This is a genomic window from Methylorubrum rhodinum (assembly GCF_014199935.1).
GTDB lineage: Bacteria > Pseudomonadota > Alphaproteobacteria > Rhizobiales > Beijerinckiaceae > Methylobacterium > Methylobacterium rhodinum.
This window is the reverse complement of the sequence record NZ_JACHOP010000012.1, coordinates 57,672-113,105: the sequence shown is the minus strand read 5'-3', so window position 1 is coordinate 113,105 and position 55,434 is coordinate 57,672. Positions and strand designations below refer to the sequence as shown.

52 protein-coding genes and 1 riboswitch (2 of these 53 running past the window's edge) are annotated in these 55,434 nt (G+C 69.4%); of the genes, 18 read left to right on the top strand and 34 right to left on the bottom strand.

From position 1 onward, the window contains the following. Together HNR00_RS14850 and HNR00_RS14845 are read right to left on the bottom strand one after the other, a co-directional pair. A protein-coding gene (locus tag HNR00_RS14850; RefSeq protein ID WP_183570609.1) for an FAD binding domain-containing protein crosses the window boundary here: on the bottom strand, window positions 1–895 show its 5' portion. Its footprint begins 119 nt before the window's first position; 895 of the gene's 1,014 nt are visible here — the first part of the coding sequence; the start codon lies at window positions 893–895; the stop codon falls past the left edge of the window. Next, complete coding sequence (locus tag HNR00_RS14845; protein ID WP_183570607.1) at window positions 892–1,416, bottom strand: (2Fe-2S)-binding protein; 525 nt, start codon at window positions 1,414–1,416, stop codon at window positions 892–894. Before HNR00_RS14845 ends, HNR00_RS14850 begins: the two co-directional genes overlap by 4 nt. Window positions 1,417–1,735: 319 nt before the next feature. Between HNR00_RS14845 and HNR00_RS14840 the strand changes: the two genes are divergently transcribed. The 5 genes from HNR00_RS14840 to HNR00_RS14820 all read left to right on the top strand — a co-directional run bounded on the left by HNR00_RS14840 (window position 1,736) and on the right by HNR00_RS14820 (window position 8,897). Beyond that, the gene (locus HNR00_RS14840; protein ID WP_183570605.1) at window positions 1,736–3,127 is read left to right on the top strand and encodes a M20/M25/M40 family metallo-hydrolase; all 1,392 of its coding nucleotides are present in this window, start codon (window positions 1,736–1,738) and stop codon (window positions 3,125–3,127) included. Between the two features lie 169 nt (window positions 3,128–3,296). Then, window positions 3,297–3,950: a hypothetical protein gene (locus HNR00_RS14835; protein ID WP_183570603.1), complete on the top strand. Its 654-nt coding sequence runs from the start codon at window positions 3,297–3,299 to the stop codon at window positions 3,948–3,950. Next, the gene (locus HNR00_RS14830) at window positions 3,950–5,962 is read left to right on the top strand and encodes a glycosyltransferase (RefSeq protein WP_183570601.1); all 2,013 of its coding nucleotides are present in this window, start codon (window positions 3,950–3,952) and stop codon (window positions 5,960–5,962) included. Before HNR00_RS14835 ends, HNR00_RS14830 begins: the two co-directional genes overlap by 1 nt. Then, a complete protein-coding gene (locus HNR00_RS14825) occupies window positions 5,959–8,031 on the top strand; it encodes a glycosyltransferase (protein WP_183570599.1) in 2,073 nt (690 codons plus the stop codon). The genes HNR00_RS14830 and HNR00_RS14825 overlap by 4 nt, the downstream gene beginning before the upstream one ends. Further along, window positions 8,028–8,897 carry a hypothetical protein gene (locus HNR00_RS14820; protein ID WP_183570597.1) on the top strand — a complete coding sequence of 290 codons (870 nt, stop codon included), beginning with the start codon at window positions 8,028–8,030 and terminating at the stop codon, window positions 8,895–8,897. The genes HNR00_RS14825 and HNR00_RS14820 overlap by 4 nt, the downstream gene beginning before the upstream one ends. Before the next feature lie 95 nt (window positions 8,898–8,992). Here HNR00_RS14820 and HNR00_RS14815 read toward each other — a convergent pair whose 3' ends face one another. After that, window positions 8,993–11,326 (bottom strand): NADP-dependent malic enzyme, encoded by a 2,334-nt coding sequence (locus HNR00_RS14815; RefSeq protein ID WP_281383318.1) that lies wholly within the window; start codon window positions 11,324–11,326, stop codon window positions 8,993–8,995. A 75-nt stretch (window positions 11,327–11,401) separates the two neighbouring features. On the opposite strand from HNR00_RS14815, the gene HNR00_RS14810 reads away from it, so the two are divergent. Further along, window positions 11,402–12,031, top strand: coding sequence for a CatB-related O-acetyltransferase (locus HNR00_RS14810; RefSeq protein ID WP_183570595.1), 630 nt, complete (start codon window positions 11,402–11,404; stop codon window positions 12,029–12,031). Here HNR00_RS14810 and HNR00_RS14805 read toward each other — a convergent pair. Continuing rightward, complete coding sequence (locus HNR00_RS14805) at window positions 12,028–12,459, bottom strand: type II toxin-antitoxin system VapC family toxin (RefSeq protein WP_183570593.1); 432 nt, start codon at window positions 12,457–12,459, stop codon at window positions 12,028–12,030. The two genes, HNR00_RS14810 and HNR00_RS14805, sit on opposite strands and share 4 nt — an antisense overlap. Further along, a complete protein-coding gene (locus HNR00_RS14800) occupies window positions 12,456–12,713 on the bottom strand; it encodes a FitA-like ribbon-helix-helix domain-containing protein (RefSeq protein ID WP_183570591.1) in 258 nt (85 codons plus the stop codon). Before HNR00_RS14800 ends, HNR00_RS14805 begins: the two co-directional genes overlap by 4 nt. A 132-nt stretch (window positions 12,714–12,845) precedes the next feature. Between HNR00_RS14800 and HNR00_RS14795 the strand changes: the two genes are divergently transcribed. After that, window positions 12,846–13,094 carry a DUF3297 family protein gene (locus HNR00_RS14795; RefSeq protein ID WP_183570589.1) on the top strand — a complete coding sequence of 83 codons (249 nt, stop codon included), beginning with the start codon at window positions 12,846–12,848 and terminating at the stop codon, window positions 13,092–13,094. Window positions 13,095–13,164: 70 nt separating this feature from the next. Here the strand turns inward: HNR00_RS14795 and HNR00_RS14790 are convergent, their stop codons facing one another. The 4 genes from HNR00_RS14790 to HNR00_RS14775 form a co-directional block, all read right to left on the bottom strand. Beyond that, window positions 13,165–13,446, bottom strand: a complete 282-nt coding sequence (locus tag HNR00_RS14790; protein ID WP_183570587.1) for a hypothetical protein — start codon at window positions 13,444–13,446, stop codon at window positions 13,165–13,167. Further along, entirely contained in the window at window positions 13,447–13,683 is a 237-nt protein-coding gene (locus tag HNR00_RS14785) for a hypothetical protein (protein ID WP_183570585.1), read from the bottom strand. It abuts the gene before it with no gap. 113 nt (window positions 13,684–13,796) lie between these two features. Further along, window positions 13,797–14,192 carry a hypothetical protein gene (locus HNR00_RS14780; protein WP_183570583.1) on the bottom strand — a complete coding sequence of 132 codons (396 nt, stop codon included), beginning with the start codon at window positions 14,190–14,192 and terminating at the stop codon, window positions 13,797–13,799. A gap of 119 nt (window positions 14,193–14,311) precedes the next feature. After that, entirely contained in the window at window positions 14,312–15,517 is a 1,206-nt protein-coding gene (locus tag HNR00_RS14775; RefSeq protein ID WP_183570581.1) for an MFS transporter, read from the bottom strand. Between the two features lie 366 nt (window positions 15,518–15,883). Here HNR00_RS14775 and HNR00_RS14770 point away from each other — a divergent pair, with 366 nt between their 5' ends. Then, window positions 15,884–16,783, top strand: coding sequence for a LysR substrate-binding domain-containing protein (locus HNR00_RS14770; RefSeq protein WP_183570579.1), 900 nt, complete (start codon window positions 15,884–15,886; stop codon window positions 16,781–16,783). Here the strand turns inward: HNR00_RS14770 and HNR00_RS14765 are convergent. Then, window positions 16,767–17,156: a tautomerase family protein gene (locus HNR00_RS14765; RefSeq protein ID WP_183570577.1), complete on the bottom strand. Its 390-nt coding sequence runs from the start codon at window positions 17,154–17,156 to the stop codon at window positions 16,767–16,769. The two genes, HNR00_RS14770 and HNR00_RS14765, sit on opposite strands and share 17 nt — an antisense overlap. A 177-nt stretch (window positions 17,157–17,333) precedes the next feature. Between HNR00_RS14765 and HNR00_RS14760 the strand changes: the two genes are divergently transcribed. Further along, a complete protein-coding gene (locus tag HNR00_RS14760; RefSeq protein ID WP_183570575.1) occupies window positions 17,334–18,260 on the top strand; it encodes an HpcH/HpaI aldolase/citrate lyase family protein in 927 nt (308 codons plus the stop codon). Between the two features lie 64 nt (window positions 18,261–18,324). Here the strand turns inward: HNR00_RS14760 and HNR00_RS14755 are convergent, their stop codons facing one another. Together HNR00_RS14755 and HNR00_RS14750 are read right to left on the bottom strand one after the other, a co-directional pair. Continuing rightward, window positions 18,325–18,711 (bottom strand): hypothetical protein, encoded by a 387-nt coding sequence (locus tag HNR00_RS14755; RefSeq protein ID WP_183570573.1) that lies wholly within the window; start codon window positions 18,709–18,711, stop codon window positions 18,325–18,327. Window positions 18,712–18,934: 223 nt separating this feature from the next. Further along, window positions 18,935–19,609, bottom strand: a complete 675-nt coding sequence (locus HNR00_RS14750; protein WP_183570571.1) for an HAD family hydrolase — start codon at window positions 19,607–19,609, stop codon at window positions 18,935–18,937. Between the two features lie 108 nt (window positions 19,610–19,717). On the opposite strand from HNR00_RS14750, the gene HNR00_RS14745 reads away from it, so the two are divergent. Beyond that, window positions 19,718–21,133 (top strand): Wadjet anti-phage system protein JetA family protein, encoded by a 1,416-nt coding sequence (locus HNR00_RS14745; RefSeq protein WP_183570569.1) that lies wholly within the window; start codon window positions 19,718–19,720, stop codon window positions 21,131–21,133. Window positions 21,134–21,137: 4 nt separating this feature from the next. Next, on the top strand, window positions 21,138–21,779 hold the full coding sequence (locus HNR00_RS14740) for a DUF4194 domain-containing protein (RefSeq protein ID WP_183570567.1): 642 nt from the start codon (window positions 21,138–21,140) through the stop codon (window positions 21,777–21,779). Window positions 21,780–21,814: 35 nt separating this feature from the next. Here the strand turns inward: HNR00_RS14740 and HNR00_RS14735 are convergent, their stop codons facing one another. The 11 genes from HNR00_RS14735 to HNR00_RS14685 all read right to left on the bottom strand — a co-directional run bounded on the left by HNR00_RS14735 (window position 21,815) and on the right by HNR00_RS14685 (window position 32,906). Then, entirely contained in the window at window positions 21,815–23,386 is a 1,572-nt protein-coding gene (locus tag HNR00_RS14735) for a SpoVR family protein (protein WP_183570565.1), read from the bottom strand. Between the two features lie 208 nt (window positions 23,387–23,594). Further along, complete coding sequence (locus HNR00_RS14730) at window positions 23,595–24,893, bottom strand: YeaH/YhbH family protein (protein WP_183570563.1); 1,299 nt, start codon at window positions 24,891–24,893, stop codon at window positions 23,595–23,597. 91 nt (window positions 24,894–24,984) lie between these two features. Continuing rightward, a complete protein-coding gene (locus tag HNR00_RS14725; RefSeq protein ID WP_183570561.1) occupies window positions 24,985–26,937 on the bottom strand; it encodes a PrkA family serine protein kinase in 1,953 nt (650 codons plus the stop codon). 250 nt (window positions 26,938–27,187) lie between these two features. Continuing rightward, a complete protein-coding gene (locus tag HNR00_RS14720) occupies window positions 27,188–27,685 on the bottom strand; it encodes a 4-aminobutyrate aminotransferase (RefSeq protein WP_183570559.1) in 498 nt (165 codons plus the stop codon). A gap of 130 nt (window positions 27,686–27,815) precedes the next feature. Further along, window positions 27,816–28,235 (bottom strand): hypothetical protein, encoded by a 420-nt coding sequence (locus HNR00_RS14715; protein WP_183570557.1) that lies wholly within the window; start codon window positions 28,233–28,235, stop codon window positions 27,816–27,818. Between the two features lie 112 nt (window positions 28,236–28,347). Next, complete coding sequence (locus tag HNR00_RS14710) at window positions 28,348–28,821, bottom strand: MerR family transcriptional regulator (RefSeq protein ID WP_183570555.1); 474 nt, start codon at window positions 28,819–28,821, stop codon at window positions 28,348–28,350. Between the two features lie 71 nt (window positions 28,822–28,892). Continuing rightward, on the bottom strand, window positions 28,893–29,216 hold the full coding sequence (locus HNR00_RS14705; RefSeq protein ID WP_183570553.1) for an integration host factor subunit alpha: 324 nt from the start codon (window positions 29,214–29,216) through the stop codon (window positions 28,893–28,895). Between the two features lie 298 nt (window positions 29,217–29,514). Beyond that, on the bottom strand, window positions 29,515–30,489 hold the full coding sequence (locus HNR00_RS14700) for a beta-ketoacyl-ACP synthase III (RefSeq protein WP_183570551.1): 975 nt from the start codon (window positions 30,487–30,489) through the stop codon (window positions 29,515–29,517). Window positions 30,490–30,644: 155 nt separating this feature from the next. Continuing rightward, window positions 30,645–31,679, bottom strand: coding sequence for a phosphate acyltransferase PlsX (gene plsX, locus HNR00_RS14695; protein ID WP_183570549.1), 1,035 nt, complete (start codon window positions 31,677–31,679; stop codon window positions 30,645–30,647). A 140-nt stretch (window positions 31,680–31,819) separates the two neighbouring features. Then, window positions 31,820–32,332, bottom strand: coding sequence for a YceD family protein (locus tag HNR00_RS14690; RefSeq protein ID WP_183570547.1), 513 nt, complete (start codon window positions 32,330–32,332; stop codon window positions 31,820–31,822). A gap of 1 nt (window position 32,333) precedes the next feature. Continuing rightward, window positions 32,334–32,906 (bottom strand): ubiquinol-cytochrome C chaperone family protein, encoded by a 573-nt coding sequence (locus tag HNR00_RS14685; protein WP_183570545.1) that lies wholly within the window; start codon window positions 32,904–32,906, stop codon window positions 32,334–32,336. Window positions 32,907–33,061: 155 nt separating this feature from the next. Between HNR00_RS14685 and HNR00_RS14680 the strand changes: the two genes are divergently transcribed. Next, window positions 33,062–33,559, top strand: a complete 498-nt coding sequence (locus HNR00_RS14680; RefSeq protein ID WP_183570543.1) for an outer membrane protein assembly factor BamE — start codon at window positions 33,062–33,064, stop codon at window positions 33,557–33,559. Here HNR00_RS14680 and HNR00_RS14675 read toward each other — a convergent pair. The 4 genes from HNR00_RS14675 to HNR00_RS14660 all read right to left on the bottom strand — a co-directional run bounded on the left by HNR00_RS14675 (window position 33,553) and on the right by HNR00_RS14660 (window position 37,607). Continuing rightward, window positions 33,553–34,209 (bottom strand): HAD hydrolase-like protein, encoded by a 657-nt coding sequence (locus HNR00_RS14675; RefSeq protein WP_183570542.1) that lies wholly within the window; start codon window positions 34,207–34,209, stop codon window positions 33,553–33,555. The genes HNR00_RS14680 and HNR00_RS14675 overlap by 7 nt on opposite strands. 73 nt (window positions 34,210–34,282) lie before the next feature. Then, window positions 34,283–35,371, bottom strand: coding sequence for an alkene reductase (locus HNR00_RS14670; protein ID WP_183570540.1), 1,089 nt, complete (start codon window positions 35,369–35,371; stop codon window positions 34,283–34,285). 188 nt (window positions 35,372–35,559) lie between these two features. After that, window positions 35,560–36,078, bottom strand: a complete 519-nt coding sequence (locus HNR00_RS14665) for a GNAT family N-acetyltransferase (RefSeq protein ID WP_183570538.1) — start codon at window positions 36,076–36,078, stop codon at window positions 35,560–35,562. After that, window positions 36,051–37,607 carry a glucan biosynthesis protein G gene (locus HNR00_RS14660; protein WP_183570536.1) on the bottom strand — a complete coding sequence of 519 codons (1,557 nt, stop codon included), beginning with the start codon at window positions 37,605–37,607 and terminating at the stop codon, window positions 36,051–36,053. The genes HNR00_RS14665 and HNR00_RS14660 overlap by 28 nt, the downstream gene beginning before the upstream one ends. Before the next feature lie 742 nt (window positions 37,608–38,349). Here HNR00_RS14660 and HNR00_RS14655 point away from each other — a divergent pair. After that, window positions 38,350–39,516, top strand: a complete 1,167-nt coding sequence (locus HNR00_RS14655) for a type III PLP-dependent enzyme (RefSeq protein WP_183570534.1) — start codon at window positions 38,350–38,352, stop codon at window positions 39,514–39,516. A gap of 150 nt (window positions 39,517–39,666) precedes the next feature. After that, a complete protein-coding gene (locus tag HNR00_RS14650; protein WP_183570532.1) occupies window positions 39,667–40,224 on the top strand; it encodes a GNAT family N-acetyltransferase in 558 nt (185 codons plus the stop codon). An 810-nt stretch (window positions 40,225–41,034) separates the two neighbouring features. Here HNR00_RS14650 and HNR00_RS14645 read toward each other — a convergent pair. From HNR00_RS14645 to HNR00_RS14620, 6 genes are all read right to left on the bottom strand, one after another. Then, window positions 41,035–42,000 carry a DUF6925 family protein gene (locus tag HNR00_RS14645; RefSeq protein WP_183570530.1) on the bottom strand — a complete coding sequence of 322 codons (966 nt, stop codon included), beginning with the start codon at window positions 41,998–42,000 and terminating at the stop codon, window positions 41,035–41,037. Continuing rightward, complete coding sequence (locus HNR00_RS14640) at window positions 41,978–42,793, bottom strand: ABC transporter ATP-binding protein (RefSeq protein ID WP_183570528.1); 816 nt, start codon at window positions 42,791–42,793, stop codon at window positions 41,978–41,980. The genes HNR00_RS14645 and HNR00_RS14640 overlap by 23 nt, the downstream gene beginning before the upstream one ends. After that, on the bottom strand, window positions 42,790–43,836 hold the full coding sequence (locus HNR00_RS14635; RefSeq protein ID WP_183570526.1) for a FecCD family ABC transporter permease: 1,047 nt from the start codon (window positions 43,834–43,836) through the stop codon (window positions 42,790–42,792). The genes HNR00_RS14640 and HNR00_RS14635 overlap by 4 nt, the downstream gene beginning before the upstream one ends. Next, window positions 43,833–44,678 (bottom strand): ABC transporter substrate-binding protein, encoded by an 846-nt coding sequence (locus tag HNR00_RS14630; RefSeq protein ID WP_183570524.1) that lies wholly within the window; start codon window positions 44,676–44,678, stop codon window positions 43,833–43,835. Before HNR00_RS14630 ends, HNR00_RS14635 begins: the two co-directional genes overlap by 4 nt. A 7-nt stretch (window positions 44,679–44,685) precedes the next feature. After that, window positions 44,686–46,686, bottom strand: a complete 2,001-nt coding sequence (locus tag HNR00_RS14625) for a TonB-dependent receptor plug domain-containing protein (RefSeq protein ID WP_312886063.1) — start codon at window positions 46,684–46,686, stop codon at window positions 44,686–44,688. 122 nt (window positions 46,687–46,808) lie between these two features. After that, a riboswitch (cobalamin riboswitch) is annotated at window positions 46,809–47,005 on the bottom strand. Between the two features lie 1,076 nt (window positions 47,006–48,081). Next, the gene (locus HNR00_RS14620; protein WP_183570522.1) at window positions 48,082–51,807 is read right to left on the bottom strand and encodes a vitamin B12-dependent ribonucleotide reductase; all 3,726 of its coding nucleotides are present in this window, start codon (window positions 51,805–51,807) and stop codon (window positions 48,082–48,084) included. 497 nt (window positions 51,808–52,304) lie between these two features. On the opposite strand from HNR00_RS14620, the gene HNR00_RS14615 reads away from it, so the two are divergent. The 3 genes from HNR00_RS14615 to HNR00_RS14605 all read left to right on the top strand — a co-directional run bounded on the left by HNR00_RS14615 (window position 52,305) and on the right by HNR00_RS14605 (window position 54,690). Then, the gene (locus tag HNR00_RS14615; RefSeq protein ID WP_183570520.1) at window positions 52,305–52,721 is read left to right on the top strand and encodes an NADH:ubiquinone oxidoreductase subunit NDUFA12; all 417 of its coding nucleotides are present in this window, start codon (window positions 52,305–52,307) and stop codon (window positions 52,719–52,721) included. Window positions 52,722–52,826: 105 nt separating this feature from the next. After that, window positions 52,827–53,924: an SMP-30/gluconolactonase/LRE family protein gene (locus HNR00_RS14610; protein ID WP_183570518.1), complete on the top strand. Its 1,098-nt coding sequence runs from the start codon at window positions 52,827–52,829 to the stop codon at window positions 53,922–53,924. A gap of 103 nt (window positions 53,925–54,027) precedes the next feature. Next, window positions 54,028–54,690: a DUF2155 domain-containing protein gene (locus HNR00_RS14605; protein ID WP_183570516.1), complete on the top strand. Its 663-nt coding sequence runs from the start codon at window positions 54,028–54,030 to the stop codon at window positions 54,688–54,690. A gap of 50 nt (window positions 54,691–54,740) precedes the next feature. Here the strand turns inward: HNR00_RS14605 and HNR00_RS14600 are convergent, their stop codons facing one another. Continuing rightward, window positions 54,741–55,220, bottom strand: coding sequence for a monooxygenase family protein (locus tag HNR00_RS14600; protein WP_183570514.1), 480 nt, complete (start codon window positions 55,218–55,220; stop codon window positions 54,741–54,743). 47 nt (window positions 55,221–55,267) lie between these two features. Here HNR00_RS14600 and HNR00_RS25530 point away from each other — a divergent pair, with 47 nt between their 5' ends. After that, on the top strand, window positions 55,268–55,434 hold the start of the coding sequence (locus tag HNR00_RS25530; RefSeq protein ID WP_312886062.1) for a TetR/AcrR family transcriptional regulator. It continues 571 nt past the right edge of the window; the window shows 167 of its 738 coding nt (coding positions 1–167); its start codon is at window positions 55,268–55,270; its stop codon lies beyond the right edge, outside the window.

Sequence of the window (55,434 nt, the reverse complement as noted above, 5' to 3'; positions counted from 1 at the left end):
CCTCCCGAAGGATCAGGTCGGCAGCCGCCGCGAAGGTCTCGCGGGTGGCCGGCTTGCCCTGGAGCAGCGCCTCGGCCTCCTGATTGCGCCACGGCTTGTGGGCGACGCCGCCGAGCGCGAGCCGGGCGGTGCGGATCGTTTGCCCATCGAGTTCGAGCGCGGCGGCGACCGAGACCAGCGCAAAGGCATAGGACAGCCGGTCGCGCAGCTTCAGGTAGGTGTAGTTCGCGGCAAACGACTTCGCCGGAAGATCGACCGCAACGATGATCTCGCCGGGCGCGAGGTTGGTGTCCTTGGCCGGATCGTCGCCGGGCAGGCGATGGAATTTGGCGATCGGGATCGAACGGTCGCCGTTCGGCCCGCTCACCTGCACCACGGCCTCGAGCGCGGCGAGCGCAACGCACATGTCGGAGGGGTGTGTCGCGATGCAGTGCTCGCTGGCGCCGAGGATCGCGTGGATGCGGTTGACGCCGCCGATGGCGCTGCAACCGGTGCCCGCCTCGCGCTTGTTGCAGGGCGTGGCCGTATCGTAGAAGTAGTAGCAGCGGGTGCGCTGCAGCAGGTTGCCGCCGGTCGAGGCGGCGTTGCGTAGCTGCGCCGAGGCCCCGGCCAGGATCGCGCTCGACAGGAGCGGGTAGCGCTCCTTTACCTGCGCGTCGTAGGCGACCGTGGCGTTCGTCACCAGAGCGCCGATGCGAAGCCCGCCGTCCCGCTCCTCGATGTCGCGCAGCGGCAGGCGGGTGATGTCCACGAGCCGGCCCGGCCGCTCGACATCGTACTTCATCAGGTCGATCAGGTTGGTGCCGCCCGCGATGAAGCGGGCCGCCGGGTCGGCGCCGAGCGCCTGCACCGCCTCCGCCACGGTGTTCGGGCGGACGTAATCGAAGCGGTTCATCGGGCGCCTCCCTGTTGCATCACGTCCTCGATGGCATCGACGATGTTGGTGTAGGCGCCGCAGCGGCAGATGTTGCCGCTCATCGCCTCGCGGATCTCGTCACGGGAATGGGCGTGGCCCTCGTTCATCAGGCCGACCGAGGAGCAGAGCTGGCCCGGCGTGCAGTAGCCGCACTGGAACGCGTCGTGCTCGACGAACGCCTCCTGGATCGGGTGGAGGCTGTTCTTGCCCTCGCGCGCGGCGAGGCTCGCCAGCCCCTCGACGGTGGTGATCTCGGCCCCGTCCTGCATCACCGCGAGCGCGAGGCAGGAATTGATGCGCGTGCCGTTGACCAGCACCGTGCAGGCGCCGCACTGGCCATGGTCGCAGCCCTTCTTCGTGCCGGTGAGGTCGAGCCGCTCGCGCAGGAGGTCGAGAAGCGTGGTCCAGGGCGCCACCTGGATCTCGCGGCGCTCGCCGTTGAGGGTCAGGCTGATGCCGATGGTCCCGACTGCGCCGGGCGAACCGCTGTCGATGAGCATGGATGGTGTCCGTGGCGAGGCGGCGCCCCGCGGCCGCCCCGAGGATGATCTCCCGGGGCCGGGCAGGGGTTCGCGTCATGGGAGGGCGGGCGAGCCCGCGCCGGGTCGTTTCCATAACCGTTCCAAGGTGGAGCCGTTCCGGGTGGTCGATCACGGATCGGCCACCTCTCGGTGGATCGTCGGACGCTGCGCGGTGAGGCTTTCCGTAGCGGCACGGCGATGTTAGCTCCGGCGAACACAACGCCGGTTCGGTGCTCGTGGTGATCCCTAAGTGATTCACCGAGGCAGCACAGCGGATCGGCTCGTCCGCGAGGAGCCCATGTCCGCGACGCTCGATCCCGTCCTCAACGACATCGACCGCGACCTCGACGGCGCGCTGGAGCGGCTGTTCGCGTGGTTGCGCATCGCGTCGATCTCGACCGATCCGGCCTATGCCGGCCAGTGCCGCGAGGCGGCCCGCTGGCTCGAAGGCACCCTGACCGCGCTCGGCTTCGAGACCAGCGTGGAGGAGACCTCGCTGCATCCGGTCGTGCTGGCGCACCGCCCCAAGCCGGGCGTCCCGCACGTGCTGTTCTACGGCCATTACGACGTGCAGCCGGTGGACCCGCTGAACCTGTGGCAGACGCCGCCGTTCGAGCCGCGTCTGGCCGGCGATGGTGACTCCAAAAAAATCGTCGCGCGGGGGGCGTCGGACGACAAGGGTCAGGTGATGACCTTCGTCGAGGCCTGCCGGGCGCATCTGGCCATGAACGGCGACCTGCCGGTCGGCGTCACCATCCTCGTCGAGGGCGCGGAGGAGAACGGCTCTCAAGGGCTGCCCGAATGGGTCGCGCAGAACCGCGAACGCCTGAAGGCCGACGTGGCGCTGGTCTGCGACACCGGCATGTGGGACCGGGAGACCCCGCAGATCACCACCTCGCTGCGGGGCTTGGCCTATTTCGAGGTCAAGGTCACCTGTGCCGACCGCGACCTGCATTCGGGCTTCTTCGGCGGCGCGGCGGCCAATCCGATCCACGTCCTCTCCAAGATCCTCGCGGCTTTGCACGACGACGACGGCCGGGTGACCCTGCCGGGCTTCTACGAGGGGGTGCGCGAGCCGCCGGCCGACCTCGTGGAGCAATGGCGCGGCCTCGGCCTCACCCCGGAAAAGTTCTTGGGTCCCATCGGCCTCAAAGAACCCGCGGGAGAGCGCGGGCGGCTGCCGATCGAGCTGATCCAGTCGCGCCCGGCCTGCGACGTCAACGGCATCATCGGCGGCTATACGGGGGAGGGGACCAAGACTGTCATCGCCTCCCAGGCCTCGGCCAAGGTCTCGTTCCGTCTCGTCGACGATCAGGACCCGGAAAAGCTCGCCAAGACCTTCGAGGCCTTCGTGCGCGAGCGGGTGCCTGCCGACTGCTCGGTGGAGGTGATCTGCTACAAGGGCTCGCGCGCCGTGGCGCTCCCCTACGACATGCCGCAGCTCGACGCCGCCAAGCGGGCGCTGGCCGAGGAATGGGGCCGCGAGGCGGTGGCCGTGGGGGCCGGCGGCTCGATCCCGATCGTCGGCGATTTCAAGCGCATCCTCGGTCTCGATACCCTGCTGATCGGCTTCGGCCTCGACGACGACCGCATCCACTCGCCCAACGAGAAGTACGAGCTGTCGAGCTTCCACAAGGGCACCCGCTCCTGGGCGCGCATCCTCCAGGCGCTCGCGGACGCGCGGGGCTGATGCGAACACAGCATCATCCCACCCATCCCCCTCATCCTGAGGTGCTGCGCAGCAGCCTCGAAGGAGGGCTCCAGCCAGCCGCGCGATCCCTGGAGCCCTCCTTCGAGGGCGACGCTACGCGCCGCCTCCTCAGGATGAGGGCGCGGGTGGGACGGTGTCCGCTTCCCGCATGAGCCCCGATCCGACGCCGGGCCGGCTCTTCGCCGGCTCCCAAGGCACCGCCGTGCTCCGCTTCCCCCTGCCGCCGGCCCTGCCGATCCCACTCGGCATCGCGGCGCCCGAGGGCGTGACGCTCGCGACCTGGGCCTTTTCCGGCATGGAGGAGGGCGCCGTGGGCGGCCCCGTCTGCCTGCTCGCCCTCGAAGGCATACCCGGCGGTGACCTCACCCTCGCCACCCATTTCCGCGACATCCCGATCCGCCCTGAACCCCGCGCGCCGGATGTCCTGAGCGCGGCGGAGCGAGCGCTCCTCGCCCGCGCCCTGCTCTCGGCCGGCCCGAGCGGCCTCACCGTGCTGGCCGGGTTGCTCCCCTTGGTCGAGACGGCACTCGCCGCCTTCACGCCCGCCGCCGACGCGCCGGCGCTGATTCCCGAGGCATCGGGCTACGCGCTCACCGGCAAGGACGTCCCGCACGCCCTGCTCCTCCGCTCCGAAGCCGGCTGGGGTTGCGCCCGGGTGAAGTGCGCGCGGCTCGGTTTCGCGGGCGGGCCACGGGTCGGTCTTGTCCTCGATCCACTTTGGGGCACCCCTCCGATGAGTGCCCGGGCCGCCTTCGCGCTCCACGCTCACGGCTTCGTGCCGCTCGCCGTCCGGGCCGCGTGATGGCGCGCGAACCGGCCGTCCTCGTCCTCGCGCCGATGCCCGCCGCGCCTGCGAGCGCGGGCAACCGCCGCCGGCTCGTCGCCACCTGCGAGGCTCTGGCCCGCGGCGGCTTCGCGGTCGATCTCGCCTATCTCGCCCACGAGGATCAGGTCTATCGCCGCTTCGGCCAGCACCCGCCGACCGACCTCTCGGCGATGGAGGAGACGTTCCGAAACGTCTTCCTGATCGAGCCGCGTGCCGTCATCCCGCTCAAGACGCGCGCGCCCTGCTTCGGCATCGACGAATGGTGCCCGGCGGAAGCCGGCGAGTTCGTCGCCTGGTACTTTTCGCAATATCCCGAGACCCGCGCCGCGCTGGTGAATTACGTCTTTCTTTCGGCCGCGCTCGAGCGGGTGCCGCCGGGCGTGCTGAGGCTGATCGACACCCACGACCGCTTCGCGGATCGCCAGACCCAGTACCGGCCGTTCCGCGCCGAGCCGAACTTCTTCTACACCGACGCGGCCGGCGAGGCGGCGGGCCTTGCCCGCGCCGACGTGGTGCTGGCGATCCAGGCGGCGGAGGCGCGCCACTTCGCCGAGATTTCCCCGGCCCGCGTCCTACTGCTGCCGCCGCTGTTTCCTCCGCAACGACCCTTCGCGGTGCCGGAACGGGTCGCCCGCATCGGCTTCCTCGGCCACGGCAACGACCCCAACCTGTTCTCCATCGGCCGCTTCGCCCGCGCCTGGGCGCAAGGCTGGACGCCGGACCGGCCCGAACTCGTCATCGCCGGCGAGATCTGCCGCAGCCTTGCCGGCCTCGAGGGGCCGGGCGTGCGGCTCCTCGGCTATCTCGACAGCCTCGCGGATTTCTACGCGCAGGCCGACCTCGTCGTGGCGCCGATGCTGATGGGCTCGGGGCTGAAGATGAAGGTCGGCGAGGCCCTGTCCTACGGCCGCCCGGTGATCGGCACCGAGATCGGCCTGGAGGGCTTCGAGCCGGAAGACCCGGCCCATCGCTGCCGCGACGCCGAGGAGGTGAAGGCGACGGTGCTGGCTGTGGTGGAGGACGGGCAAGCGTTGGCTCGGCTGACGGCGGCGAGCGAGCGGCTGTTTGCACGCTACGCGGACGCGGCGGAGACAGCGGAAGCCGAGCTGATCGGACTTCTCGTTTCTCACCACGAAGGCAGAGGTGCCCCCTCTCCCCGCACGCGGGGAGAGGGTCGCGATGACCTTGTCGTCATTGCGACGAGCGGCAGCGATGGTGAGGGGGCCTTGCCCGATGAGACTCATCCTACAACGCCCCCTCACCATCGCCTGCCGGTTCACTTCGGCGACGACGGGGTCGCCGAAGTCCTCTCCCCGCGTGCGGGGAGAGGGGATGCGCACGGCGCGTCCGCCTCACCCGAAAACATCGTCCTCACCGGTGGCGGCATCACGATCACCGGCGAACACTCCGCCCGCTCCCGTCCCGCCACCGATCCCGACCTCGGCATCCTCGTCGCCATCGAGCGGCGCCCCGGTGACGGAAACGCTGCGTCCTACGCGCCGGAGCGGCGGCGCTGGTTCGCGCGGGCGGCGCAAGCGGAGGGGCCGGTGCCCCGCCTCGGCGCGCTCGATGTCGCGCTCTCGCCCGAATGGGTGCGCAGCCGCGCGCTGCTCCCCGCTGCCCGCACCGCCCTGGCGCTGGCCTTCGCCGACATGGCGGCGGATTGGGAGGCGGTGGGCCGGATCGTCGGGCGGGCCGGCGAGCGAATCGAGATCGCGACTGGGCTTCCCGGCGTGCTGGCCTCCGGCGCTCATCCGACCGCGGCCTTCCTGATCGGCGAGGACAGCGCAACTGAACTGCGCCTGGAGCGCGTCACGCCGCTGCAGATCCGCTCGTCCGGCGCCTACGCCGACCTTACCGGCCGCCTGCCTGCCCCGGTTCCGGTGAGCCTGGGCCTGCGCGCCGAAGCGCAGCCGCCCGCGGGCGCGCGCCGCCTCCTACTGCTCACCGATGACGGCGTCGGCCGCATCAGCCTGGAGGCGTCGTGAGCGACACGCCCGTCATTCCCCGCCTCGACACCGTCGATCCCGGCATCGGCCGCCGTGCCGCCTTGGTCGAGGCCGCGCTGATCTGGGAGGCGATCCACCGCAACGGCGTGCGCCTCGCCTTCCGGCCCGAGCCCGAACCGGACGTGTCGGTGGTGATCGTGGCGCGCGACGCCCGCCATCTCCTGGCGCTCACCCTCTACCGGCTCTGCGCGGGCCAAGCGCTCGCGGGCGTGACCTTCGAGGTGATCCTCGTCGACAACGCCTCGAGCCGAGAGACCCGCAGCCTCTATCCCCGCCTCGACGGCGTGACGCTGATCGAGAACGAGGAGAACACCGGCTTCGGGCCGGCCTGCAACGCGGGCGCGGCAGGCGCGCGGGGGCGCCTCCTCCTGTTCCTCAACCCCGATGTCGATCTGATGCCCGGCGCCCTCGCCGCCATGACGGCGACGTTCCGGGATCATGCGGAGGTCGGCATCGTCGGCGCGCGCCTCGTCTTCCCCGGAGGATATCTTCAAGAGTCCGGCGCGGGCTTTCGCGACGATGCCGCGCTCACCTATCCCAACGGGCGCGGTGACCCCGACCCGCTGGCCCCCGAGCATGCCGCGACCCGCGATGTCGGCTACGTGTCCGGCGCCGTGCTGATGATCGAGCGCGCCCTGTTCCAAAAACTCGGCGGCTTCGATCCGCTCTTCGCCCCGGCCTATTACGAGGACACCGATCTCTGCCTGCGCTGCCATCAGGCGGGGTGGCGCGTGCTGGTGCAGCCGCGGGCCACCGCGATCCACTACGAGAACGCCACCAGCGCCAAGCGCGAGGCGGTGGAGGCGCTGCTCGACCGCAACCGTGCCCGCTTCCTCGACCGCCATCGCGAAAACCTGTTCGCGCAGGGGCCGCAGCCGCGGGCGGGGGCGAGCCTCGACCACGACCCCTGGCGGCTGCGGGTGCTCTACGTCGACGACCGGGTGCCCCATCTCGATCTCGGCGCCGGCCTGCCGCGGGCCAACGCGATCCTCAACGCCATGGCGGGGCTCGGTTACAGCGTGACCTTCTTCCCCAATTACGGGGCGGATGCCGAGGAGGCGCAGCGCTACCGCGACCTCGACGAGCGCATCGAGATCCACCACGCGGGCGGCGACGAGGGTTTTGGCCGGCTCATCCAAGAGCGGCGCGACCATTACGACGTGCTCTGGGTCAGCCGTCCGCACAACATCCTGTTCGTGCTCCAGGCCCTGAACGCGCTCGGCCTCGATCCGCGCGGCTTCGTGCGCTCGCGGGTGATCTTCGATTCGGAGGCCCTGTTCTCGCTGCGCGACTTCGTCACCGAGGCCGCCACCGGCGGCAGTGCGGTGGCGGCCGATCTCGCGTGGCAGGCCGAGCGCGAGTCGCGCCGCTTCGGTCTCGCCGACGCCGTGGTCTGCGTCTCGTCCGCCGAGGCGCGGGTGCTCATGCGCTACGCCGCCTGCAACGTTGCCGTGCTCGGCCACGCGCTCGCCCCGCCCGACCGGCCGACCCCGGATTTTGCCGAGCGCTCCGGCTTCGTCTTCGTCGGCGCGCTCGGCCGCGAGGGCCAGCCCAACGTCGATTCCCTCGACTGGTTCTTCGGGAGCGTCTGGCCGCTGGTGCGGGCCGCGCTGCCGGACGCGACGCTCACCATCGTCGGCGAGATCGCCGACACGATCCGAGACCGCTTCCGTCGCGACGGCGTGCGCATCACCGGCCGAGTGCCGCACACCGAACCCCATCTCGACGCCGCCCGCGTCTTCCTGGCCCCGACCCGCTTCGCCGCGGGCATCCCGCACAAGGTCCACGAGGCGGTCGCCCGCGGCCTGCCCTGCCTCGCCACGCCGATCCTGTCCGAACAACTCGGCTGGCCCGACGGCACCGGGCTGATCGCCCGCGACTGGCGCGACCCTGGGGCCTTCGCGGCCGCGCTGATCCGCCTGCACGAGGACGCCGCTCTGTGGCGCGCCGTGCGCGAAAGCGGCCTCGCCCGCATCTGTGCGGAGTGCGACCCGCACGCGTTCCGGGCCGCAATCCGCGCATTGTGCGAGGCGCAGGTGGTCGCATGAACCGCCTCGTCGCCCTCGCCTCGGGCCTGCTGCGCCGCGCCCTGCACGGAAAAGTGCCGCGCCTGTTCGACGCCGCCTATTACCGCGCCCGCAATCCGGGCGTCGCCAAGAGCGGCCTCGACCCGTTCCTGCATTACGTCTGGCTCGGCGCGCGGAGGGACCGCAACCCGAACGCGGATTTCGACACCGCCTTCTACCGCCGCCAGAGCGGGCCGACGCGGCTCGACCCTGTGCGCCACTATCTGCGCGAGGGTGCGGCCAAGGGACTCGACCCGAGCCCGGCCTTCAGCACCGCCCTCTACCTCGCCCGCTACCCCGACGTGGTGGCGGCGGGCGTCAACCCGCTCGTCCACTTCCGCAACGACGGCCGCGCCGAGGGCCGCGAGGCCGCACCCTCGCCGATCGAGCCGGACCGCCTGCGGGCGCTGGACGGCGTGGCCGAGGACCACATCCTGATGCTGCCCGATGCCGAGGGCGGGCGCTTCTCGCTCGCCCTGGAGCGGCACTCGGACCTCGATCCCGCGGCGGAGTTCGCCCCGCGGCTCTGTCTCCAGCTCTGCGTCGACGGCCTCGAATACGACGCGCTGCTCGATGCGCTCCGCGCCTTCGAGGCGGGGCGCCAGGACAGCCTCGCCCTCGACATCGACACGAGCGCCGGTCCCCACCCGCCGATGCCGACGCAATTGCTCGCCTTCGAGCGCTGCTTCCTCGCCCGCTCGGATGAAGGCCGGACATGGAGCCTGCGCTACGCGGAACTGCGGGTGTGGGACCTGCGCCTGAAGCGGCCGGGCGTCGCGGCGGTGTTTCCGGGTGGGGGCTTCTCGGCGCGGCGGCTGGCCAAGGGGGAGGGCTGGCCGGCGATGTGAGTCCGGCTCCGGCGACGTTCACGCGCGCCGCTGCTCGCACTTCGCCCGGCATGCCGGGGGAGGTGCGACGTCCTGTACCGGATCCTCCGCCCGGATCACTCCGAGACCGGTGCGGCCCCCGGTTCGGCCAGGGCCGCGATCTCGGCGACCGAGCCGGCCTGGGCCTCCACCACCGCGGCGGCGGTGACGTTGACGATGCCGCGGGCCGTCACCGAGGTGGTGAGGATGTGGGCGGGCTTGGCCGGGCCGATCAGGAGCGGGCCGACCGGCAGCGCGTCCGCCAGCACCTTGGCGAACTGGAAGGCGATGTTGGCCGCGTCGAGGTTCGGGAAGACCAGGATGTTGGCCGTGCCCTTGAAGCCCGATCCGGGCAGCACCCGGTCGCGCACCAGCTCGGACAGGGCCGAATCGGCCTGCATCTCGCCGTCGACCTGAAGCTGGGGCGCGCGGGCGCGGATGCGTTCGAGGGCGGCGCGCATCTTGCGGGCGCTCGCCGAATCCGACTGGCCGAAATCCGAGTGGCTCAAGAGCGCGATCTTCGGCGTCAGGCCGAAGCGCGAGACGTGGCCGGCGCAGGCGATGGCCACGTCGGCGATCTCCTCCGCGCTGGGATCGGGGCGGACATGGGTGTCGGCGAGGAAGAAGGCGCCCTTCTTCGTCACGATCAGGCTCATCGCCGCGAAGTCGAGCACGTCCGGGCTCTGGCCGATTATGTCGCGGATCACCCGCAGGCGCGTCTCGAACCGGCCCTCCAGGCCGCAGATCAGCGCGTCGGCCTCGCCGCGGCGCACCATGAGCGCGCCGATCACCGTGGTGTTGGTGCGCACCAGGGTGCGGGCGAGATCGGGGGTGATGCCGCGCCGGCCCGCCACCTCGAGATAGGTCGAGACGTAGGTGCGGTAGCGGGGATCGTCCTCCGGATCGATCAGCGTGAAGTCCTCGCCCGGCCGGATCGACAGGCCGAAGCGCTTGATGCGCGTCTCGATCACCCGCGGGCGCCCGATCAGGATCGGGTGGGCGACCTTGTCCTCGACGACGGCCTGGGAGGCGCGCAGCACCCGCTCGTCCTCGCCCTCGGCGTAGACGACGCGCTTCGGGTTCTCCTTCGCCTTGGAGAAAATCGGCTTCATGATGAAGCCGGAGCGGTGGACGAAGCGGTCGAGCGAATCCGCGTAGGCCTGGATGTTCTCGACCGGGCGACCGGCGACACCCGAATCCATCGCCGCCTGGGCGACGGCCGGGGCGATGCGCAGGATCAGGCGCGGATCGAACGGGCTCGGGATCAGCGAGTGCGGGCCGAAGGGGCGTGCCTCGCCGCCATAGGCGCGGGCCACCACGTCGGACGGCGTCTCGCGGGCCAGAGCCGCGATGGCCTTCACCGCCGCCTTCTTCATCTCCTCGTTGATCGCGTGGGCCCCGACATCGAGCGCACCGCGGAAGATGTAGGGGAAGCACAGGACGTTGTTGACCTGGTTCGGGAAGTCCGAGCGCCCGGTGCAGATCATCGCGTCGGGGCGCTTCTCCTGCGCCAGGTCGGGCATGATCTCGGGGTAGGGGTTGGCCAAAGCCATGATGAGCGGCTTCTCGGCCATCTTCTCGAGATATTCGGGCTTGAGCACGCCGCCCGCCGAGAGGCCGATGAACACGTCGGCGCCGCCGATCACCTCGGCCAGCGTGCGCGCCTCGGTCTCCTGGGCGTAGACGTCCTTCCAGCGGTCCATCAGCTCGGTGCGGCCCTTGTAGACCACGCCCTTGATGTCGGTGACCGTGATGTTTTCCCGCGTCGCCCCGAGCGACACCAGCAGGTTCAGGCAGGCAAGCGCCGCCGCGCCCGCGCCCGAGGTGACGATCCTGGCCGCCGAGAGCTGCTTTCCGGCGAGTTCCAGCGCGTTGAGGACGGCCGCCGCGACGATGATCGCGGTGCCGTGCTGGTCGTCGTGGAAGACCGGGATGTTCATCCGCTCGCGGCAGCGCTCCTCGACCTCGAAGCACTCCGGCGCCTTGATGTCCTCGAGGTTGATGCCCCCAAAAGTCGGCTCCAGCGAGCAGACCACGTCGACGAGCTTGTCCACGTCCTTCTCGTTCACCTCGACGTCGAACACGTCGATGCCGGCGAACTTCTTGAAGAGGACCGCCTTGCCCTCCATCACGGGCTTGGAGGCGAGGGGGCCGATATCGCCCAAGCCCAGCACCGCGGTGCCGTTCGTCAGCACGGCGACGAGGTTCTGGCGGATCGTAAGGGTGGCGGCCTCCTGCGGATCGTCGTGGATCGCCATGCAGGCGGCGGCCACGCCCGGCGAGTAGGCGAGCGCGAGGTCGCGCTGGTTGCCGAGCGGCTTGGTGGCCTGGATCTCCAGCTTTCCGGGTTTGGGCAGGCGGTGGTAGACGAGCGCCCCGGACTTCAGATCCTCGGACATGTTGTCGGCCATGACGCCGTCCTCTCCCGTTCTTGCCGCGCCGGTCGCGTCCCCGCTTCGTGGAGGGGCGCATCGTTGAGGCATCTGTTGCAACGGCTGAGGCGGGGGCGCAACCCGCACAACGAGACCCGGCTGCACCTCGAAGCCCTGGCGCGACGCTGGAATTTCTCAATCGGTGCATACTCTTACGGCCGACCGAAGGTGCGCTTCCCCGAATCGGGCCGGCGGCTGACGATCGGCCGCTATTGTTCCATCGCCGACAAGGTCGAGATCCTGCTCGGCGGCGACCACCGGCTCGACTGGGTCTCGACCTATCCCTTCGCGGCGATGTCCGGGTTGTGGCCCGGTGCCGATGCCCCCGAGGATTACCATTCGTCTCGTGGCGACGTCGTGATCGGGCACGATGTCTGGCTCGGCTCGGGCTGCCTGATCCTGTCGGGCGTCACGGTCGGCCACGGCGCGGTGGTGGCGGCGCATGCCGTCGTCACCCGCGACGTGCCGCCCTACGCGGTCATCGCCGGCAACCCGGCCAGGATCGTGCGGCGGCGCTTCGACGAGGCGACCGTGGCGGCGCTGGTTGAGGCGGCGTGGTGGGATTTTTCGCACGCGACGGTGATGCGGTGGGTGCCGTTGCTGCAGAGCGGGCGGGTGGAGGAACTGATCGCGGCGGTGCGGGCGGAGCGAGGGGCGTCCGCAGGCGGAAGGGCGCTGCGCTAGGGATTTTGTCCAGCCTGCCACGGATCGATGACCGGCACGCCGGCGGCGAGGAACGGAGAGGTGTCGCGCGTCGCGACGGAAAAACCTCGCAAGGCTGCCGTGGCGGCGATGTAGCCGTCCGCCCGGCCGATCGCCCTGCCCGCCGCTTTCGCCCGTGCCATGAACTCCGCGTAGACGCGGGAGGCTTCGAGGTCGAAGGGGAGGACACGGTCCGTAAAGGCCGGCAGGACCTCGCCGTCCAGCCGTTCTTGGAAAATTCTCTGCCGCTTGCCGGACGGCATCGTCGCTACGCCGAGGCGGAGTTCGGCCACCGTCACGGCCGATAGGTAGAGGGTGTCGATTACCTGCGCGTCGAGCCAAGCCACCACGCTGGCGTCGGGCGCCGCCTTCCACGCCTCCGAGATGACGTTGGTGTCGAGGACGATCATTCGAAGGTGATCGGCTCGGCGGGCGTCCTGTCACGCAGCCCATCGAACCGTGCGGCCTCCGCTTCGGTCAATCCACCCGCGTCCCGGGCGATCGAGGCCAGGAGCGAACCGAGCTTCAGACCGTCTTCGGGTTTGGTCGCCCGCTCCAGGATGTCGCGAATCTCGGCCTCGGTGCTGCGCCCGTGCCGTTCGGCCCTGAGGCGCAGCGCGCGGTGGAGCGCGTCGGGGACGTTGCTGATGGTGATGGACGGCATCGGCGGCTCCTACGGCAGGCGTCAGGATAGGAGAAATGCCCGCCCCACCTCAACGGCCGGTGCCCACCGCGCCGTTGCGACGCCGCCGCGATTGACGTAACCGGCCCGCTCGCTTGCCAGGAACTCCGAACGATGTCCGACCAGCTTCCCGACCGCCTCTCGGTCAACCCGAACAGCCCGTTCTACGACGAGGCGGTGCTCGCCCGCGGCGTCGGCGTCCGCTTCAAGGGCGTCGAGAAGACCAATGTCGAGGAATACTGCGTCAGCGAGGGCTGGGTGCGCCTTTCCGCCGGCAAGACCCTCGACCGGGCCGGCAACCCGATGACGGTGAAGCTGAAGGGGCCGGTCGAGCCGTACTTTCGCGAGACGCCCGAGGGCTGACGGCACGAAAAAGGCCGGCGCTCCGAGGCACCGGCCTTTTTCGTTCGGGCTCGAAGAAGTCCCGAAAAAATCAGTTCCGGGCGGCCATCATGTCGTGGGACAGAACGGTGAGCTTGCCGATGAGGCTCGCCACGTCGCCGTGGGCGCAGGACCATTGCGTGCCGATGGCGCCGCCGTCGTGGGAGACCGAGACCACCGCGACCGAGCGCAGCTTGCCCTCGCGGGCGAGCTTGAGCTGGTCCTGCAGCACCTCGATGATCGAGGCGACGTTCTCGTCGGCGACCGCCTCGGTGGCGGCGGACGGGAAGGCGACCACATTGGCGTCGGTGAGGGCGCGTTCGATCTTGGACATTCAGGCGACTCGACGAGGCTTGAGGGCGGAGCGGCCGAGGGGGCCGGCATTGAGGCGGTCCACGAGATGGGCGAGGCGGTCGGGCAGGGCGCTGTCGCGCTCGACCGAGAGGCGCTTGCCGATGGCGTAGGCGACCCCCTTGGTCACCCGGCCGACCGTGAGGTCGGCCTTACCCATCTGGGGCGGAAATCTGTCCGGCTTGTCGGGATCGACCATCGCTTCCTCGCTCTCGGACATGGCGTAGAGCGAACTTGCGCGCCGCAACGCGTCATGAAAATGGCAAGGAGCCGGTCTCGCTTGCGCATTTCCCTGGCTGTGGCGCGGGGGTGACACTTTCCGCGAGCCCTGCGTCAGCGCGGATCGCGCCAGCCCGAGCCGGACGGTGCGGCTACGGCCGACGAGGGGCCGGTGCTGCCGGTGGTGGCCGGACGGGACGGCTCCGCAGCGGCAGGCGGCTCGGCCATCGCCGAGCGGCGCGGCGCAGGGGCGCGCAGACGCGCCTGGCGCTGCTGGGCGTGCCGGCGCGCGGCGGCGCGGGATCGGCGGGCGGAGCGGGGACGGGCCTCGCTGTTCGAACCGATGACGCCGCCGGCCACCGCGCCGACGACCGCGCCGATCGGCCCGCCCACCAGCGCGCCCGCGACGGCGCCCGCGCCGACCCCCATCGCGGTGCGGCTCTCGGCCCGCGCGGGCGCGGAGACCGACAGGCCGGCGATCACGGCGAGGCCGAGACAGGTCATTCGCATCAGGTTCGTCCCCTCGATGAAGTATGGGGACGCCTGTGACGGTCGATCTTGACGAAAGGGTGACCCGTTGTCGGGGGCGGCAACTTCGGGAAGTCAGCAATTGCCGCGCTTGTTCTTCGTTATACCCGCGCTTGCGCCGCCTTGAGCGGTCGGCGCAGCGCCAGAACCGGCGGCACGGTGGCGAGCGCGGTCGCGGCTGCCGCTAGCAGGCCCGCGGTCTCGCCCATCCGGTCGGCGAAGGCCCCGTAGGCGATGGGGGCGAGCCCGCCGGAGCCGATCACCGCGGTGTAGAACAGGGCGAAGGCTCGGGCCGTGTCGCCGCGGGGCGCGAGGTCCGGCACGGTCCCGTAGAGGACCGAGGAGGTGCCGTTCAGCGCGATCCCGAGCAGCGGCAGCAGCACCAGCGTCGGCCCGAGCGGCAGCGGCAGGAGGGCAGCGACGAGGAGCGCGGTGACGATCTCGGTCGCGATGACGCTGCGCACCACGCCGACCCGCTCGCCGAGCCAGCCGCAGACCGCCTTGCCGAAGGCGCCGCCCGCGAAGACCAGCGCGAGGGCCAGCCCCGTGGTCGCGCCGGTGCCGCCCTTGGCCTCTAGGAGGAACGGCAGGAACAGCAGCGTGCCCATCCGGGTCGCGGTGTCGAGGGCGCCGACGCCCATCAGCAGCGCGAAGTTTTTTCGGGATTGGCCTGTGTCGCCTCCCGCCGCCCGCGCCGGTGCCGGGGCGAGGGGCCGGCTGGGCAGCACCGCGACGAGGGCGCCGACTGCAACGAGCCCGGCCAGCGCCATCAACCCGGCGACCGGGCGCCATGCCATGAGCCCGAGCAGCAGGGCGACGGCGACCGGAAAGGTCGCCTTCCCGATGTCGCCCGCGAAATTGTAGATGCCGAGCGGCCCGCGCGCGGCCCGGCCGTAGGCTTCCGAGACCAGCAGCGAGGCCCGCGGATGCTGGATGCTCGATCCGATTCCGGCGAGGACGAGGCCGGCGCAGAGGCCGAACAGCCCGCCGCTCAGGCCCATCACGACGAAGCCCGCCGCGGCGATGAGCGTCGAGAGCGCGAGCGCCGCGCGGATCGAGAGGCGCCCGGCGAGCCGGTCGGCGGGGATCTGCAGCCCGCCCATGGTGCCGTAATAGAGGCTGCGCAGTGCCGCCACCCCGGCATAGGACAGCCCGAACTCCGCCTGCCAGACCGGCAGCAGCACGTAGAGCAGATCGGTGTAGCCGTCGTGCACCGCGTGCGCGAGGCAGGCCCCGCCGAGGCTGCGCCGCCGGGTGGCGGCGCAGTCGTCGTGGGTGGCTTCAGAGAGCGGCAGGGCTTGGCTCACGGCAGGGTTCTCCGAAGCGATCGGCTCGATCACACACGGGTCGATCAATCCGGATGCGGCCACGCTCCCCTCTCCCCGCCTGCCTCAATCGAGGCCGCTTTGAGCGCGTGTTCCCCTCCCCCTTGCGGGGAGGGGTAGGGGTGGGGGTCGGGCAGAAGGCACCGCCTCCGCCTCATCCGGAACCACCCCCACCTCCATCTCCTCCCCGCAAGGGGGAGGAGAGGCGCCCTTCCGGCTCGCCGCGTGACGGGTGGGAGGAGACTGTTTCATCCAAACGGTCGACCCGATCCGTCGCCGCTTCTAGACCCGTGAGCTTTCCGCGATCAGCCCCGTCCTTCTCACGCGTACCGTGCTAAAACCTCACGCATGCGCCGCCTTCCTCCGCTCAATGCCCTACGCGTGTTCGAGGTCGCCGTGCGGGCCGGGAGCTATGCGGCGGCCGGCACGGAACTCGGCCTCACCCATGGGGCGGTCAGCCGGCAGGTCGCCGCGCTGGAAGCGTGGCTCGGGCAACCGCTCTTCGCCCGCGTCGGGCGGCGGATGGTGGCGACCCAGGCCGCGCGGGTGTTCGCCGCCGAAATCAGCCTCGCCTTCGACCGGTTGACGGAAGCGGCGGAAGCCTGCGGCCGGCCGGTGGCGCCGCGGGTGCTGCGGGTGAGCGCGCCGACGACGTTCGCCATGCGCTGGCTGATTCCGCGGCTCGAGGGTTTTCGCGTTGCGCGGCCCGACACCGAGGTGACGGTCACGACGACCACGACGCTTCAGGAAGAATTGCGCGGCGGCTTCGATCTCGCGATCCGGCGCGGCCCCGAGCCCTGGCCGCAGCACCGCGCCGTGCCCTTCCTCCCCGAGTTCGACACGCTGGTGGCGAGCTCAGGCCTGCTGGCGCGGCGCCCGCTCGAACATCCCGGCGATCTCGACGGCCACGTTCTGCTGGGCACCCAGACCCGGCCGGGCGACTGGGTTGCGTGGCTCGCTGCGGCCGGGGCGAGCCGGCCCGAGGGCGCGCCCACCCGCATCTTCGACCACTTCTTCGTGACGCTCCAAGCGGTGGAGGACGGCGCCGGGCTCGGCATCGCGCCTTTTCCGGTGCTCGACCGCGCAGTGGCCGACGGCCGGCTCGCCGCCCCCTTCCCGGAGATCACGGTCGAGCGGCCGGGCTACTTCGTGCTGACGCCGTTCGACGCCGACAAGACGCCGGCGCTGACGGCCTTCGTCGACTGGCTCGTGGCGGAGGGCGAAAGCTCGCTCACAATTCCCCGGTGAGGAACTGCGCCCGGCCGTGGCCGAAGGACCAATCCTCGTCGGTGTTCTCCACCGTCGAGACCATCACGTCGGCGGGCGCGATCCCGCAGGCGGCCTGGAGCTTCTCGGTGAGCAGCCGGTAGAACAGCTCCTTCTTCTCACGCCCCCGCGGCCGGGTGATCATCTGCACCACGACGACGTCCTTCGTGCGCGGGATGTCGAGGCCGGTATCCTCCACGATCATCCGGGTCGGCTTGTGCTCGGTGACGATCTGGTAGCGGTCGCCGGGGGGCACGTTGAACGCCTCCAGCATCGCCTCGTGCGCCGCGTCGAGCAGAGCTTTGAGCTCGGCGTCGCTGCGGCCTTCCATGAGGTCGAAGCGCATGAGGGGCATGGGTGACTCCGGACAAGAGAGAAAGTGCGGCCTCTGGCGGTCGCCGGCCGCGTGGTTAAGGTAGAACCGCGCCCGGCCGCTTCCAACCGAACCGGTTCTCCCGTATTCCGTATGCAAAATGGTGCGGTGCGGCAAAGGCGCCGGCCTGACGGATCGGCTTTACGGAGGAGACCATCGATGTCGGATTTGCGGTTGCGCCGCAGCGTGCTCTACATGCCGGGCTCGAACGCCCGGGCGCTCGAGAAGGCCAAGACCCTTCCGGCCGATTCGCTGATCCTCGACCTCGAGGACGCGGTGTCGATGGAGGAGAAGGAACTGGCCCGCGAGCAGGTCTGCGCCGCGGTGAAGGGCGGCGGCTACGGCCATCGCGAACTCGTGATCCGCGTGAACGCCCCGCAGACCCCCTGGGGCGAGGGCGATCTGCGCGCGGCGATCGAGGCCAAGCCCGACGCGATCCTGATGCCGAAGGTGTCGTCGCCCGCCGTGCTGGAGAGCATCGCCGACCATCTCGAGGCGCTGGACGCCCCCGAATCCATCGCCGTCTGGGCGATGATCGAGACGCCGGCGGCGATCCTCAACATCCACGAGATCGCCAAGGCCCGGCGCGACAGGCGCACCCGGCTCACCTGCTTCGTGCTCGGCACCAACGATCTGGCCAAGGACACCTGGGCGCAGCTCGTGCCGGGCCGGGTGCCGATGCTGCCCTGGATCATGCTGACGCTCGCCGCCGCGCGGGCCGAGGGCCTGACCATCCTCGACGGCGTGTGGAACGACATCTCGGACGTGGACGGCTGCCGCGTGGAATGCCGGCAGGCGCGAGACCTCGGTTTCGACGGCAAGACGCTGATCCATCCGAACCAGCTGGAGCCCGCCAACACCTCGTTCGCCCCGACCGAGGAGGAGGTGCGCCGCGCCCGCCTCGTCATCGACGCGTTCAACCTGCCGGAGAACGCCAAGCGCGCGGCGATCAAGGTCGAGGGCCGCATGTACGAGCGCCAGCATATCGGCATGGCGCGGCGCTCCGTGGTGTGGTCGGAGACGATCGCGGCCCGCGACGCGGGCAGTCGCGATGCGGGCAGCCGCGACGCGGGCTCGAAAGCCTGACACCACGAAAAAGGCCGCGCCCCTTTCGGGACGCGGCCTGCCTCACGCCGGGGGGCGAGGGGTGTTACCAGCCGTAGCCGTAGCCGCCGTAACCACCGCCGTAACCGTAGCCGCCGCCGTAATAGGCGCGGCGGTAGGCACGACGCGGCGCGTAGTAGCCGTCGTCGTAGTAGCCGACGCTGCGGTAGCCGTAGGCGGGACGGGCGTAGCTGTAGCCATAGGCCGGGGCGTAGCCGTAACCGCCGCCATAGCCGCCACCGTAATAGCCACCGCCGTAGCCGTAGCTGTTCGAGGCGGCGGCACCGACGAGCGCGCCCGCGGCGAGGCCGCCGATCACGCCGGCGGCGATCGCGCCGCCGCCACCGCCACGCCAGCGCGCCTCGGCGCCGGTCGAGGTCAGGGCGCCGACGCCCAGCACGGCGGCGGCGGAGAGGACTGCGAGCTTCTTCATTGCGTCATACGCTCCGAAAGGTTGGATCATCGATCCGATGGCACCCCAACGGCGGTGCAGCGGAATCGGTTCAATCCTGTATCGATGAAGCTGATGCTACGTCCTGCCGCATGAACGCGCGTTCAACCGGCCATTCAGCCAATCGTCAGCTTGGCCGGACGAGTTCCAAATCACTGGAACGTGAGCCCACGCACCGGATTAACCTTGGCTGTACGGGTAGGCCTCAGCGCCGCCCGCCGACCTCGTCGAGATGGTCGAGCAGCATGGCGGGATCGTCGTAGACCCGGACCGCGCCCGAGCGCTCCAGTTCTTCCGTGCCGTAGCCGCCGGAGAGCAGGCCGACCCCGAGGCCGCGGCAGCGCCGAGCCGCCAGCATGTCCCAGATCGAGTCGCCGACGATCACCGAATGCTCGATCGGCGCGTTCAGGCGCTCGGCCGCCGCGAGGAACAGGTCGGGATCGGGCTTGGCGTATTTCACGTCGTCGCGGGTCACCACCGGCACGCGGGCCGGATCGACGCCCAGCGCGACGAGGTTGTGGCTCGCCGTCTCCATCCGCCCGCTGGTCGCGATGGCCCAGGGGATGCGGTTGTCGGTGAGCGTCGTGAGCAATTCCTTGGCGCCGGGCAGCGGCACCACGCCCTTCGAGAGCCGGCCATAGGCCGCCGCGTGCAGGCGGCGCAGCCGGTCGATGCGCTCGGGATCCATGTCGAGCCCGGTCTCGCGTAGGAGCTGGTTGGTGAACAGCCCGCCGCTCATCCCGATCTTGCGGTGGATGCGCCAGACCGAGAGCGGGATTCCCTCCTCGTCGAGCGCCTCCTTCCAGGCCAGCACGTGCTGGTAGACGCTGTCGACGAGCGTGCCGTCGAGGTCGAACAGGAAGACGGTCTCGATGCGCATGGCGGCCTCCGGAAGTCTCACGGGACAACGGATGGCAGGCGAAGGCGATGCACCTGCACGGCATTGACCTGCGGGGGAGGCCGGGCTTTGGCTCCCCCAAGGCCCATCATGCTGTTCACCCATCTCGCCGACGACCTCTTCCGCCCGCTCGCCGCGCCGAGCCGCGTCTTCAACGCGGCCCTGCTGCTGCACCTGCACGCCACGGTGTTCGGGGACAGTGCCGAGCCCCTGCGCAAGGCTGACCTGATCGTGGCCATCGGCGAGTTCTCAGGCGGCTGGTCGCAGGCCGAGATCGCCGACGACGAGACCGCGCCCGCCGACCCCATCGAGCGCCGCTCCTACGTCTACCGCCGGCTGGTGGAGGCGGGCTGGCTGGTCGAGCGGCGCGAGCGCTACGTGCCGGTCGTGGATTTCGACCCCGAGGCCCGCCTGCTGATCGAGGAGCTGGCCCGGATCGACCGGGGCGAGACGCGCTCCTACGGCGGCGCCGTGCTGGAGGTCCTGGGGGCGCTGGAGAGCGCCATCGCCAGCCCGGCCGACCGCTCGGAGGCCCTGCGCAATGCGGCGAAAGCCGCCCGCACCTTCCTGGCCCACCTGCGCGGATTGGCGGGAGGCCTGCGCAAGGTTGAGGAGCGCATCCTGCGCGAGCCAAACGTCGGCGCGGCGCTCCGGCTCTACTTCGAGGAATTCGTCGAGCGTCACCTCGTCTCCGACTACCGGACGCTCCACACCCGCTTCAATCCGTTCCGCTTCCGCTCCGGCATCGTCCGCGAGGCGGGGCGCGCCCTGCGCGATCCGCTGACGCTCCGCGCGCTCGCCGAGGGCAACCTGCGCGAGGGCCGGGCCGGCGATCTGCCGGCCGCCGAGCGGATGGCGCGCACCGACCTCGTTGAGATCCTGGCGATCTTCGAGGGGCTCGATCCGCATCTCGACGCCGTCGCCTCGGTCGTCGCCCGGCTGGAGCGGCGCATGGCGGCGACTTTGCGCTATCGCGAGCCGCGCGATTCCGCCCGGATCGAGCGCGCCGCCGCGGCGCTCCGCGCGGCCGGCGCGGCGCCCGAAGATGCGTTTCCCGCCATGCCGGTCCCGGAGGTGTCGCTGCTGCGCCCCCCGATCGGTCCGCCGCAGCTCACCAACCCGCGGATGCCGCGCCGCGCCATCGAATCCGAGCCGCTGCCGGAGATCGAGACCGATCCGGCGATCGAGGCCTTCGTCCTGGCCAAGGACGCCTTCCGCCGCCGCACCACCGTGACGCCGGAGCGCATCGCCGCCTTCCTCGATGCGCACCTCGCGCCGGGCCGTCGTTTACGCGGCTCCGACATCACGATTGCCGACGTCGATGCCTTCGTGGTGTTCCAGCGCCTGCGCGAGATCGACGTGCTGTTCGACGGTTCCTTACGCGCCCGCTACCGCCTCGCGCCGGGCGAGGGCCGGCTCTCCAACGGCTGGATCGACTGCCCCGACTTCTCGATCGAGCGCGTCGCCGAGGCGAAGAGCCGCCGACCCGCCGTCCAGACCCGATAGCCCCATGCTCGACGCCTTCCGCGCCATCCTCGACGGGGACGAGCCGCCCCCGCCCGGCAGCCCCGCCCCGAGCGAGGAGGAGCTGACCCGCGCGCTTCAGGTGATGCTGAAGGGCCAGTGCGTCTACGCGGCGACGCCCGGCATCGGTCGCTCCTACGAGCTGGCCCGCCACTACGCGCCGTTCTTCCGCGACTACTTCGCCTGCCTCGGCTACCGCTTCGAGGTCGCCCACCGCGACCAGATGGTTTTCTTGAGCCTGCCGCCCGACGGCGTGCGCCACGACGCGCAGAGCGAGCGCCTGCGCAAGGACGAGACGCTGGTGCTGCTGGCGCTGCGGCTCGCCTACGAGGAGGGGCTTCGCGATTCGCGCGTCGCCACCGACGGCACGGTGGACTGCACCACCGACGACATCGCCGACTCGATCCGCTCCGCCGCCCGCTCCGACCCGCCCGACGAGGCCCGGCTCATCGAGATCCTGCGCCTGTTTGCCCGCAAGGGCGCCCTGCGGCTCGGCGAGCGCGACCGGCTGGAACGCGTGACCCCGCTCACCGTGATGCCCGGCATCGCTGTGCTCTCGCCGGATGCCTGGATGGATCAGGTCCGCGCCTGGGCCGCCGCGGGGGAGGGGAGGGGTCCCGCGGGCTGACCGCGCGGAGCCTCCGTCTTCCGGGGTGCCGGGGCTCAGAAGAAGATCGGCCGCGCGCTCGCCGCGTGCTCCACGAGCACGGCGCCGGAGGCCGGGTCGACCTCCTTCAGCACCGCGTCGTAGCCCCACAGGTCGGCGAGGTGCTGGAGCACGCGCCGGGCATCCTCCTTCTGCAGGGTGATGCGGTTGAGCGCCTTGTGGTGGAGGATGAGCTTGCGGTCGCCCTCCAGATCGACGTCCACCACCTCGATGTCGGGATCGAGCCACGCCACGTCGTATTGCCGGGCAAACGAGCGGCGCATCTTGCGATAGCCGCGCTCGTCGTGGATCGCCTCGACGCGCATCTCCGGCTCGTCGGGATCGTCGGTCACGTGGAACAGGCGCATGTCGCGCATGAGCTTCGGCGACAGGAATTGCGCGATGAAGCTCTCGTCGCGGTAATTCTCCCAGCAATCGCGCAGCACCGACATGGCGTCCCCGGTGCCGGCGATGTCGGGGAACCACTCGCGGTCCTCCTGGGTCGGCTGCTCCACGATGCGGGCGATGTCCTGCATCATGGCGAAGCCCAGGGCGTACGGGTTGTGGCCGCCGAAGGAGCGGTCGTCGAAGTTCGGCTGGCGGATGACGTTGGTGTGCGAGGTCAGGAACTCGAGATAGGCCGCCTCGCTGAGCTGCCCCTTCTGCGACAGCGCATTCATGATCCGGTAGTGGCAGTAGGTGGCGCAGCCCTCGTTCATCACCTTGGTCTGGCGCTGCGGGTAGAAATACTGCGCCACGAGGCGCACGATGCGCAGGATCTCGCGCTGCCAGGGGCGCAGGCGCGGGGCGACCTTCTCAAGGAAGTAGAGGATGTTCTCCTGCGGCAGTTCGAGCAGCGCCTTGCGCCGCTCCAGCGCCGGGTCGCCCTTGGCCGCACCCGCCTTGGCGGGCAGCGTGCGCCAGAGGTCGTTGTAGATCTGCTCGCCGTGTTCTTCCCGCTCGCGCTCGCGCCGCTGCTCGCTGGCGAGATCCGGCCGCTTCTTGCGGGGATAGCGGTGGACGCCCTGGCTCATCAGAGCATGGGCCGCGTCGAGAACCTGCTCGACGGCCCCATGGCCATAGCGCTCCTCGCAGCGGCTGATGTAGCCCTTGGCGAAGTCGAGGTAGTCGAGGATGCCCTCCGCGTCGGTCCACTGCTTGAACAGATAGTTGTTCTTGAAGAAGTGGTTATGGCCGAAGGCGGCATGCGCGATCACGAGCGTCTGCATCGTCGCCGTGTTCTCCTCCATGACGTAGGAGATGCACGGATCGGAGTTGATGACGATCTCGTAGGCGAGCCCCATCAGGCCGCGGCGGTAGCTCGCCTCCTGCTGGGCGAAGTGCTTGCCGAACGACCAGTGCTTGTAGAACAGCGGCATGCCGATCGAGGCATAGGCGTCGAGCATCTGCTCGGCGGTGATGATCTCGATCTGGTTCGGGTACCAGGACAGGCCGAGTTCCGGCCCGGCCACCGCCTCGCAGGCGTCGTGGATGCGCCGGATCGTGTGGAAGTCCCAGTCGTTGCCGGAAAACAGCAGCTCGCCGGCCGGCGGCGCTGCGGACTTCGTGCGGTTCAGGCTGGTCACCATCCCGGCCATTCTCCTCGACGCGTTCTCCCCTCCCCCTTGCGGGGAGGGGGAAGGGGGTGGGGGTGGTTCAGGAGGAACCGCTCAAGGTGCCCTCTGCTCGACCCCCACCCCTGACACCTCCCCGCACCCAGGATCGGGCCTGCCCGATCCTGGCTAACATGATGCAGATTTCGGGCAAGCCCGAGATCTGTGGGGAGGGGAAGAGCTCTTACGCCTCCGCCTTCGCGTCCTTGCGGCCGAACAGCTCGCGGAAGACCGGGTAGATGTCGCGGCGGTGGTTGACCTTGCGCATCGCCAGCGGCTCGCCCGCCTTGGCCAGCGCCTCGTAGGTCCGCCACAGGGTGGTGCGGTGCTCGACGAAGCCGGCGCGGGGGCCGTTCTCGTCGCCGACTTCCAGATAGGCGAAGTGCTGGCAGGCTGGCAGGATGTGGGCGCGCAGCAGTTCCGTCGAGGTCGGCCCGTCGGAGGACACGTTGTCGCCGTCGGAGGCCTGCGCCGCGTAGATGTTCCAGTCGTCGGGCGAGTAGCGCTCGGCCACGATCCGCTTCATCTCGACGAGCGCGGAGGAAACCAGCGTGCCGCCGGTCTCGCGGGAGCCGAAGAAGGTCTCCTCGTCCACCTCCGTTGCCTTGTCGGTGTGGCGGATGAAGACGATCTCGACGTGCTTGTAGCGGCGCGTCAGGAAGATGTGCAGCAGGATGTAGAAGCGCTTCGCGAGGTCCTTCATGTGCTCGGTCATCGAGCCCGAGACGTCCATCAGGCAGAACATCACGGCCTGGGCGATCGGCTTCGGATAGGGCTCGAACCGGCGGAAGCGCAGGTCGATCGGATCGACGTAGGGGATGCGCTTCGAGCGCTCGCGCAGCGCTTCGAGCTTCAGCAGCAGGTCGGGCAGGCGCGGGTCGTCCGCCTCCCTGGCCTCGGCGACCTCGGCCTCCAAGGCCGCCATCTCCTCGAGCTTGGGCCGCTTGAGGGCGATGCGGCGGGACATCGAGTTGCGCAAGGTGCGCGACAGCGCGAGGTTCGCGGGTGAGCCCGAGACGGTGTAGCCGGCCCGGCGCAGCCCCTCGGTCTCGACGATGGCGAGCCGCCTCTTGGCGAGGTCGGGCAGTTCGAGGTCTTCGAGGAAGAGGTCCAGAAATTCCTCGCGCGTCAGCACGAAGTGGAAGGCGTCCTCGCTGTTCTCCGAGCCGTCGCCGCCTTCGCCCGCGCCGCCGCCCCCCCCGCCGCCCGGCGGGCGCTCGATCCGGTCGCCCTCCACGTAGGTCTTGTTGCCCGGCAGGATGTAGTCCTGATGCCCCGTGCCGGGCTGGCGCGAGAAGCGCGGCTCGCGCACCCCGTCGCCCGGCACGGTGATGCGCCCGTCCTTGCCGAGATCCTTGATGTCCTTCTCGCGGGCGGATTCGCGCACCGCCCGCTGAGCGACGTCCTTGACCCGGCGCAGGAAGCGCTGGCGGTTGGGGAGGCTCTTTCCGCCTGGATTGAGCCGACGGTCGACGATGTGCATCCGGTGTCGCTCAGCGCCTGTTCGTACGTCCCGCTTGGCGGAACAAAGGTGCATAAGTGCGGCGGCGGATGCGAGAGCGGGGATGTCCCGCTCAGCCCGCCTGCTTCACCCGCATGTACCATTCCACGAGCCGCCGGACCTGCCGCTCGGTATAGCCCCGGGCGGTCATCCGGTCGACGAACTCGCCGTGCTTCTTCTCGGTCTCGCTGTCCTTCTTGGAGCCGAAGGAGATGACGGGCAGCAGTTCCTCGACCTGGGAGAACATCCGCCGCTCGATCACCTCGCGCAGCTTTTCGTAGCTGGTCCACGAGGGGTTGCGCCCACCGTGCTGCGCCCGCGAGCGCAACGCGAACTTGACGACCTCGTTGCGAAAATCCTTCGGATTGGCGATGCCGGCGGGCTTCTCGATCTTGGTCAGCTCCTGGTTCAGGAGTTCGCGGTTGAGGAGCTGGCCGGTCTCGGCGTCCTTGAAGTCCTGATCCTCGATCCAGGCGTCGGCGTAGTCGATGTAGCGGTCGAACAGGTTCTGCCCGTAATCGTGGTACGATTCGAGATAGGCCTTCTGGATCTCGTGGCCGATGAACTCGGCGTAGCGCGGGGCGAGCTCCGTCTTGATGAACTCCATGTAGCGCTTCTCGGTTTCCGGCGGCAGCTGCTCGCGCCGGATCGCCTGCTCCAGCACGTACATCAGGTGGACCGGATCGGCCGAGATTTCCGTCGTGTCGTGGTTGAAGGTCGCGGCCAGCACCTTGAAGGCGAAGCGGGTCGAGATCCCGTCCATGCCCTCGTCGACGCCGGCGGTGTCCTTGTATTCCTGCATCGAGCGGGCGCGGGGATCGACCTCGCGCAACGACTCGCCGTCGTAGACCCGCATCTTCGAGAACAGGTTGGAATTGGCGTGCTCGCGCAGGCGAGACAGCACCGAGACGCGGGCCAGCATCTCCAGCGTGCCCGGCGCGCAGGCGGCGGTGGAGAGTTCCGAGCCGGAAATCAGCTTCTCGTAGATGCGCTGCTCCTCCGTGACGCGGAGGCAGTAGGGCACCTTGATGACGTAGATGCGGTCGATGAAGGCTTCGTTGTTCTTGTTGGTCTTGAACGACTGCCACTCGGCCTCGTTCGAGTGGGCCAGGATCACGCCGGTGAAGGGGATCGCGCCGATATTCTCGGTGCCGACATAGTTGCCCTCCTGCGTCGCCGTGAGCAGCGGGTGGAGCATCTTGATCGGCGCCTTGAACATCTCGACGAATTCGAGGACGCCCTGGTTCGCCCGGTTGAGGCCGCCCGAGTAGGAGTAGGCGTCGGGATCGGCCTGGGACAGCGTCTCCAGCCGGCGGATGTCGACCTTGCCGACGAGGGACGAGATGTCCTGGTTGTTCTCGTCGCCCGGCTCGGTCTTGGCGATGGCGATCTGGCGCAGGCGCGAGGGCCGCACCTTGATCACCTTGAAGCGGGAGATGTCGCCGTCGAACTCGTCGAGGCGCTTGAGCGCCCAGGGGCTCATCAGGCCGGTCAGCCGCCGGCGCGGGACGCCGAAGCGCTCCTCGATCTCCCGGCCCATGGTCTCGGGATCGAACAGGCCGAGCGGGCTCTCGAAGACCGGCGAGACCTCGTCGCCGGCCTTGAGCACGTAGACCGGATGGACCTCCATCAGGGCCTTGAGGCGTTCGGCGAGCGACGACTTGCCGCCGCCCACCGGACCCAGGAGATAGAGGATCTGCTTGCGCTCCTCCAAGCCCTGCGCGGCGTGGCGGAAGAACGAGACGATCCGCTCGATCGTCTCCTCCATGCCGTAGAACTCGGAGAAGGCCGGATAGACCCGGATCGTCCGGTTCATGAACACGCGGCCGAGGCGGGAATCCTTGGCGGTGTCCACCATCTCCGGCTTGCCGATGGCGTCCAGGATGCGCTCGGCCGCGGAGGCGTACATCAGCGGATTGTCGCGGCAGGCTTCGAGATACTCGGAGAGCGTCATCTCCGTGTCGCGGCGCGCTTCGTATCCGCGAGCGAAGCTCTGGAACAGGTCGTTCGTCGAGTGCAGCGGCATTCGAACACCCCCTTCAGGCTGATGACAGCTTCATCCTGTCTCGGCTCGGATGCAACTGACATTGCGGGTTTTGTCGCAGCGCGAACATGCGGGGGGCTACGCGTCGCAAACGGGTCACACTCGAACGGGGCCTGCGGGTTAGCGGCCCCTCGACCCTTCTCGGGTTGGCGCAGGCGCGCCCCGAGCCATGCGTTTCGGGCCGGCGGAGGCCGCCGGCCTGTTGCGTTGCAGCAATGGCGGATGCCGGACCTTACAGGTCGGTGGTGTCCTTCTTCTCCCTGGCCTTGTCGTCGGGCTTATCGTTCCCCTTGCCCGCCTCGACGGTGATGCGGATGTCGCGCTTCTCGATCTCGCCGTCGGAGTTCTTGACCTCGACCACCACCGCGTCGGGGCCGGTATAGCCGGCATTGGCTTGGTAGAAGATCGCCTGCGCCTCGGTGTCCTTGTTCGGGCAGCGGTACTTGGCCGGGGTCTTCAGCTTGCCGCCCTTGGTGATGAGCGAGCCGAATTTCGGCGGCGTCGTCACCCGGATCTCCGGCATCGGCCCGGTCGAGCAATCCTTCTTGAGGTTCGGCACGATCACGAGGCGGGCCGACTTCCCGGCCGGCACGGTCTCGCTGCGGGTCACGGTGGTCTGCGCCGCCGCGGTGCCGGCCAGCCCGATCCCGCTCATCCCCAGGGCGGCGGCGAGCACCAAGACCCGGGTCGCGGCCGGGCCGGGGCGGAGGGTGGAGATCGTGGGCGTCATCGGCGTTTCCTCGTCGTCGTGCTGGCCCGCTCCGAGGCCCGGGGAATCCGGTTCGGGGACGGGGGCAGGCGGCATGTGGGAGTGCGGACCGTTCCCGTCGAGACTCCTTGCGGAAAGGTTGGCGTCGGCGTCAGTGCTGGATCGCGGCGGCGACGGCGCCGGCCACGCGAGCGATCTGCACCTCGGAGAGTTCGCCCGCCAGCGTACGGGCCAGCACCGCCTCGATCCGGGCCCGCTCGCCGAGATCGGCGCCGGGCGTCGAGGGAATGTCGGCCTCCGAGAGGTCGCAGGCCTTGCGGATCGTCTCGGCGGCCTTGAGCAGGGCGGCGCGGTCGGCCGGGCCCATTTCCCAGAGCGGCGCCCGCAGCCGGCTGATGACGCGGCGCGCATCGCGGTAATCCCGATCGACCGTGGTCGAGGCCTCGATCTGGCTGACGAGGAACATCAGTTCCAAGACTTCGTTCGCGGCTTCCGGGCAGGCGCGCACGATCCGCATCATGCGGGCGATGAGTTCCTGAGTCGGTGACATCCGGGCGCGGGGGGAAGCCATGGCGCCTCAACGTGCCCACGCCGAGAAAGTTCGCGCCCTGCGACGGTGGGAACACGAAACCGTGAGACACGGCAATCACTTGCGCGCAAGCGAGTTGCCGTGCGCCGACGCCTCAGTCCCGTGCGTCCTGCGGCTCCGCATCGGCCTCGTCGAGCCCGGCCAGCAGCGCCCGGCAGGAGCGCAATTCCGACAGCACCGCCTCCAGCGTGGCGCGGTCCGAGGCGAGACCGTCGGCCGCCTCCTCGTCGCGGTCCTGCGGCGTCGGCGGGCCGGCCTCCGCCTCGCCCCGGCCGATCGCCTGGACGAAGCGCACGCCGTGCTCCTTGAGGATGCGCTGCGCGCCGCGGATGGTGTAGCCCTGCCCGTGCAGGATGCGGCGCACGCCCCTCAGCAGATCGACGTCGTCGGGCCGGTAGTAGCGCCGCCCGCCCGCGCGCTTCGTCGGCCGGATCTGGCTGAACCGGCTCTCCCAGAAGCGCAGGACGTGCTGGGGCACGCCGAGTTCCTCGGAGACCTCCGTGATGGTGCGGAAGGCGCCGGGACGCTTTTCGGAGTGGCTTTCGTCGGAGGCGAGCGGCAGCCCCATTCACGGCCTCGGGGGTTCGAAACTTTGAAGCAAAGCCCGGCGCGCCGAGCCCCAGGGAGCGGGCTTGAGTCTCAATCGTCGTCGACGTCGAGGCCGTTGACGGTGCCGCCGTTGATGCGCGCCTTGAGCACGTTCGAGGGCTTGAACACCATCACTTGGCGCGGCTCGATCTCGACCTCGACGCCGGTCTTCGGGTTGCGGCCGATCCGCTTGCCCTTGGAGCGCACGACGAAGGAGCCGAACGAGGAGAGCTTCACCGTCTCGCCCTGCGACAGGCACTGGCAGATTTCGGCCAGGACCGTCTCGACCAGGGCCGCCGATTCGGCCCGCGACAGGCCGACCTGCTGGTAGACGGCCTCGCTCAGATCGGCGCGTGTGACCGTCCGTCCCGTCATGCGCTCCCCTCCCGGCCGTGTTCCAGCCTGTCACGTATCTCTATGATCGGACACGCTAATCGGCGGGCGTTCGACGGTCAACCGAACCTTGGTCTTGACATGATTTGATCGCGCGAAGCGATCAAATCATGTTTTTTTCTCGCCTCAATCGCCGGCGCCCGCCTCCGCGGGCTTAGGCTTTCGCTCCGCTCGACGCCTCGGCTGAAAGCCGAGGCCGCTGCGCGGGGCGCTCTTCGCGCCCGGCCATACGGATTCCATACTGGTCAGCCTTCGGCGCCAGCCGCGGACGCGCCCGATTCTACCACCGGATCAGCGCGGCGCCCCAGGTGAAGCCGCCGCCGATCGCCTCGATCATCACGAGGTCGCCGGGCTTGATGCGCCCGTCGCGGCGGGCCGCGGCGAGCGCCAGCGGGATCGAGGCGGCGGAGGTGTTGCCGTGCTGATCGACCGTCAGCACCACCTTCTCGCGGGCGATGCCGAGCTTGTCGGCGGAGGCCTCGATGATCCGGCGGTTGGCCTGATGCGGCACGAACCATGTCAGGTCGTCCGCCGTGGTGCCGGAGGCGCGAAAGACCTCCTCGATCACGTCGGTGACGGAGCCGACCGCGAAGCGAAAGACCTCGCGGCCCTCCATCCTGAGCTTGCCCGTGGTACCGGTCGAGCCCGGCCCGCCATCGACGTAGAGCTTGGCGCGGTGGCGTCCGTCGGAGCGCAGGCAGCTCGTCAGCACGCCGCGGTTCGAAGCGTCGTTCTCGCGCGCTTCCAGCACGATCGCGCCCGCGCCGTCGCCGAACAGGACGCAGGTGGTGCGGTCTTCCCAGTCGAGCAGCCGCGAAAACGTCTCGGCACCGATCACGAGCGCGCGCTTGGCACCCCCCGTCGAGAGGAAGCGGTCGGCGGTGGCCACCGCGTAGACGAAGCCGGCGCAGACGGCCTGGAGATCGAAGGCGAAGCCGCCCTCGATCCCGAGCGCCGCCTGGATCTGTGTCGCGGTCGAGGGGAAGGTGTAGTCCGGCGTCGAGGTTGCGCAGAGCACGAGGTCGATGTCGGCGGGGGACAAACCGGCCTCGTCGAGCGCCGCCTGCGCCGCCCGCGTGCCGAGCACCGAGGTGGTCTCGTCCGGGCCGGCGATGTGGCGCTGGCGGATGCCGGTGCGCTGGACGATCCACTCGTCCGAGGTCTCGATCCCCCGCTCGGCGAGCGCCGCGTTGGTGACCACGTTTCCGGGCAGGTACGCACCACACCCGACCACGACGGAGCGCAGAAGCGCCATCGGATCCGTCCCTTCCTCAATTCCGACGGCTCGTGCGAGCCGCTTCTAGAACCGTATCCGACCTGATGCTTCAGGTCGGATACGGTTCTATGTTCTTGTTTTGCCGCGCATCCTTTCGACGAACCGGTGTCCACTTCGTCGGAATGCGCTCTAGCTCAGGCCGGCGCGACGGCGGGCGTCTGCTCCAGCATCTCCCGGATCGTCCGCATCAGGTCGTGCTGGGCCATGTCGTGGGCGAGATCGACCGCCGAGGCGAAGCCCTGCGCGTTCTCCGAGCCGTGGCTCTTGATGACGATGCCCTCCAGCCCGAGGAACACGCCGCCATTGGCCCGGCTCGGGTTCATCTTTTCGCGAAGCGCCGCGAAGGCCTGGCGGGCGAAGAGATAGCCGATCTTGGCCGAGAGCGTCCGGCCCATCGCCGCCTTCAGATACGTGCCGATCTGCTTGGCGGTGCCCTCGGCGGTCTTGAGAGCGATGTTGCCCGTGAAGCCCTCGGTGACGACCACGTCGGTCGTGCCGCGCCCGAGATCGTTGCCCTCGACGAAGCCGTAATAGGAGAAGTTCGACAACTCCGTCTCGCGCAGGAGCCGGGCGGCTTCCTTCACCGCCTCGTTGCCCTTCATCTCCTCGGTGCCGACATTGAGGAGCCCCACCGTCGGGCGCTCGATATCGAGCACGATGCGGGCCATGGCCGAGCCCATCACCGCCATCTCGACGAGGTGCTCGGCATCGGTGCCGATGGTGGCGCCGACATCGAGCACCACGCTCTCGCCGCGCACCGTCGGCCACAGGCAGGCGATGGCCGGGCGCTCGATGCCCGCCATGGTCTTGAGGCAGATCTTCGACATCGCCATCAGGGCGCCGGTGTTGCCCGCCGAGACCGCGGCCTGGGCCTCGCCGTCGCGCACGGCCTGGATCGCCCGCCACATCGAGGACTTGCCGCGGCCCTGGCGCACCGCCTGGCTCGGCTTGTCGTCCATGGCGACCGACACGGTGGTGTGGCGGATCTCGACCGCCCCCTTCAGCCGCGGCTCGGCCTCGACGAGGGGGCGCACGACCGCCTCGTCGCCGAACATCAGGAAGGTGGTCTCGGGATGCCGCTCACGGGCGATGGCCGCACCGGGCACGACAGTCGCGGGGCCGTGATCGCCGCCCATGGCGTCGAGCGAGATGCAAACGCGGTTCGACATGATTCCTTGGGACCGGAGGCCGCGGGGCGTCCTGCAGGGGGCGGTGAGGGCCTGATCGAGCCCGGTTCGGCGGCGCGCAAAATAGCGAGCATGCCCCGCCGGGCAAACAAAAACTGATTCTTCTGGGTTTTTTGCGTCGCTCAGTCGGTGCCGCCGAGCTTGGCCTTCAGTGCCTTGAGGTCGGCGAAGGGCAGCGGATCCTCCCCCGCGGTCACCGGCTCGAAGGCGACGCCGGGCTTGCGCGGATAGGGGTCGAGCCCGAGCGCCAGGAACTCGGCGGTGAGCGCGCCGAAATCGATCCGCCCGTTCATGATCGGGTCGGGCAGCTCGACATCCTCGGCATCGGTGTCGTTCAGGATGTCGGCGTTGGTGAACGCGACATCGACCGGCTCCTTCACCTTCGCCTCGAACGGCTCCAGCGTGACGGTACAGACCTGCGTCACCGTCGCCTCGACGCTGCCGCCGACATGGAGCCGGGTCAGCGAGCCGCCGAGCCGAAAGCGCCCGACGAGGTCGCGGATGCCCGGAATCTTGAAGTCGCGGGCGAGCGCGGCGCATTCCTCCGGGCTCGCCTCGACGGTGATCTCGGCGCGGTCCTTGTTCAGGCGCTCGACATTGACCGAGCGGGAGAGCGGTCCGGTCGGGGCGGTCATCTCAGGCCTCCTGCGGCGTGCCGCGATGGGTGGCGAAGGGGGCCGCGAAGGGGGCGGCGAAGCGGGGCCCCTGCGCCAGCAGGGCGTCGAGATCCTGGCTCCCGAGCGCGTCGGCGCTGGTCCTCACGTAACCTGCGAGCGCGTCCGCCGCCTCCGCCTCGTCCCGCGCCAGCACGTTGCGGGCGAGCGCCGCCGCGAGACCCGGCGCGTCGCCCGCGTCGAGCGCCGTGCCGTAGGCGCCGGCCCGGGCGTAGAACGAGGCGCCGAGCTTCTTGATGCGCTTCGACACGCCCATGTCGCCGACGCCCAATTCGCGCAGGCTCTCGTCGAGCTGCACGAACACCGAATCGATCAGCTCCTGGGCGACCTCGTCGGCGGGCGGCGGAAGGTGTCCGAGGCGGCGCAGCACGAGGATGACGTGCAGGCTCAGCGCCTCGAAGCGCCCCTCCACGGTGTCGGGCACGCCCATCGCCTCGTAGAGGTCGGGCCGGCGCGCCGCCTCGCCGATGCGCTGGTGCAGCGTCCGGATCGCCCGGCGCCTTTCCTGGGCGCGGCGAAAAAACCTTCCGATCATGCCGTCCACCGGATCGGCCGGGCCTGTGGCCGAGCTTGCCTTGTCAAAGCCATATCCCCGCGGTACGGCAACCCTCGACCAGGGTGCAAGTCCGAAGACGCGCGAGGGAAATCGTGCCGCGGACCTTGTCCCGCATGATGGAAACAGGGGGGCCGATGTCGCGCCGTCTCGTCTCGTCGCTCGTCCGCGCGACTGTCCTCGGCACGATCGCGCTCGGCGTCTCGGGCTGCATCGGCGAGGAAATCCGCCACGGCTACCAGATCGACCAGGCCGCGCTCGCCACGGTGAAGCCTGGCCAGAGCGCCGAGCAGGTGCTGCAAATCCTCGGCACGCCGTCGACCGTCTCCACCGTCGGCAACAAGTCCTGGTACTACATCAGCCAGACCACGAGCCGCACGGTGCTGTTCCTCGGCGAGCAGGTGCAGGACCAGAAGGTGACGGCGGTGTACTTCACCCCCGGCATGAAGGTGGAGCGCGTGGCGCTCTACGGCCTGCAGGACGGGCGCGTGTTCGACTTCATCGAGCGCCGGACCCCGTCGAGCGGCGCCGACCGCGCCTTCCTCAGCCAGCTCTTCCGCGGCCTGACCCGCTACGAGCCATTCGGCAGCGGCGCCGGCGCCTCCGTCGTCCCCGGCGCCCGCGCCGGTCAGTAAGCCACGGCTTCGACGATCTCGCCCGGCTCGCCGAACAGGTGGGCCGGCGCCTTTGCCGAAAGCGCCGCGCGCTCGGTGTAGCCCCAGGCGACCGCCCCGAAGGCGCAGCCGGCTTTGGCCGCCGCCTCGGCGTCGCGGATCTCGTCGCCCACCGCCAGCATCCGGCCCGGCGCCACGCCTGCTTCGCGCGCCACCGCCCGCAGATGCCGCGCCTTGCCGAACAGCGCGGCGCCGCAGGCGTAGTGGCGGATGGAGCCACCCGGCTCCCCGAGCGCTCGCCGCACCGTCGCCTCGCCGTTGGAGCTGACCACCGCGAGGCGAACACCCGCAGCATCGAGCGCACCGAGCATCTCCGGCACGCCGGGAAACAGCCGGATCGCGTCGGCGTCGCGCGCCGCGAGCGCGCGCATGTGCCGGGCGATCAGCGGCACCTTCCAGGCCGGAATGCCGAGATCGGCGATGATCGCGCGGGCGCTCATCCTCCGCAGCCGCTCGACCTCGTGGGTTTCCACGCGGCGGAAACGGTACCGGTCGGCCACGCCGTTCAGCACCGAGCAGAACCACGGAAAGGTGTCGGCGAGCGTCCCGTCGAAATCGAAGGCGACGATGCGGTAGGGCGGGGCCTTCGCGCGCGTGACGCTCACCGGCAAACGATCCTCCAAAACGACGACGGCCCCGCTCGCACGGGGCCGTCCTCCGATTCGACCGATCTTCGGGACGGCCTCAGGCCGCCTGCTTCTCCGCCGTCGGGTAGTCGACGTAGCCCTCCGGGCCCTGGCTGTACCAGGTCTTCATGTCGTCCTTGGCGAAGGGCAAGCCCTTGGCGATCCGCTCCGGCAGGTCCGGGTTGGCGATGAACGGGCGGCCGAAGGCGACGGCGTCGGCCTCGCCCGATTCCACCGCGGCCTGGGCGCGCGCGCCGTCGTAGTCGCAGTTCAGGATGACCGGGCCGCGGAAGCGCTCCTTGATGACCGGGGCGACGGGCGGCACGGTGGCCTTGCCGAAGGTGCCGTCCGGGCCCGGCTCGCGCATCTCGATGAAGGCGAGGCCGACGCGGTCCATCATCTCGGCGGCGAGCCCGAAGGTCTCGTGCGGGTTCGAATCGTCCACGCCCTGGATCGGGCCGTTGGGCGAGAACCGGATGCCGGTGCGATCGGCGCCGACCACGCCCGCCACCGCCTGCGCCACCTTGGTCACGAGCCGCACCCGGTTCTCGACCGAGCCGCCGTAGCGGTCGGAGCGCTTGTTCGAGCCGTCGCGGATGAACTCGTCGAGGAGGTAGCCGTTGGCGGCGTGGATCTGCACGCCGTCGAAGCCCGCGGCCACCGCGTTGCGCGCGGCGCGCTCGTAATCGGCGATGAGGCGCGGGATCTCGTCCTCGCGCAGAGCGCGGGCCTTTCCGTAGGGCTTCTTGCCCTCGTAGGTATGGGCCTCGTCGGGTGCCGTCGCCTCGGAGGGGGCGACCGGCGGCTCGCCGCCCAGGAAATCCGGATGGACGAGGTAGCCCATGTGCCAGAGCTGGCTGACGATGCGCCCGCCCCGGTCGTGGACCGCCTTCACCACCGGCTTCCAGGCCTCGACCTGCTCGTCCGACCAGATGCCCGGCGCGTAGGGCCAGCCGAGGCCTTCCTGGCTGATACCGGTGGCCTCCGAGATGATCAGGCCGGCGCCCGCGCGCTGGGCGTAGTACTCGGCCATGAGCGGCGTCGGCACGTGGGCACGGGTGGACCGGCCACGGGTGAGCGGGGCCATCAGGATGCGGTTCGGCAGCGCGATGGCGCCCAGCGTGATCGGATCGAACAGGTTCGGCATTCGGCTCTCTTCGGGATTTGGGCGCTGCCGGCCGGGAGACGGGAGCTTCGGGGCCGGGAGACGCGGGTAAGTACCCGCAACGTGGCCCCATCGGCCAGGTCTGCCAGTGCGCTGGCGCACGTCGTCGGTTGCGTCGCAGCGTGGGCAGAGATGGAAGCGCGCTGTCGAGCCTGCGGTTCCGGCGGTGCTCAGTCCGGGGCGAGCGCCTTCTCGTAGCACCACGCCTCCATGCCGTCCTCGTAATAGTCCGGCTTGGTCCCGTAGCGGGTGTAGCCGTGCCGCTCGTAGAGGCGGATGCCGGCGCCGTTGTCGGCCCGTACCTCCAGCCGCAGCCGGGTGCGGCCGTGATCGCGGGCGTCGGCCTCCGCCGCGTCGAGCAGCAGGGCGCCGAGGCCGTGGCCGGCCCGCGCCGGGGCGACGGCGATCGAGGAGAGCCGGGCGACGCCGCTGTTGCGCCGCCGCTCCAGGGTCGCGGCGCCGACCAAGATGTCCTCGCCGCCATCCCGCGCCAGCGCCACCAGCAGGCTCATGCTGGCCGAGCGGATCGCGTGGCGGATCGCCCGGCGCTCGGCCCGGTCGGTGGCGAAGGCGGCGTGCTCCAGGGCGACCAGCGCGTCGAGGTCCGCCGGCACGGCCGGGCGGATCGTCACCGCGAGCCCGTCGGCGTGGTCTTCGCGGCTCACGCCGCGCTCCAGGGGAAGGTCCATGTCTCGGTCAGCGCGTTCCCGCCCGCGTCGCGCAGGTAGAGGCGCAACTCCGTGGTGCCCGGCGCATCGAGGCGTATGTCGAGCGCCGCGCGAAACCCTCCGACATGCGGGTTCGGCACGATCGAGGTGGCGACGATCCGCCCTACGCTCGTGCTCGCCACCACCTCCGGCGGGGGCGCCCCGGTTGGGCGCTGGGCCAGCGCGCCGCCGCCGAAATCGATGAGGAAGCGCCGGGCGAGCCGGCCCTCCGGGTCGCCCTCCTTACGCGCCGCGCCGCTCGCCGCGGGCGTGGCCAGGAAGGTGTTGGCGACCTGCCCGTTCGGGTGGAGGCTTTCGCCGCCGACCGCGCGGATGCGGTAGGCCAGCCGCGCCGGCTGTCCGACCGGGTAGGGCACCTTCGGCCGCCAGAACGCGACGATGTTGTCGGCGGTCTCGTTGTCGGTCGGCAGTTCGACCAGCACGACGCTTCCCTCGCCCCAATCGCCCTCGGGCTCGACGAAGTAGCCGGGACGGCGTTCGTAGCCGGCCTCCAGATCCTGGTAGCTGGCAAAGGACCGGTCGCGCTGCATCAGCCCGAAGCCCTTCGGCGAGGCGACCGAGAAGGTCGCGACGCGCCGCTCCCGCGGGTTGTCGAGGGGCCGCCACAGCCACTCGCCCGAGCTCGCCGCGATCTGGAGGCCATCGGAATCGTGCAGTTCCGGCCGATAATCGTCGCTGTGGCCCCGATCCGTTTCGCCGATGAAATACATGGAGGTGAGCGGCGCGAGGCCCGCATCGTTCAGGTCGCGCCGCGGAAACAGCGTCGCGGTCACCGCCACGGTGGTCTCAGGGCCCGGCCGCACGGTGAAGCGGTAGGCCCCGGTCTGCGACGGCCCGTCGAGGAGGGCGTGGATCGTGCAGGTGCCGGGCTCGCCCTCCGCCTCGATCCAGAAGGCGCGGAAGGCCGGGAATTCCTCCGGCCCGCCCTTCGCTTCCGTGTTCACGGCCAATGCCCGCGCCGACAGGCCGTAAAGCTGATCTTGGCCGAGAAAACGAAAGTAGCTCGCGCCGACGAAGACGATCAGCTCGTCGATCACGTCCGGCCGGTTGAGCGCGGTGTGCAGGCGAATGCCGGCAAATCCCAGATCCTTCGGCAGGGCTGCGTCGAGCTTGGTCCGGCCGAGATCGAACAGCGCCGGATCGTAGGCGATCGGCGTGGCCATCCCGGCCTTCACGAGGCTCACCGCCACGGGCCGCGGATAGAGGAAGCCGAGGTGGAACAGTTGCAGCCGGAAGCGCCCGTCGGCACCGACCGGGAAGGCGCGGTCCGGCCGGAAGCGGATGTCGCGCCACGCATCGTAATCGAGCTTGGCCAGCACCTCGGGCAACGGCGGCACCGCGGCGTCGAACGGCGCGGCGGCGAGTCTTTTGGCTTCCGCCTCCACCGTCTCGAAGCCGAAGGGCGTCGCCTGCCCCCATGCGAGGGCGGGCAGGCCGGCCAAGCCGGCGGCGAGGCCTGAGACGACGGCACGGCGGGACGGCTCGGTCATGACTCCCTTCGGCTCGCATGTCGGCCCGCCCGAAGGCGCGGGCCAAGCTTCGGCCCGGTTCAATGGACCGTCCCGACGGGCTTGAAAAGGGTTGTCCTCCGCGGCGTTCCGGACGCCGGGAGGAGCGTACGCATGATCCGCGAAACTTCAGCCGGCAATGGGAGTGATGCGCGGCTGCCACGATCGCGTGAGGATAGGGAAGCGCCGGCTAAGGATGTGAGAAACCGCTTGTTTCCAGCCGGCACGATGCGTATATCCGCCTCGCCCAATTTCGCACGTGCCTGTGGCCGCGTGCCGGTTGGTGGGCATCCGGTCAACTGCCGGACAGCCGCCAGGGGTCTTAAAGGATCGATGGTCGCAAGGGGTGGATCCCTACGGCCGGCATCCGGGTGGCGACACCAGACCTCAACAACAACCGGCAGCCGGAGGCGAAACCGGCGAACCCCGCTCTCCACGGGGGACGCAGCTTAAAGCAACGACGAACGGGCTTTTTTGGTCTCGTCGGCCCTCCAAAGGCCGACACCGAAGAGGCTTGTTTCTCCTTGCCCGGCGTGCGGTTGGGGTTCCCCCATCCAATCCACGGCAGCTTCCGGGTGCTCTGCACTCGTGGCCGATCCCGCGTCTCCAAAGCGCGTGGACGGACGCGACGCATCGCCCCCTGACGCCGACGATCCGCGAGGGTCGTCACGATTCGATTCTCGCGCCCCAGACGGCGCCCTCGAACCTGTGGTGGGGACGACCAATGACCGATCGCATCCGCGATTACCTGCGCGCGCGCCGTGACCTCGGCCGGGACGAGGGTCCGGTGATGGTGCTCGACCTCGAAGTCGTGCGCGAGAATTTTTCGCAGTTCGCCCGCGCTCTGCCCGATACCCGCGTGTTCTACGCCGTGAAGGCGAACCCGGCCGCGGAAGTGCTGCGGCTGCTCGCCGAGCTGGGCTCCTGCTTCGACACCGCGTCGGTCGCCGAGATCGAGATGGCGCTGGCGGCCGGCGCCACGGCGGATCGCATCTCGTTCGGCAACACCATCAAGAAGGAGCGCGACGTGGTGCGCGCGCTCAAGCTCGGCATCCGCCTCTTCGCGGTCGATTGCCAGGCGGAAGTGGACAAGATCGTCCGCGCCGCCGAGGCGGCGGGCGTCGAGGCGTCCGAGGTTCAGGTGTTCTGCCGCATCCTCTGCGACGGTGCGGGTGCCGACTGGCCGCTCTCCCGCAAATTCGGCTGCGAACCGGAGATGGCGGTCAATGTGCTGGAGCATGCCCACCGGCACGGCCTCGACGCCTACGGCGTGTCGTTCCACGTCGGTTCGCAGCAGGCCAACACCGAAGCCTGGGACGGGGCGCTCGCCTCCGCCTCCATGATCTTCCAGGAATGCGCGCTGCGGGGCATCGGCCTGTCGATGGTCAATCTCGGCGGCGGCTTCCCGACCAAGTACCTCAAGCAGGTGCCGGGCGTGGAGAGCTACGGCGACGCGATCTTCCGCGCGCTCACCAAGCATTTTGGCAACCGCATTCCGGAGACCATCATCGAGCCGGGCCGCGGCATGGTCGGCAATGCCGGGTTGATCGAGGCCGAGGTCGTGCTGGTCTCGAAGAAGTCGGAAGCGGACGACGAGGTGCGCTGGGTCTATCTCGACATCGGCAAGTTCGGCGGTCTCGCCGAGACCATGGACGAGTCGATCCGCTACGCGATCAAGACCGCCCACGACGAGGACCGGATGGCGCCTTGCGTCGTCGCCGGCCCGACCTGCGACTCGGTCGACGTGCTCTACGAGAAGAACCACTACCCGCTGCCGGTCTCCCTCTCGATCGGCGACAAGGTGTGGATCGAGGGCGCGGGCGCCTACACCACGACCTACGCGGCGGTCGCCTTCAACGGCTTCCCGCCGCTCGAACAGATCGTGATCTGAACGCCGCCCTCAGGCTTCGTTCACGCTTTTTCCGCCAAGAAACCCGCGTGCCCCACGGGGCGCGCTCGTCGATGTGTCCCGGACGGCCTGCCGCGTGCAGGTGCGAGGGCTGTTTCTTCCCGCCTGTCGGCGCGTTGGGAGGGTACGGCCGTGATCCAGATCCGTGATGAGATCGCCTCGGACGTCGCCGTGCGCGAGCGCCTGCTCGACGCCTGCTTCGGCCCGGCCCGCTTCCTGAAGACGTCGCAGCGCCTGCGCGAGGGCCGCCTGCCCGCACGCGGCCTCGCCGTGACGGCCGTGCATGGCGAGAAACTCGTCGGCACCGTGCGGCTGTGGGAGGTCGCGGCGGGCTGCGGCCGTCCCGCGCTGCTGCTCGGACCGCTCGCGGTCGATCCGAGCCTGCAGGGCGCGGGCCTCGGCGGCGCTCTGATGCGCCGTGCGCTGACCCGAGCGGCCGAACTCGGCCACGGCGCCGTGCTGCTCGTGGGCGATGCACCCTACTATGCCCGCTTCGGTTTCACCGGAGAGCGGGCGGCGGGCCTCGCCATGCCCGGCCCGTTCGAGCGCGAACGCTTCCTCGGCCTCGACCTGATTCCGGGCGCCCTCGACGGCGCCGAGGGCGTGCTGCACGCCACCGGCCGCCTCGCGCCTCTTCCAGAGATCGCCGCCGAGGCCGCCGGAGCCGCGGCACGACGACAGGCTGCCTGAGGCCGCGTTCGGCGGTCGGTCTTCGCCGCCGGACTGACGGCGTCGCTCCGATCGCCTGAGCCGCGAGCGTCCGTTCCGCCGGCGCTCGCGGTGACGGAGCGGGCGTCCTCGCGATCCGTTGGCAGGGGAACCGGGACCGGCTCCCCGTCATGTGGCGGACGGGAGGTTCGCCCGCAAAAGGCCAGATCTTCAGCTCCGTCTGGCAATAGAATGGCCCGCATAGGGGAGGAATGTCGGCCCGCGCTCGGAGGGCCGGCGGCGACCGGATCGCGCCGGTAGAACGTCGCCTCGACCACGACAGGGTCGAAGGCTGGTGCCAGACTGGCGCGTGTGAGGCGGCCCTTTGAAGTTAAAAGGATGCACGCCCCGGGCGCTTGCGAGGTCGACCACCGACCCGTATGTCGCGTTGAACCGGCGCCGCTCCTCGTGCGGCACCCTGTCGACCGGCGTCCGCGTCACGCAGTTCACCGTTCGCTGCAACGGTGGCGCCCCGACCTCGATCAACTCCTCAACGACGAGCCAGATGGTCCCCGGATCCTTGGCGCCGTTGTCGGAGGGAAGCCGAAACCCGGATCCATCGTGCCGAGGTGGGCGAGACCCACGCCCAGGCCGAACGACCCATGGATGACCGAATGCAGGACCCGCTGGGCTCGGCCGTCCCAACCTTTGCGGCGCACCTCCCAATAGACCTGCCGGACGTCGTCCAGTGTCAGGTGACCCCAGCCATCCAGCGGGTCGAAACCACGCGCATAAGTCGTCCTGCCCGCCCCGGGACAGCCGATCAGGCCGATCACCCGCTGACGGCCCGGCTCAACCGTGGTCGGCGACGGCCTCATCCTCGTCGGCCTCGGGATCGGCCTCGACGACCTCGCCGCGTAGGAAGCGGGCCTGAACCTCGGCCACGCGTCGGGCGCCGTGCACGTGACGGCTCGAAATCCGACTGTCCGGACTATGCTCCCCGCCTTGTTTGAGCGCGAGCAGGTCCGGATCGCCCCAGCGGTCGAGCAGGACCTGGAAGGCTTCGTACCGGGCGGCGTCGAAGGCGATCCGCTGGCCCAGCATGTCCTTGTAGGGGTGAGCCGGATGGAGGGCGGCGCAGGGCACCCACCCCGCCGGGATCGGCGTCGTCGCCGCATGCGTGCGCCCGCTCCGCAGGAGCTTGGGCAGGACGTGGGTGTGCGGCCCCTCCGGGCTCGTGCCGCCGGGGCCCGGGATCGGGGCATAGACCTCGATGCGCCCGACCTTCGCCAGGAACACACGGTGCGGGCTCATCGCGACGAGGTGGCGACCGATGGGGTTCGCATGGTCGAACAGGGGGCGCCCGATGCCCGAGCGGAGACAGGCGATCGACTCCGGGTCGCTCGTGCGCACGCAGGCATCGACCGCGAGAAGGTCGAGCCCGAGATCGAACAGAACGGCATCCCGGTCCCGCTCGCGGGCGGCCTCCCGGTCCGGACCGAGTTCGGTCACCACGCCGCGCCGGTTCATGGCGCAGGCAGCCTCCGGCAGGCAGAGGGCCACGGCATGGTTCCAGCCGGAGGCGACCGAGGTCTCGTAAGCGACGGGGCGCAGGTCGGGGCCGGGGCTCAGGGCGATGGCGCCGCGCTCGGTCGCCATGCCGAGACGGTCGTCCGGCAGGCCCGAGACCGCCTCGTCCGGGTCGCGCATGAACTCGGCGATGGCGCCGAAGCTGCCGAGGCTCCAGGCGGTGCCGGGGTCGGCCAGGGCCTCGCGCAGCAGGTCCGTGACCGCATCAGCCTGGGATGATGACGCCATCGTTTGTCTCCTCTGTCGCCCTGGAACGTGCCCAGGGCAGGATATATCGGGTCCCGTCCGCCGCTCGCCCCCGCTCCGCCGTCACGCCGAACACGCGGGCGAGCAGGGAATCGGTCAGCGCCTCCTCCGGCGGGCCGTCCGCGACGAGCCGGCCGCCGGACAGCACGACGATCCGGTCGCAGAACCGGGCCGCGAGCGCGAGGTCGTGCAGGACGGCGACCACGCCGGTGCCGTCGCGCGACGCGGCGCGTAGCAATGACATGGCATCGAGCTGGTGGGCGGGGTCGAGTGCCGTGACCGGTTCGTCGACAAGAAGCCATTCGGCTTCGACCGCGAGCGCCCGCGCGAGCAGCGCACGCATGCGCTCGCCCGAGGATAGGGTCGGCTCGCTCCGGTCGGCGAGGTGCGCGACATCGGTGCGCTCCATCGCTCGCGCGACGGCGACCGCGTCGGCGTCCGAGAACCCGGTGAAGGCACGCCGGTGCGGCAGGCGACCGAGCGTCACGATCTCGCGCACACGCATCGGCCAGCCGATACCGGCGCCCTGGAACAGGGCGGCGATGCGGCGGGCCCGTTCGTCGCGGTGCAAGTCGGACAGCGCGCGGCCTTCGAGGGTGACGCGGCCCCGGGCCGGCGTGACCAAAGCCGCCAGGACGCGCAAGAGCGTGGTCTTGCCGGCGCCGTTCGGCCCGACGAGCCCGACGAAGCGGCCTCGCTCCAGCACGAGGTCGATGTCCGACAGGATCGTCCGGCCATCGAGCGTGACCCGGACGTCGTGGAGGCCGAGGCTCATGCCCGCCTCCCGCGGTTGCGCAGCAGCAGCACGATCAGGAACGGCGCCCCGACGAGCGCGGTCACCACGCCGAGCTTCAGCTCGGGCCGGGTGGCCAGCAGGCGCACGCCGATGTCGGCGGCGAGCACGAGGACCGCGCCGGCGAGGCCGCTCGGCAACAGGTTGGCACCGGGCCGCGCCCCGACGAGCGGACGCATCAGGTGCGGCACCACGAGGCCGACGAAACCGATGGCGCCGGAGACCGCCACTCCGCTGCCGACGGCAAGCGCCGCGCCGGTGACGAGGCGCAGCCGCACCGAGACGAGGTTGATCCCCAGGCTCGCGGCGGTGTCCTCGCCGAGGGTGAGGGCGTCGAGCGCGGAACCGGTCGAGAGCATCAGGCCCCAGCCGATCACCATCAGCGGCAGGCAGAGGAGAACATGGTCCAGGCTGCGGTCGGCCAGCGAGCCCATCAGCCAGAACACGATCTCCAGGGCCGCGTAGGGGTTCGGCGACAGGTTGAGCGCCAGCGCGGTCAGGGCGCCGGCGAGGCTCGACAGGCCGACGCCGGCGAGGATCAGCCCGAGGGTGGAACTGCCGCGGGCCGCGAGCGCGTTGAGGAGCAGCGCCGCCACGCCCGCGCCGACGATGCCGCCGAGCGGCAGGGCGAGGCTCAGCGAGGCGGCGAGACCGCCGTAGAAGACGAGCACGGCGCCGAGCGCCGCCGCCGAGGAGATGCCGAGGATGCCGGGATCGGCGAGCGGGTTCCGCAGATAGCCCTGCATCGCCGCGCCGGTCAGGCCGAGGCTGAAACCCACGAGGCCACCCAGCAGCGCCCGCGGGATGCGCAGCTCCCACAGCACCAGGGCCGGCAGCGTGGTCCGGCCCGCGATGAGATCCGCGAACGCGGCCGGCACGTCGAAGGGCGCGTAGCCGATGGCGACCGACGCGAGCGTCAGGGCCAGGACCGCGACGCCGAGGACGGCGACGACGGCACGGCGGACCCGAGGCGTGTCGAGGCGCCGGTAAACGGGATCGGCGATGGCACGAACCGGCGCGTTCATGGCCGAGGCGCCCGCGCGTTCGCGGCCGCCGCCAGCCGCGCCACGACCTCGGCGACTTGGGGCCCCGGGCAGGTCCAGAACCGGTTCGGGATGGCGACCGTCCGGCCCTTAGCCGCGAGCGCCCGGAAGACGGGATGGTGCAGGAGCGTGTCGGCCAGCGAAGGCAGGCCCGGCGCTCCCTCGTCCACCACGATCAGGTCCGCGTTCGCGAGCGCGGCGGCCTCAAGAGGCACCTGCCCGAAGCGGTCGCGTCCGATCTCGGCCGCGACGTTGACGAGGCCGGCGGCGCGAATGAGCGCGTCGCCGAGGCCGCCGGGCGCGACCGTGAAGGCGTTCGGACGCATGACGAGGGCCCGCAGCGGCCGTGGCGCGGGCGTGATGGCGCCGAGCCGGGCATCGAGGTCCGCCACCATCGCCTCGCCGCGTTCAGGGTGCCCGAGCGCTTCCGCGACCTGCCGGATCTGGGCGCGCACGCCGTCGAGGTCGGTCGGCACGCCGAGTTCGAGCACGGGCGCGCCGACGCGCTTGAGCATGCCGACGGTCGCGCGCGTCGTGAAGGCGCCCGCGATGACGAGGTCGGGCCGCAGCGCGACGACCTCTTCGATGAGGCCGCGCGTCACGGGGATGCCGACAGCCTTCTCAGCGACCGTCGATCCGCGCGGATCGCGGGCCAGGAAGGTCACGGCCAGAACCTGATCCCGATCAGCGAGCCGCAGCACGAGTTCGTCCGCGCAGAGGTTCATCGAAACCACGCGGACAGACGCTTCGGCCGTGTCGGCGGCACGGGCCGCGGGCACGGCGGCCAGAAGGGCCGCAAGTGCGAGGATCGCCCGCGCCGTCACCGTCACCTCAGAAGCTGGTCAGGCGCACGCCGCCGTAGACGGCGAGCCCCGGCCCGAGGAATCCGGTCGGGTTCTCGTAGCGCTGATCGAACAGGTTATCGATCCGCCCGAACACACTGACCGTCTCGGAGACATTGTAGCTGGCGGCGAGATTGAGGATCGCGAAGCCTGGATTGCGGACGCGCGAGAAGTTGGCGTCGCGTGCGCCGTCGACGAACGAGCCGAGCACGATCAGCGTGCCGCTCAGGGTCAGGCCCGGCATCGGGGTCCAGATCGCCGTCGCGCTGCCCTTGTGGCGGGGGCGGCGCAGCAGTTCCCGGCCGTTCACGTCGTCCTTCGACACCGTGTTGGTGTAGTCGATCCGGCCCGACAGGGTGTCGGTGAACTGCACCGCAAGGAAGGCCTCCGCCCCGTAGGTCTCGGCGCGGCCGATATTCACGTTGGTGAAGACGAAGGTTCTGGGGTCGAACGTGCCCTGGATCAAATTCCGAAAATCGTTGGCGAAGTAGGTCGCGCCCGCGAGCACGCGCTCGCCGAAGGGCTGCTCGAAGCCGGCGTCGTAGCCGAAGCTCTCCTCGGGCCGCAGGTTCGGGTTGCCCTTCTGGCCGAAGGCCGGGATGTCCACGAAGAGCTGGTTCAGGGTCGGGGCCTTGAAGCCGGTGCCGACGCTGCCCTTGAGGCGCGTGCCCGTGCCGGGGACGAGGTAGCTCGGCGCCACGCGATAGGTCGTGGCCGGGCCGAAGGCGTCGTTCTCGTCGTGGCGCAGGTTGGCCACGAGGAAGGCGCCGTCGAACGGCGTCAGCTGCACCTCGCCGTAGCTGGCGGTGTTGCCGTTGCGGGCGGTGACGACGCTGTTCGGATTGTTCGTGAAGAGGCGCTCCTCGTCGCGCTGGGCTCCGAACAGGACGAGATTTCCGGGCGAGAATTCGTAGTCGCCGCGATACTCGTATCGCAGCCGCTCACCGAGATTGTTCGAGTCGGCCGACGTCGCCAGCGGATTGTAGATATTCTGGAATTGCCGATTGTAAAGGTTCGAGTAATTGATGGCGAAGACGTTGTGGAAGCCGGGCAGCGGCGTCCACTCGGCCTCGTTGCGGGTGAAGACTTGCTGTACGTCCGCCTGATTGCGCAGGACGCCCGCGGCGAAATCCGGTTGGAATTCATCATTGACGTAGCGGTCGTTGCTGAAGCGCAGCTTCGAATTGATGAAGCGGGTGATCGAGTTGACCCGGAACGTGTCGGTGAACTGATAGCCGAAGCGGGCCGAGACGGTCTCGTTGTCGTAGAAGTTCGGGTAGACCGGGTTGCCGGGCCGCACGAGGTCGGGCGGCGTCACCGGGGTCGCGGCGGCGCGCAGATGCGAGACCGACACCGCGTAGTCGAACCCGCCCTCCGCGCCCGAGATGCGGCCGTACTGGTTGAAGGTGCCGAACGAGCCGCCCTCGACCTTGGCGACCGCGCGGGCCGGCCGCTCGCCGCGGCGCGTGGTGAGGGCGATCACGCCGCCGATGGCGTCCGAGCCGTAGAGGCCGCTCTGGGGGCCGCGCAGCACCTCGATGCGCGACAGGTCCTCGGTGAGGAGCTGGCCGAAATCGAACGAGCCGTTGGGATTCGACGGGTCGGTCGCGTCGATGCCGTCGATCAGCACCTTGGTGTGGTTGGAGTTGGCGCCGCGGATGAAGACGGAGGTCTGGCCGCCGGGTCCGCCCGTCTGCACGACGTTGAGGCCCGGCACCTGCTGCAGCGCGTCCGGGACGGTGCGGCGCTGCTGCTGTTCGAGCGTCCGCGCGGTCAGCACGGTCACGCTCGATCCGACCTGCGCGGTCGGCGTCGGCACGCCGGTGGCCGCGACCGAGATCTCGTCGAGGGTGGTCGCGACGCCGGCCGGTGCGCCGGCAAAGGGCGCCGCGGTCTGCTGGGCATGGGCGAAGGTGGCGGCGAGCAGCGCCGATCCGGCGCAGGACAGCGCCAGCACGCTCCGGAGCGCGGAACCAAGGGGATGGGGCACGGGAGACAAGCCTCGGGCGACGGCAGTGGCACGTCACCGCGAACGAGGCCTCAGCGTTCGCGTCCCGACACGGATCACGGCGCTTCGACACCCGCCAGGACACCCCGCCCGACGCGTTTCGCGTGTGACCACGACTGACGGCAGGTCTCCTGGCTCGCGGGTCGCTGCCCTCTCACCGTCTTCCCGGGCGAGGCTGCCCAGTGACATGGTGGCGGAAGGCTCGCCGCTTACAGTTGCGGGGGCAGCCGCGGCATCGGGCTTTCGCCCTCACCGCGTTCCCTTTTGATCCCCGAGGGGAACCGTCGAGTCGGTGGTATTTGAGGCTGCGCGGCCGCGTCAATATGGTTTGCGGCAATTCCTCTCACCGTATCGTTCCGGCCGCACTCGTCCCTGAGCTACCGGCCGCCCGCGCCCGTCAGCTTCCCCCACCTGGCCTTCCGGCTACCCATGGCAGCGGCCGTGCAGTAGCCTCTCACGGCTCGGTCCAAAATACCGGTCAGGTCACACGCCGACTTCGACAAGCGTGGTGCCGATCACGAGCACCCCGTCGTGCCGCCGCAGGTGCCGCACTTCAGACAGATGCCGTTGCGGACCAGCGTGAAGTTCGCACCTTTTGGGCAGGCCTTGCAAGTAGGAAGCTAATACTTGAATATGAAGTTCTTTGATTTGTCGGAATTGCTTTTCTTTACGTATCGAATCGCGCTAGTAATTTACGTTTGAGCAGTCGTCACATTTCTGGTAATTCAGAATTTCTAAGACGCGGCGACTTCTGCATTTGAAGCAAATACGACTCAAGTCGTGCTTTGGGCCAAAATGGTGGCTTTTTGACTGCGAAACCAATTCAAACCGCCGTTTAATAGTATCGTCTGGCACTCTGCAATAGAAATCACAGTAATCAAACAATTCCTTCATGCTTGAAAATCCGCTTACTGCCCCTTCTGACAACAGAAATATATCTGCGAAATTATTAGCCTGATCCTCAACGAAGTATTCTCTTTCGACAAATCTGTCATCATCTTCGTTGTATGGAGAAAAATCGAAGTTATCGTCTTTGTACTAGCACATGTAACCTGTTTCATGTGCTAGTACAAATCGTGGCAATGCTAATTTCGCTTTGCTATCGGACCATATGTCCTCTCGAACGTGTAAATTCATTGAAGAATATTTTTTGCTCAGGTCAACCTTAGCTGGTTCAGCCATTCGCGTGGCGGGAATGACATGAGTCGCAAGCCTTCCTTTGCAGCTGTCTCTCAATGGTCCGTCTATAAAGTCATTTATACAAAAGTCGATAGAGTCTCGCAAGTTGCCAAGCTCGCGAGCTCGCTCCGCCTCACGATTAATGTCGGAGTATGAACGGCGCTTAGTAGTGTAGGTCCGTGCCATACTCCGTTACTTTCACGAACAGCCAGTCGTGCTGCCGCAGGTGTCACACTTCATGCACGTACCATTCCTCACCAAGGTAAAGTTGGCGCATTCAGGGCATGCCTCTCCCACATACCCTTTCAATTTTGCTTCGGTTCTTCTGAATTCCTTCGACAGCATAGGCTCAGCTTGGGGCGCGGTGAAGGGAAGGGTAACAGTCCTATCATCTTCGCGAGGCTTAAGTGCTGTTGCACCGAACACCGCGTGGACCGCGCCGCCCGCCGGAGCCGTCTGGCCGGTCGATGGTGCGGCGACGCCCACCGTGGCACCCGAGGGACCGCCCTGGATCAGGGTGAGCCGGTCGGCCGAGCCGCGCAGCAGGCCGCGGGAGACCACCGCGGAGGCCGCCGGGGCGGGCTTGGCCGATTCGCGGGTGGTGTCGCCCTCGCCGCCGCCGAGCACCGTGCCGCCGATCTCGGCTGGGTTGACGTGGGCCAGATCCGTGCGGCCGAGATAGGACACGGCCAGCTCCCGGAACACGTAGTCGAGGAGCGAGGTCGCGTTCTTGATCGCGTCGTTGCCCTGCACGAAGCCCGCCGGCTCGAACCGGGTGAAGGTGAAGGCCTCGACGTATTCCTCCAGCGGCACGCCGTATTGCAGGCCGAGCGAGATCGCGATGGCGAAGTTGTTCATCAGGCTCCGGAAGGTCGCGCCCTCCTTGTGCATGTCGATGAAGATCTCGCCGAGCCGCCCGTCCTCGTACTCGCCGGTGCGCAGATAGACCTTGTGCCCGCCGACGACCGCCTTCTGGGTGTACCCTTTCCGCCGGTCAGGCATCTTCTCCCGCGAGCGGATGCGCTCGATCCGCTCGATGACGCGCTCGACGATCTTTTCCGCCGCGATCGACGCCTTGGCGGCGGCCGGGGCTTGGATGATCGCTTCGAGCGCGTCCTCGGCCTCGTCCTCCTCGTCGGCGATCAGCGCCGCGTTGAGCGGCTGCGACAGCTTCGAGCCGTCGCGGTAGAGGGCGTTCGCCTTGAGCGCCAAGCGCCAGGACATCAGGTAGGCGGCCTTGCAGTCCTCCACCGTGGCATCGTTGGGCATGTTGATGGTCTTGGAGATCGCCCCCGAGATGAAGGGCTGTGCCGCCGCCATCATGCGGATGTGGCTCTCGACCGAGAGGTAGCGCTTGCCGGTGCGTCCGCACGGGTTGGCGCAATCGAACACCGCGTAGTGCTCACGCTTGAGGAACGGCGCGCCCTCCAGCGTCATCGCCCCGCAGACATGGGTGTTGGCGGCCTCGATGTCCTTCTTGGAGAAGCCGAGGAAGGGCAGCAACTCGAAGGTCGGGTCGGCCAGCTTCTCGGCGGGCACCTTGAGGGTGTCCTTCAAGAAGTCGTCGCCGAGCGTCCAGCGGTTGAACACGAACTTGATGTCGAAGGCTGAACGTAGGCCGGCTTCCACCGCCGCGATCTTCTCATCCGAAAAGCCCTTGGCGCGAAGCGAACCGGGGTTGATCGCGGGCGCCTGACCCATCGAGCCGTGGCCGACGGCGTAGGCCTCGATCTCGGCGATCTCGGCCTCGCGGTAGCCGAGCGCCCGCAGGGCGTCGGGCGCCGCCTGGTTGATGATCTTGAAGTAGCCGCCGCCCGCGAGCTTCTTGAACTTCACCAGGGCGAAGTCGGGCTCGATGCCGGTGGTGTCGCAATCCATCACGAGGCCGATCGTGCCGGTCGGCGCGATCACGGTGGCCTGCGCGTTGCGGTAGCCGTGCTGCTCGCCGAGGCTCAGCGCCCGATCCCAGGCCGCCCTGGCGTGCGCGCCGAGATCGCCCTGCGGGATGTTGGCGTGGTCGAGCGGCACGGGGGCGACGTTGAGGCCCTCGTAGCCCTGGGCCTCGCCGTGGGCCGCGCGGCGGTGGTTGCGGATCACCCGCAGCATGTGGGCGGCGTTCTGCGGGTATTCCGAGAAGGTGCCGAGTTCCTTCGCCATCTCGGCGGAGGTGGCGTAGGCCACGCCCGTCATGATCGCAGTCAGCGCCCCGGCGAGCGCCCGGCCCTTATCGGAATCGTAGGGCAGGCCCATCGTCATCAGCAGGCCGCCGATATTGGCGTAGCCGAGGCCCAGCGTGCGGTACTTGTAGGAGAGCTCGGCGATCTCCTTCGACGGGAACTGCGCCATCATCACCGAGATCTCGAGCACCACCGTCCAGAGGCGGTTGAGGTGCTCGAACGCCTCCACGTCGAAATGCTTCGTGGCGCGGTCGTACATCGTCAGCAGGTTGGCCGAGGCCAGGTTGCAGGCGGTGTCGTCGAGGAACATGTACTCGGAGCACGGGTTCGAGGCCCGGATCCGCCCACCGGTCGGGCAGGTGTGCCAGTCGTTCATCGTCGTGTTGAAGTGCAGGCCCGGATCGGCCGACGCCCAGGCGGCCTCACCGATCTTTTCCCACAGCTCGCGGGCCTTCACGGTCTTGGTGACCTTGCCTGTGGTGCGGGCGGTGAGCGCCCAATCCTCGTCGGCTGCCACCGCGCGCAAGAACTCGTCGGTCAGGGAGACCGAGTTGTTGGAGTTCTGGCCGGCGACGGTGAGGTAGGCTTCCGAATCCCAATCGGTGTCATAGACCGGGAATTCGATCTTGACGAAGCCCTGCTTGGCGAATTGCACCACGCGCTTGATGTAGGCGTCGGGCACCATCGCCTTGCGGGCGGCCTTGATCTCGCGCTTGAGCGCCGGGTTGCGCTCGGGATCGAAGCAGGCGTCGCCCTCGGCCTCGCACTGAGTGCAGGCCTTCATCACCGCGGTGAGGTGCTTGGAGACGACCTTGGAGCCGGTGACGAGGGCAGCGACCTTCTGCTCCTCCTTCACCTTCCAGTCGATGAAGGCCTCGATGTCCGGGTGGTCGATATCGACGATCACCATCTTGGCGGCGCGTCGCGTCGTGCCGCCGGACTTGATCGCGCCCGCCGCGCGGTCGCCGATCTTGAGGAACGACATCAGGCCCGACGACTTGCCGCCGCCGCCGAGCTTCTCGTTTTCCGCACGCAGCATCGAGAAGTTGGAGCCGGTGCCGGAGCCGTACTTGAACAGGCGCGCCTCGCGCACCCACAGGTCCATGATGCCGCCCTCGTTGACGAGGTCGTCCTGCACGCCCTGGATGAAGCAGGCATGCGGCTGCGGGTGCTCGTAGCTTGACGCCGACTTGGTGAGTTCGCCGGTGCGGTAGTCGCAGTAATAGTGGCCCTGGCTCGGACCATCGATGCCGTAGGCCCAGTGCAGGCCGGTGTTGAACCATTGCGGCGAGTTCGGCGCCACCATCTGGCGGGCGAGCATGAAGCGCAACTCGTCTTGGAACGCGGAGGCGTCCTCCTCGGAGGAGAAGTAGCCGCCCTTCCAGCCCCAATAGGTCCAGCAGCCGGCCAGCCGATCGAACACCTGCGTCGAGGAGATCTCGGAGACGAAGCGCTCGTCCTCGGGCAACGCGGCGAGCGCGGCCTCGTCGGGGACCGAGCGCCATAGGAACGAGGGAACGCTGTTCTCCTCGATCCTTTTCAGGCGGGCCGGGACGCCGGCCTTGCGAAAATACTTCTGCGCCAGCACGTCGGCGGCGACCTGGCTCCAGCTCTCGGGCACCGAGATGCCGGCGAGCCGGAAGACGACCGAGCCGTCGGGGTTGCGGATCTCGCTCACCGCCTCGCGAAAGGCGATCGAAGCGTAGGGGGACTGGCCGGCCGTGGTGTAGCGCCGCTCGAACCGCATGAATCATTTCCCCATGAGACGCGTGAAAGCGCCCGGAGCGGATGGTGCCGCACCGTGTCAGGATGGAAAGCAGGATGTCCGCTCCGGCCGCGTGACGCGCACACGAAACCGTTCGATCGATGTGCGGACCGGGGTTTGGGACCCGGCGCCGACCCGTCCGAAGCGATGCCCGAACCTTAACGCCCGGCTGCCTCTGACGTCAATAACTAGTGCCGGCTACCCGTGTTCCTCGCTAGATGTAGTGGTTGGCGGCATAATCCTGTGGATATCGCGGCCGTCCCGCTAAGTGCCGTTTTCGTCTGTCGGAATCGCCGGCGAAAAATTTTGGATTCACAGGCAACCGCACCGGCCCGGAAGGCCACATGGTGAACGGGCGTTCGGAACTCCGGCCGCGTGCCGAAAATGCGACAGATGCGCGGTCTCGCTGGACGGCGCGTGCGGGCTGCCGCATAACGCGCGCATCCGTGAACGAGCCGGCCTGCGGGCCGGGAGGAACCATGGCCCTCAAGGACACGCTGCTGCGCATCTTCACGTGGTGGAACGGGCAGACCGTGTCGCTCGCGCTCATCACCGCGCGCAGCGGGCAGTTCGTCGGCACGGACGAACTCGGCAACAAGTACTACAAGGCACTGGGGCCCCTGATCGACCGCTCGGTCGGCCCGGAGCGGCGCTGGGTGGTCTATAACGGCTACGCCGACGCCTCCCGCGTGCCCCCCGGCTGGCGCGCGTGGCTGTGCCACAACGGCGATGTCCCCCCGAGCGAGGAGGATTACCGCCCGCGCGAGTGGCAGAAGCCCCACGAAGAGAACCTCACCGGCACGGCCGCCGCCTACCGGCCGAAGGGCTCGCAGCTCTCCTGGGGCGCGCGGCCCGCCGCGACCGGCGACTACGTGCCGTGGACGCCGGGCGAGTAAGAGACCGCGAGTCAGCGATTCCGTGATCGCTCAGGCGCAGCCCTGAACTGAACCGATCCGGGGCTCCGGCCTTTCCCTCCACGAACCGGTGGGAGGGATCTTTCGATGCGCGCGATCACGATGGCGGCCCTGCTGTGCCTCGGCGCGGGCGTGGCGCAGGCGCAGGAAGCCGACACGCAGGCCCCGGCCGAACTGACGCCGGTCCTGCAATCCGAAAGCCTCGTCTTCAACGGCATCACCCGCACCCGGGACGGGCGGCTGTTTTCGCCGTTCCAGCGCCAGCAGAAGGACAAGGGGATCCAGCTCGGTGAGTGGATCGACGGAAAGCCGCAAGCCTATCCGGACACCGCCTGGAACAGCTGGAAGACCGGCGACGACGCGGCAAAAGCGTTCGTCGGCGCCAACGCGATCCGCATCGGGCCGGACGGCGACCTGTGGGTGGTCGACAAGGGGGCGGCCGAACTCGGCGGGGCGCCGCTGCCCGGCGGGCCGAAGCTGGTGCAGATCGACCTTTCCGCCAACAAGGTCCGCAAGGTCTTTTCGCTCGGTGGCGCGACCACCCAAAAGAGCTTCATCGACGATTTCCGGTTCAACGGCCGCAAGGTCTATCTCACGGATGCCGGACAGCCCGGCCTCATCGTGCTCGATCTCGACGACGGGTCGCTGCGGCGCGTGCTCGAAGGGCATCCCTCCACGGTGGCGCAGCGCCCGCTCACCGGCGAGAACAAGGTGCTGCTGAGCGAGAAGGACCAGCCGATCGCGATCCACGCCGATCAGCTCGAAGTCTCACCGGACCGGAAATGGTTCTACTATCAGGCCTGCACCGGCCCGCTCTACCGCATCGAGACCAAATGGCTCGACGACAAGAGCGTGAGCGACGCGGAACGGGGCCAGCACATAGAGCTGTTCGCCGCCACCGTCTCGACCGGTGGCACGGCGATCGATGCCGACGGCAACATCTACGCCTCCGATACGGACCGTCTCCGCATCCTCAAGTTCGCGCCCGACGGCAGCCAGAGCACGCTGGTGCAGGACCCGCGGCTGGTGTGGGGCGACGCGATGTGGATCGACGAGGAGGGCGGGTTGTGGATTCCTGCCGCGCAGATGAATCGCAGCAAGGCGATGAACGGCGGCACGAACAAGATCGCGTTTCCGACCACGATCTTCCGCATGGCCATCGGAGCCAAGCCCGTGCGGAATTGACGGCGGACGCGGCCATCGCCCTTTTTCCACCACCCTTGCGGTGTTCAGACGACCGATCCGCTTTTCGGGCCGACCGGCCGTTCGAATGACTCAAGAGGGCGCCTTGAGCCGCATCTCCGCCCCATCGTTGCGCCGGACCGCGCTCGCCGCGCTGGCGCTGACGCTCGCCGCGCTGCCGGCCTCGGCCGACAAGATCAAGAACCCGACCGCAGTCTTTTCCGGGCTCGACAAGATCACCGGGCGGATCGTGACCTTCGAGGTCGCCATCGACGAAACGGTGCAGTTCGGCGCGCTGCAGATGACGCCGCGGGTGTGCTACTCGCGCCCCCCCACCGAGACGCCCAAGACCACCGCCTTCCTCGAAGTCGACGAGGTGACGCTCGACAGCAAGTACCGGCGCATCTTCACCGGCTGGATGTTCGCGGCGAGCCCCGGCCTGCACGCCATCGAGCACCCGATCTACGACGTGTGGCTGACCGATTGTAAGGGCGGCACCGACGTGATCGCCGAGGCGAAGGAGCAGGAGGACGTGCCCGCGCTCGCCTCCCGCCAGGACAAGCCCGGCCGCAAGAAAGGCAGCGACCCGACGAAGACCGCCCAGCAGGTCAACCAGGCCGGTCAGGTCGATGTCGAGGGGCCGCGCGGCGTGCCGGTCCAGCCGAAGCAGAAGCCGTCCCGCAAATTCTTCCCGAACAACGAGGGCCCGGCCCCGGCCCCGCCACAGCCGCGTGAGCCGCAGAACTTCTTCGACGCGCTGTTTAGGTAAGGGGTTTCGAAAGGGCGAGCCCTTTCGCGGGTGCAGGGTGGAACCCTGCCTCACCCCGCCAGCCGCTGCCGCGAAGACATGAACGGCCCGACCGGCTTGCGCGCCCCGGCGAAGCGGGCGAGCCCGATCGGATTCGGCAGGCCGACATAGATGGCCTCCATCCCGCCCGAGAGGCGGTAGGCCTCGTGCCAGAAGGCGGTGCCGGAGCGGTCGCGGCCGAAATCGCGCCACCATGTCCGGTGCGGCTCCGAGCGGGTGAAGGCTTCCAGGCTCTCGAAGTCGCGCCAGTACTGGCGCATCCCGATATGGTTGAGGCCGAACACGAGGTGCTCGTGGACGAGGAGGCCCTCGGGCATTTCCCGCTGGATGCCGGCGATGCCGCGGCCGATGCCGACGAGCGCCAGCAGGCCCCGCCACGTGCCGACCCGGAAGCCGAGATAGACCACGACGAGGTCGGGATAGCCGGAGAGATCGACCGATTCCCGGTCGGGCCGTGCCTCGTGACCCGCTTGCACCGCTTCCGCCGGCATGGCACCACCTCCATGTTTACACCGTCATCATAGGGGCGGCGCGTACAGTGTCAACATCGCGGCCCGCGAAGGCCGGCTACCACCACGGCGAATTGCGCGAGGCGCTGGTCGCGGCCGGGCTCGCGATCCTGAAGGAGGGGGGCGATCCGGCCTCGCTCGGCCTGCGGGAGGCGGCGCGCCGCGCCGGCGTCTCGGCTATGGCGCCCTACCGGCA

Coding starts and splice junctions, on each gene's coding strand:
- HNR00_RS14845 (WP_183570607.1), bottom strand. CDS start 1,416: ATGCTCATCGACAGCGGTTCGCCCGGCGCAGTCGGGACCATCGGCATC.
- HNR00_RS14840 (WP_183570605.1), top strand. CDS start 1,736: ATGTCCGCGACGCTCGATCCCGTCCTCAACGACATCGACCGCGACCTC.
- HNR00_RS14835 (WP_183570603.1), top strand. CDS start 3,297: ATGAGCCCCGATCCGACGCCGGGCCGGCTCTTCGCCGGCTCCCAAGGC.
- HNR00_RS14830 (WP_183570601.1), top strand. CDS start 3,950: ATGGCGCGCGAACCGGCCGTCCTCGTCCTCGCGCCGATGCCCGCCGCG.
- HNR00_RS14820 (WP_183570597.1), top strand. CDS start 8,028: ATGAACCGCCTCGTCGCCCTCGCCTCGGGCCTGCTGCGCCGCGCCCTG.
- HNR00_RS14815 (WP_281383318.1), bottom strand. CDS start 11,326: ATGGCCGACAACATGTCCGAGGATCTGAAGTCCGGGGCGCTCGTCTAC.
- HNR00_RS14805 (WP_183570593.1), bottom strand. CDS start 12,459: ATGATCGTCCTCGACACCAACGTCATCTCGGAGGCGTGGAAGGCGGCG.
- HNR00_RS14800 (WP_183570591.1), bottom strand. CDS start 12,713: ATGCCGTCCATCACCATCAGCAACGTCCCCGACGCGCTCCACCGCGCG.
- HNR00_RS14795 (WP_183570589.1), top strand. CDS start 12,846: ATGTCCGACCAGCTTCCCGACCGCCTCTCGGTCAACCCGAACAGCCCG.
- HNR00_RS14790 (WP_183570587.1), bottom strand. CDS start 13,446: ATGTCCAAGATCGAACGCGCCCTCACCGACGCCAATGTGGTCGCCTTC.
- HNR00_RS14785 (WP_183570585.1), bottom strand. CDS start 13,683: ATGTCCGAGAGCGAGGAAGCGATGGTCGATCCCGACAAGCCGGACAGA.
- HNR00_RS14780 (WP_183570583.1), bottom strand. CDS start 14,192: ATGCGAATGACCTGTCTCGGCCTCGCCGTGATCGCCGGCCTGTCGGTC.
- HNR00_RS14770 (WP_183570579.1), top strand. CDS start 15,884: ATGCGCCGCCTTCCTCCGCTCAATGCCCTACGCGTGTTCGAGGTCGCC.
- HNR00_RS14765 (WP_183570577.1), bottom strand. CDS start 17,156: ATGCCCCTCATGCGCTTCGACCTCATGGAAGGCCGCAGCGACGCCGAG.
- HNR00_RS14760 (WP_183570575.1), top strand. CDS start 17,334: ATGTCGGATTTGCGGTTGCGCCGCAGCGTGCTCTACATGCCGGGCTCG.
- HNR00_RS14755 (WP_183570573.1), bottom strand. CDS start 18,711: ATGAAGAAGCTCGCAGTCCTCTCCGCCGCCGCCGTGCTGGGCGTCGGC.
- HNR00_RS14750 (WP_183570571.1), bottom strand. CDS start 19,609: ATGCGCATCGAGACCGTCTTCCTGTTCGACCTCGACGGCACGCTCGTC.
- HNR00_RS14745 (WP_183570569.1), top strand. CDS start 19,718: ATGCTGTTCACCCATCTCGCCGACGACCTCTTCCGCCCGCTCGCCGCG.
- HNR00_RS14740 (WP_183570567.1), top strand. CDS start 21,138: ATGCTCGACGCCTTCCGCGCCATCCTCGACGGGGACGAGCCGCCCCCG.
- HNR00_RS14735 (WP_183570565.1), bottom strand. CDS start 23,386: ATGGTGACCAGCCTGAACCGCACGAAGTCCGCAGCGCCGCCGGCCGGC.
- HNR00_RS14730 (WP_183570563.1), bottom strand. CDS start 24,893: ATGCACATCGTCGACCGTCGGCTCAATCCAGGCGGAAAGAGCCTCCCC.
- HNR00_RS14725 (WP_183570561.1), bottom strand. CDS start 26,937: ATGCCGCTGCACTCGACGAACGACCTGTTCCAGAGCTTCGCTCGCGGA.
- HNR00_RS14720 (WP_183570559.1), bottom strand. CDS start 27,685: ATGACGCCCACGATCTCCACCCTCCGCCCCGGCCCGGCCGCGACCCGG.
- HNR00_RS14715 (WP_183570557.1), bottom strand. CDS start 28,235: ATGGCTTCCCCCCGCGCCCGGATGTCACCGACTCAGGAACTCATCGCC.
- HNR00_RS14710 (WP_183570555.1), bottom strand. CDS start 28,821: ATGGGGCTGCCGCTCGCCTCCGACGAAAGCCACTCCGAAAAGCGTCCC.
- HNR00_RS14705 (WP_183570553.1), bottom strand. CDS start 29,216: ATGACGGGACGGACGGTCACACGCGCCGATCTGAGCGAGGCCGTCTAC.
- HNR00_RS14700 (WP_183570551.1), bottom strand. CDS start 30,489: ATGGCGCTTCTGCGCTCCGTCGTGGTCGGGTGTGGTGCGTACCTGCCC.
- plsX (WP_183570549.1), bottom strand. CDS start 31,679: ATGTCGAACCGCGTTTGCATCTCGCTCGACGCCATGGGCGGCGATCAC.
- HNR00_RS14690 (WP_183570547.1), bottom strand. CDS start 32,332: ATGACCGCCCCGACCGGACCGCTCTCCCGCTCGGTCAATGTCGAGCGC.
- HNR00_RS14685 (WP_183570545.1), bottom strand. CDS start 32,906: ATGATCGGAAGGTTTTTTCGCCGCGCCCAGGAAAGGCGCCGGGCGATC.
- HNR00_RS14680 (WP_183570543.1), top strand. CDS start 33,062: ATGTCGCGCCGTCTCGTCTCGTCGCTCGTCCGCGCGACTGTCCTCGGC.
- HNR00_RS14670 (WP_183570540.1), bottom strand. CDS start 35,371: ATGCCGAACCTGTTCGATCCGATCACGCTGGGCGCCATCGCGCTGCCG.
- HNR00_RS14665 (WP_183570538.1), bottom strand. CDS start 36,078: ATGGACCTTCCCCTGGAGCGCGGCGTGAGCCGCGAAGACCACGCCGAC.
- HNR00_RS14660 (WP_183570536.1), bottom strand. CDS start 37,607: ATGACCGAGCCGTCCCGCCGTGCCGTCGTCTCAGGCCTCGCCGCCGGC.
- HNR00_RS14655 (WP_183570534.1), top strand. CDS start 38,350: ATGACCGATCGCATCCGCGATTACCTGCGCGCGCGCCGTGACCTCGGC.
- HNR00_RS14645 (WP_183570530.1), bottom strand. CDS start 42,000: ATGGCGTCATCATCCCAGGCTGATGCGGTCACGGACCTGCTGCGCGAG.
- HNR00_RS14640 (WP_183570528.1), bottom strand. CDS start 42,793: ATGAGCCTCGGCCTCCACGACGTCCGGGTCACGCTCGATGGCCGGACG.
- HNR00_RS14635 (WP_183570526.1), bottom strand. CDS start 43,836: ATGAACGCGCCGGTTCGTGCCATCGCCGATCCCGTTTACCGGCGCCTC.
- HNR00_RS14620 (WP_183570522.1), bottom strand. CDS start 51,807: ATGCGGTTCGAGCGGCGCTACACCACGGCCGGCCAGTCCCCCTACGCT.
- HNR00_RS14615 (WP_183570520.1), top strand. CDS start 52,305: ATGGCCCTCAAGGACACGCTGCTGCGCATCTTCACGTGGTGGAACGGG.
- HNR00_RS14610 (WP_183570518.1), top strand. CDS start 52,827: ATGCGCGCGATCACGATGGCGGCCCTGCTGTGCCTCGGCGCGGGCGTG.
- HNR00_RS14600 (WP_183570514.1), bottom strand. CDS start 55,220: ATGCCGGCGGAAGCGGTGCAAGCGGGTCACGAGGCACGGCCCGACCGG.